A 56,638-nucleotide genomic window follows, 5' to 3' on the forward strand; every position below is an offset into this window, starting at 1 on the left:
GGGCGCATGCGCTCAAGGCGCGCATGTTCCTGGAGTCCGCCGATGGCGCGCCCATTTCCTCCCAGGTGGTGCCCGTGCCCGGTGCGTGGCGCTTCCAGTTGCCAGCGGTCTGCTCGGCCACCCCGTACACGGTGCGAGGCGAGCTCTTCTCCGACGTCGCCGCCCCCGTCGAGGCGGGCCGGGCGCGACAGACGGTGACTTCCGAGGCGCGAGCGGTCGCCCTGGGTGAGCTGGAGGGTGAGGCGCTCGTCGCGCGTTGTGGCGAGGGCGCGACGACGACCCTCACGCAGGAGATTCCTCCCGACGCGTGCTCGGACGTGAGCGTCTCCTGGTCCCAGGAAGGTGGCCCCGCGCTCGCGCAGGGCGAGCTGTCGGGCCGCAGCGTCACCGTGGCCACGCGCGAGACAGGCCTGCAGGAGCTGGTGGGGACGTCCGTCACCCTGCGCGTCAGTGCCGACGCGGGTGGGGGCAACGCGGCGGCGCGGGTGCACACGGTGCCGATTGTCGCGGAGCCTTTTGTCGACGTGGCGCATTCCACGGAGACCGCCTCCGGCCAGGAGACCGGACTGGTGGGTGTGGTGGTGCAGCTGAGCAACACCACCGACTGTGCCGTCACGGGCCTGCGCTACGTGGAGCGCGTCGAGGGAATGGAGCTCGTGCCCGGCAGCGTGAAGGTCGCGGGGCTGGCCCTCGCGGAGCAGTCCGATGAGGGAGGCTTCGCCGTGGAGGGGGTCGCGCTCGCCGCGCACGCGACGAGCACGCTGACGTACGTGGCCCGGCCTCGGCTGCTGTCCTCGCCGCGCTTCACTGGCGAGGTGTTCCTCAACGGCGTGCCCGTATCGGGAGCCCTGTCGCGCGAGCCATCCTCGTCCTGTGGCTGCTCGCAGGGAAGCTCGGGCGGGGCCCTGTTGGGTTTGCTCGCGGTGGCTCAGTGGCTGCGCCGTCGTCGGGACGGCGCGCGGCGCTGAATCAGAGGCCGAAGGAGATGCGGTGGCGGCGGCTGGGCGTCTCCGGCCGCTCCTCCAGCACGCCGAGCAGCTCCAGGCCCCGCAGCGTCGCCAGGGCCTGTCGCTCCGACAGGTCCGTCAGCGCGAGCAGGTCCTCCACCGTCTTGCTGCCGTCCGCGTAGGCCAGGAGCAAGGCCTGCGGCCCTTGCAGCTTCAACTCGTGCAGGCCGTAGGGCGGGTCGGCGGTGGGGAACAGGCGACGTCCCTGGCCCATGCGCTGACGCAGGGCCACCAGCGTCTCCGTCTTCTCCACACCCTCGAGCACCAGGTCGCCCGGGAAGACGGACAGCTTCACGAGGTCCGCGCGCTGCGGCCTCATGGCGCTGAAGCCGTAGGCGCCTTCCGTCCAGGTGAAGGTGGACCAGAGCAGCTCGCGGACCTGCTCCTCCAGGAGCTGTCGCCGCCTCGGGGCATCCAGCACGCCCAGGCGAATCATCGCCTCGCCGGTGCGCAGCCCCTGCTGCTTCGCGACGGCGGCCACCTCCGCGAGCTTCTCCTCCGTGAGCACGCCGCGCCGGACGCAGAAGCGACCGAAGCGCTCGTGGGCCAGGTTGGAGGCCGCGTACACGATGCGGCCGGACTCGAAGTAGACGACCTTGAGGATGGAGCCCTGCTGGAGCTTCAGCTCCCCGTGGTGGCGCGCCTCGTAATAGGCGTTGAGCAGCCGCGCCACGGAGGTGTCCTTCAGGTCTCCACCGAGGGACCACTCGGGCAGCGCGCGCCGTGTCTTGGCCGACGCGGGCTGAGCGTCGGTCCACACCTTCCCCCGGTGGGCGAAGGGCAGCGGCAGGGCCGGCTCCTCGCTCTCCAGGCCGGGCAGCGGCGCGGAGTCGGGGATGGCCTGCATGGGTGCACTGGCCTCGCCCGCGTCCTCCTCCGTGTCGGGAATCAGCTCCTCCAAGACGATGAGGTCCACGTCGTCGAGCAGCTCATCCTGGGCCGCGTCTTCCTCCACGGGAGGCGCGGCGCGGGGCACGGGCTCGACGCCGCCCGCGCGCTCCAGGGCCTCCATCACGGTGATGAGCTCGAAGGGCTTCTCGAAGAAGCCTCGGGCGCCATGGACCTGCACGGCCTCCTGCGCGAAGCGGTCACCCTTGTACACACCGCTCACCGCGATGGCGGGGATGCCGTGGGCCCGCAGGGCACCGAGCACCTCGCTGCCTCGGATGTCGGGAAGCAGCAGGTCCACCAGCGCCGCGTCCCACTGGGAGCCGGGGCTGAGCGCCTCCAGCGCGGCCTCGCCGGTGTGCACGGCGCGCGCGTCGTGGCCCCGGCTCTGGGCCGTGGAGACGATGAGGGAGGCCAGCTCGTGGTTGTCCTCGACGATGAGCAGTCGCGCCATGGGCGGCCGGACCATAGCATCGCCCCCATGAACGTTCAGGGCTTCCACCACGTGGCCATCCAGGCGTGGGACATCGAGCGCGTGACAGCCTTCTACAGGGACTTGCTGGGCTTTCCCGAGCTCACCCGGCATCCGCGCCCGGACGGCACCCTGCGGAGCATCTGGGTGGGCGTGCCCGGGGGCGGCTTCCTGGCCATCGAGGCGGCGGGCGCGGAGCCCGAACCCCAGCCCTTCCGGCACCCGGGTCCGGGCCTGCTGATGCTGGCGTTCCGCATCGCGAGGGCGGAGCGCGACGCGGTGGTGTCCGAGCTTACTCAGGCGGGCGTACCCCTGGAGCACGAGACGCGGTGGACGGTGTACGTGAGGGATCCAGAGGGCAACCGGGTGGCGCTCAGTCACCACCCGGAGGACTAGGGGGCGGGGTGTGCGTGCTTGCGGACCGGGATGGGGCGCGGCTACAAGCCGGTCATGCGTCTGGGCGAACAGCTCCTGAAGGATGGCCTCGTCACCGCGGAGGGTCTCGAGGAGGCGCTCGAGGCGCAGGTGGTGCATGGCGGGCGGCTCGGGACGAACCTGGTGGAGCTGGGGCTGGTGTCCGAGGTGGACCTGGCCCGGGTGCTGGGCTCCCTGCACAACAGCGCGTTCGCCTCCGGGGAGATGGTGCCGGACCCCAAGGCGCTGGAGCTGGTGCCCGCCAACCAGGCGGATGACAAGGAGCTGCTCCCCATGCGGGTGGACGCGACGCGCCTGAGCGTCGCCGTGGTGAACCCGCACGACTTCGAGACGTTGGACGCGATTGCCTTCAAGACGGGCAAGCGCGTGGTGCCGGTGGTCATCCCCGAGTTCCGGATGAACCAGCTGCTGCGCCGCTACACCAAGGCGTTCCGCCCGCTGCGCGCCATCGACATGAACGCGGTGCGGCCCCGTCCCAAGCCGGGCTCGCCCCAGGCGGAGGCGGAGATCGCCAAGGCACAGGAGAAGCCGCCCGACCTGATGAGCGAGGAGGAGTTCCAGTCCGTCTACGCGCAGGCCCTGCGCGGTGGCGCGGACTACGAGGGCGACGTCGGCGAGGAGGAGGTCATCACTGGCGTCGAGGTGGTGGAGGCCCTGCCCGAGCTCCCGCCGATGCCCATGGCGACGGTGCCCGTGTCGCGTCCGGTGGCCCCGCCTCCCGCCATGCAGGCGCAGCCTCCCGCGCCGCGCCCGGTGGCGCCTCCGCCGCCCATGCCGCCCCCGCCTCCTCCGATGCAGGTGGGCGTGCCCGCGGCCCCGGTGCCCCCGAGGCCGCCGGTGGCACCCGTGGCGAGTCCTCCCATGGCCACCGCGCCCGTGCAGCGTCCGCCCGAGCCACCTCCCACGCCGCTGACGTTCGCGGAGGCGCAGGCGGAGCTGGCGCGCAGCACGGACCGCGAGGATGTGGCGCGCACGGTGCTGCGCTTCGCGCTGGGCAAGTGGCGGCGCAACCTGCTGCTGTCGGTGCAGGGCAGCCTTGTGACGGGCTGGCACGGCATGGGCCCGGGGGTGCGCGAGGCGGCGGTGCGTCGCATCGGCGTCGCGCTCCGGGAGCAGAGCACGTTCCGTCTGGTTCGCGACACCCGCTCGCACTACGTGGGGCCGGTGCGCCGCGACGCGGCGATGGGCGTGTTCTACAAGCTGCTGGGTGGCGGCTTCCCGACGACGGCGGTCATCCTGCCGCTGCTGGTCCGGGGCAAGGTCGTGCACCTGTTGTACGTGGACAATGGGCCGGATCAGCTCACGCCGCCGGATGTGGGCGAGCTGATGATCCTCTCGCAGAGCGTGGGTCGCTCGTACGAAGCGATGATGCGGCGCCGCAAGAGCGCGTAGTCCCCGTTCGGGATTCTCGAAGACGGTTCGGGTGTTCGCTGACGCCGCGGTGACGTGGCGTCGCGAGACCGGGTGCGTTTCGTCCCAGTGACGGACGCGGGTTCACGGGAGCAAGGCTTGGAAGACGACGGCAACCAGGGGACAGCACCGCACGAGGCGCAGCTCCGGGACCTCCTGGCCGCGATGGAGGCAGCCAACCAGGGTGACTTCTCACGGCGCGTGTCCGTCCGGGGCACGAATCCGCTCATGGACCGGTTGGCGGAGACCTTCAACACGGGCGCGGAGCGGTGGTCGGCCCTCTCGCGAGAGGTTGCCCGGGTGGGCCGCGAGGTGGGAGTCGAGGGGCGGCTCGGCGCGCGGGTGGACGTGGCGCGGTCCGTCGGAGCGTGGCGGGAGCTGGCGGACGGAGTGAATGTCCTCGCCGGCAGTCTCTCCGCGCAGGTGCGGGACCTCATCCGGGTGAGCGGCGCGGTGGCGCAAGGGGACCTGTCGCAGACGCTCACCGTGGAGGTCCGGGGCGAGTCGCTGGAGCTCAAGAACATCGTCAACAGGATGGTGGCGCAGTTGACGACCTTCGCGAGCGAGGTGAATCGCGTCTCGCGGCGGGTCGGTGTGGAGAGCACGGGCGGCGGCGCGGACACGGGGCACTCCGGCGTGTGGAAGGAGCTCAACGACAACGTGGGCTTCACCGAGAAGCTGGCGCTCGCGTCACGGCACAAGAGCGAGTTCCTGGCGAACATCAGCCACGAGCTGCGCACGCCGCTCAACAGCCTGCTCATCCTCGCGAAGCTCCTCTCGGAGGACTCGGACCAGCGGCTGGGGCCAAAGGAGGCGGAGTACGCGCGGACCATCCATGCCTCGGGCGTGGATCTGCTCTCTCTCATCAACGACCTGCTGGACCTGTCCAAGGTGGAGGCAGGGAAGCTGCGGATCGAACCGGAAGAGGTGGCGCTCACGGAGGTGAAGTCGCTCATCGAGCGCGACTTCCAACACGTCGCCGAGCAGAAGGGCCTGGGCTTCGGCGTCGCGCTCTCGGGCACGCTACCTCCGACGCTGCGCACCGACTCCATGCGGCTTCGGCAGGTGCTCAAGAACCTGCTGTCGAACGCCTTCAAGTTCACGGATGCGGGGCGAGTGGAGCTGCGCATCACCCAGATGGCCCAGGGGTTGTTCCACTTCGAGAACCCGGTCCTGAATCAGGCCGACGAGGTGCTGTCGTTCAGCGTCGTGGACACGGGCATCGGCATCGCGCAGGACAAGCTCCAGCGCATCTTCGAGGCCTTCCAGCAGGCGGAGCCGGGCACGGGTCGCAAATACGGGGGCACGGGCCTGGGGCTGTCCATCAGCCGCGAGCTGGCGCGCCTCCTGGGCGGAGAGCTGCATGTCGCCAGTGAGCTGGGGCGTGGCAGCACCTTCACGCTCTACCTGCCTGATGTCTATGTGGGGGCGGAAGCCCTGGACGAGGTGGAGGAGTCGCGGGACTCCACGCGCGCTGGAAGGTCCGTCGTGCAAGGCGCGGTGGAGCTTTCGGCGGCCGACATCCCGGCGTTTGCCCGGGGTGGGCCGACACAGGCTGGTCCTCGTGGGCCTGACGATGGCGCGAACTCAGTCCTGGTGGCGGGGGCTGGGGTCCTGGAAGAGGGGCGCGAGTCGAGAATGCTCGACTACGACGCGCCGCCCGAGACGGTCATGCGGCGTCGCGTGCTCGTCGTGGACGACAACATCCGAGAGGCCTTCTCACTCATCAGCGTCCTGGAGTCGCGCGGGCTGGAGAGCCTCCACGCGGAGAGCATGGACGAGGCCCTGCGTGTCCTGTCGGACTCGCCCGAAGTGGATGGACTGCTGCTGCTCATCGCGATGACGGAAGCGGGCTACACGGCCCTGAGGACGCTCCGCGCGGATGCGCGCTTCAGGGGGCTGCCCATCGTCGTCGTCACGGCGCATCCGCGCGATGACGAGCGGGCGAAGTGCCTGGACGCGGGCGCCAGCGACTGCGTGACGCGTCCCTTGGACACCGACCAGGTCATCGCGCTGCTGCGCCTGGAGCGCCGCGCGTAGGCGCTGGCAGGGCTCATTTCCGGGAGCGCCTGCCAGCGAGCCTCGAGGGGGCCTACTCCTCGGAGGGCGATTCGAAGTCCACGTCGAACGAGACGCGCTGCCCGGGCTCCAGCTTGAAGGTCTTCTGCCACCGCGCGCCGTTGGCGATGACGAGGAGCTGGTGCGTGCCTTCGTAGACGTCCTGCTCCTCCACGGGAGCGGCGCCGACGAGCCGACCGTTGAGCGTGACGATGGCGTCCTTGGGCGCGCGCACGTTGATGAACCCCTTGTTGAGGAAGATCTGCTGCGCGTTCCGTCCGCCCGCGGTGATGGTGAACGTGCGTGCCACCTGGATGCCGAGCACGGCATTGGTGAGCGTGAGCACGTGACGGCCCGCGGGCAGGGCCACGCTGAGCGGCGTGCGACCGAGGAACCCGCCGGAATAGGACACGTCCACACGAGGGTCGACGGTGAGGTCCAGGAAGCCCGTCGCAATCACCTCGGCGCCCGCATCCACGCCACTGTCAGCGCTCGTCCCCGCGTCGGTATCCAGGCCGATCATCGCCACGGACGGAGGACCCGCGTCCTCCACCTCCGCTTCGATTCGAGGGGGCAGTCGCTGGACGATGACGGCCGCTCCACCCAGCGCGAGCACCGTGCCCACGCCCACGGCGGCGAGCCAGGCCCGAGAGGACTTTCGAGGAGCACCGGCCGTGGGCGGCACGGGGCCCGAGGCAGGCACCGCGCCCGTTTGCGGCGCGGAGACCCCGGATGCACCCGCTCCACTCGCGACGCCCGGTGAGGTGCCCGCGAGCGGCGCGGCACCCATGGTTGAGGAAGCGGTGGCCGCGGAGGGCCCGGAGCTCACGGTGGCGGCGGGAGTTCCCGAACTCAAGGTCGCCGACTCAGTGGCAGCCGGAGTTCCAGCGCTCGCGGTAGCCGACCCGCTGGCGGTGGGAGCTCCAGCGCTCGCGGTAGTCGACCCGGTGGCAGCGGGAGTTCCAGCGCTCGCGGTAGCCGACCCTGTGGTAGCCGAAGTTCCAGCGCTTGCGATAGCCGACCCGGTAGCGGCCGGAGTTCCCGCGCTCGTGGTTGAGACACCCGCGCTGCTGGTCCCGTCCGCGGTACTCGTCGACGCGGTGGCGGAGGCGCTCCCCGTCGCCGGAAGGGTCGCGACGGCGGGCAGCGTGGGATTGGAAGCGGTGATGCTCGTCGCCTCGGTGGCGGGCGCTGCTCCCGCCGAGGCGGTCGCGGAGGAGCCCGTGCTCTCCGTCGACGGAGCAGGGCTCGTCGTCGTGCTCACCTCGGCGAGTTGCACGCCGCTGGTGCCGCCGGACATGGCCGCGAGGATGGAGAGCTGGCCCTGCATCGCCGGCCAGACCTTCGGAATGGCCGAAGGGGGCAGGGTGCCCGTGACGAGGAACTCCGCCACGGCCGGAGGGGCGACGCCGACCTTCTGGAGCACGTCCGCGATGCCCGCCTCGATGACCCGGCGCCGCGCGGCGCGGGCCTCGTTCTCCGGCGGGAACAGTTTGGCGAGGTAGTCCGCCAGCGACGTGTGCGCGGGCAGCGTGCCGACCGCCTCCACAATCGCTTCACGGAAGGCGTGCGCGGACGGGTACCGGTCATACGCGCGCTTCGCCGTCGCCTTGCGCACCACCGCATCCAGCTTCAGCGGCACGTCCACGGACATCGTCGGCAGCGTGCGCGTGAGCGTCGCCTTGTCCGGGTCCGCGTTGTCCTTGAAGGGCATCTTCCCGGACAGGCACTCGTGCAGCACGAGTCCAAGCAGGAACACGTCCGACTGGACATTCACGGCCTCGCGGCCCCCCAGCAGCTGCTCGGGAGCGCTGTACGCGCGGCGGTTCTTCACGCGCTTTCCATCGCGCTCGCGCGGGGCCACGCTGAGCGCGCCGTAGCCCGTCACCTTCGTCAGGCCGCTGAACGAGAGCATCAGCGTCTCGGGCCGCACGTCGCCGTGCACCAGCGGCGAGCCGTCGTCGTTGCCGGCCATGTGCGCGTAGTGCAGGCCCGTGGCGGCATCCGCGGCCACCAGCGCGGCCAGCGGCGGAGGCAGCCGAGGGCTCGCCTCCAGCACGCGGCGCAAGGGTTCTCCATCGGCGAACTCAGTGACGCGCGCCAGACCGCCGTCCTGGGCCGCGAGGCTGTGGACGCGCAGGATGTTCGGGTGCTCGAAGACGAGCGCCCGGCCCGTCTCTCGCGTCAGCTTCGCCGTCAGCTCCGGGCTCTGCACCACCTCCTGCGGAGCCCAGATGAGAACCACTGGGCGAGGGGGCAAGCCATCCTCGAGGGCAAGCCCCAGGAAGGCTCGGGAGCCCGCTCCGGCAAGCAGGGGACCAAGTGACAGGTAGCGCACGGTGCTCATGGGGCACGCATGCTAGTGCGAGTTGCGCGCCCATCGAAATCCGAGGAAGCCGCTGCCACGCCTGCCCGGAGGCCAGCCCTACAGGCTCTGGCCCCGGTCCTGCTCGAAGGGCAGCGTGATGTGGTACCCGTAGCGGCCCCTCCGCACGAGCAACAACACGCTCCGTCCGCGCCTCGCCGTCACCAGGGCCTCCTTGAACGCGTCCGCCGAGGCCACCGGCTGGTTGTTCACCCGGAGGATGATGTCCCCGGGCTCCAGCCCCACCTCCGCCGCCGCGCTCCCCGCCCTCACCCCCGTCAGCGCCAGCACGCCCCGGGACTCTTTCACTTTGAGTCCTAGTCGGTCCCAGGCCAGGGACTCCACCATGCGCGGGGGGAACTCGGAGGGGGTGAGCTGGACGGTGCGCGAGGCCCCTTCGCGGAAGAGGACCAGGGGGAAGGCGGAGCGCGCCGGGTAGCCGCGCACGCGGGTGTCGAAGTCCTCGGCGTCCTGGATGCGGGAGCCGCCCAGCTCCGCGACGATGTCCCCGCGCTTCACGCCGGCCTGGTCCGCCGGGCTGCCGGCCTCCACGGACGTCACCAGCGCGCCGTAGGAGCGGTCCCACCCTAGCTGTCGGGCAGCCCGCGGCGTCAGGTCCACGGCATCCAGGCCCACCCAGGACGGGCGCACCTTGCCGAAGCGGGTGAGCTCATCGACGATGCGGCGCACCTTGTCGGCGGGGATGGCGAAGCCGATGCCCTGCGCGCCGCCGCCGAAGATGGCGGTGTTGATGCCGATGATTTCGCCGTCCACGTTGAGCAGCGGGCCGCCCGAGTTGCCGGGGTTGATGGCCGCGTCCGTCTGGACGAAGTCGTTGTACACGCGGTTGTCCGCGCGGAAGGTGCGGCCCACGGCGGAGACCACGCCCGCCGTGACGGTTTTACTCAGGCCGAACGGGCTGCCGATGGCGACCACCGTCTCGCCAATCATCAGGTCCGCGCTGGTGCCCAGCCGGGCGATGGGCAGCGCCTCCTTCGCCGTTACCTTGAGCACGGCCAGGTCGTTGCCCGCGTCGCTGCCGATGACCTCCGCGTCGTACGAGCGACCGTCCGCGAGCACGACGTGGATGGCGGAGGCGCCCCGGATGACGTGGTCATTGGTGACGATGATGCCCGTCGGGTCGATGATGACGCCGCTGCCCAGGCCCTCGATTTTCTGGCGGCCCTGCTCGCCGCCCATGCCCCCGAAGAACTCCTCCAGCGGAGACCGGCGGCGGAAGCGCGACTCCACCTCCTGTTCGGTGCCGATGTAGACGACGGCCGGGGAGACCTTCTGGACGACCTCCACCACGGCATCGCGACGCCGGGCCATGTCCGCGCTCGCGCCGCTGGACGCCAGCAGCGTCACCACCAGGGGTCCCCACCTCATGACTCCAGCCTTCATGTCAGCCCTCCGTGCGCCCGCAGCGGATTGTCCGGCGAATGACACGCAGACTGTCGGGAAGCCGGCGTCATTCCCACGATTCGCTGGAGGCGGTGCGTTGCCTTTCATAGATCAGTCCGCACGTCCGTGAACGATTGCATCACCGGGAGGCGGCCGTTCCCCGAGGATTCCGGTTCATCCCAGGGGCAGGCGAAGTCCTGGCGGCGTGGCTTGGGGGCCGCGCTGGTGCGGAGGAGCGGAAGAATGAGTCTCGTCCTGGTCGCGGATGATGAGCCCGCCGTGCTGGAAGTTCTCAGCCAGGTGGTGGAGGACCTCGGGCACGAGGTGGTGAGGGCCCGAGACGGCGAGGAGGCGCTGGGCCTGGCCCGGGCGTGTCGCCCACACCTGGTGGTGACAGACCACATGATGCCTCGGCTGAGCGGGGTGGAGCTGTGCCGCCGGCTGAAGCGAGACGCGGACCTGAAAGACGTGCCCGTCATCCTGCTGAGCGCCGTGTTGCCGCAGGGGGCGCCGGAGGCGCACGCGTTCCTGCACAAGCCGTTCGAAATCACGGACTTCGAGGCGCTCATCCACCAGTCGCTGGTGAACGCGCCGAAGCCCGTGGTGGGAGTCGAAGTCCCACCTGGGGCGACGCTGAGCCAGTGGGCGGCGAGGGCGCTGCAGGGGCCGCTGGAGGAAGCGCGGCGACAGCTTCGTCGCCTGGAGTCGGGGCCCTCGGTGGACCGGGCCGCGCTGGAGGTCCTGCGCGCGCAGCTCGAGTCGATGGATACGGTGGCGTCGGAGCTGGCGCGCCTGCACGGGGGCGCGCTGTCCGTGGAGTCCCCGTTGGGGCGGGGCCTGTTGTTCGGGGCTCGGGTGCCGAAGGGGAGCGTGAGCTGAGGCTCAGGCCTTCTGGGACTTCAGCATCCAGCCAATCATCTTGTAGAGCAGGCGGGCGCCGACGTTGCCGTCCCACTCGCTGCCTTCGGGGTCCGGGGCGACTTCCGTCAGGTCGAAGCCGACGATGGTGCGGCCGGAGCGGACGACACCGGAGATGAGGGCGATGGCTTCCGGGAAGGACAGGCCGCCGGGGACAGGTGTGCCGGTGTGCGGGCAGAGCACGGGGTCCAGGCCGTCGATGTCGAACGAGAGGTAGACCTGCTGCGGGAGCAGGGCGACCATCTCATCGACCTGGCGATTCCAGGGGATGCCGTCGAAGCGCTTGTTCTGGAGGGTGGCGTCGAAGAAGCCGTGGACGCGGCCCTTCGAGTCCTCGATGTACCGGTGCTCTTCCTGGCTCATGTCGCGCAGGCCGACCTGGACGAGCGTCTTCACGCCGGGGATGCGCTCGGAGACGTTGTACATGATGGACGCGTGGGACCAGGTGAAGCCCTCGTAGGCGACGCGCAGGTCGGCGTGGGCGTCCAGGTGGAGGACACCCAGGCCGGGGTACTTCTCCGCGTGGGCGCGGATGATGCCGAAGGAGATGGAGTGGTCTCCGCCGACGGCGGCCACGCGCTTGCCCTGGTCGAGCCAGTGCTTCGTGGTGCGGTAGACCAGCTCGTTCATCTGGTCGCAGAGGGCGTTGACGTCGCGAGCGGCGGCGAGCAGCTCGGCCTCGCCCGAGTGGATGCCGCCGGCCTCGATGACGACCTGGGCGCGCTCCTTGGCGCGGGTGTTCCAGTCGCGGAGCTCCTCGGACTCGGGAAGCATGGCGATGCCGCGCTCGTAGGGGCGGCCCGTCTCCACGTCGAAGAGGTCGACCTGTCGGCTGGCGTCCAGGACGGCGGCGGGGCCCTCGGAGGTGCCGCCGCCATAGCTGGTGGTGGCCTCGAAGGGGACGGGGATGAGGACGACGTGCGCCTCGTCGGGGGAGTGGGGGAGTCCGAAGACGCCGGAGCCCGGCTGCGCCGCGGCGCTGGGGTCGAAGTGGGTGGCCATGGCGGCGGAGGATAAGGGGCCGGGAACGGGGTGCAACTGTCCGTTAGGGGCGCGGGCCACACTTCCCCACGGTCTGGCCCACCTCTTTCAGGCAGTGGAGGGTTCCGTCGCCTGGCGCGCAGTCGTGGTCCTTGGTGCAGCCCATGTCGACGGGGCAGTCATGGCCGGCCCCCCCGCTCAGGGATGCCACCGTGAAGTCCGAGTTCGCGACGGATTCGATGATGGGCTGATTGCCCACGGCGCCCGCGGAGACGTGGCGCAGCTCCAGGGTTCTTTCCTCCCTGGTGACACGAAGCCGCAGCTCGGAGGGTCTCGTCCCGGGCGCCGTACAACCCGGTTCGAGTGCATCTCTCGTCGCCATGAAGATGGCGGTCTGGAGTGACTGGGCGATTGCAATCGATTCGGCACCGGCCGCGATGGCGACGGGAGTGTGGGTGCCAGGCGTCACGCCGTTGGTGTCGAACTCGAAGATGCACCGACGATTGCCGTCGCTGAGGATGACGAGTTCGCCGTCGTTCACTGTCCCGTTGACCTGGATGTGGCCCTGGGCCCGGCCAGGGGTCTGTTCCTGGGTGCAGTCGTGGCTGCACGCGCCGCATGCATTTGAGTTCCCATCATCACAACTCTCGGGAACCAGGCTCGTGACATTGACATGTCCATCGCCACACTTCGCGACCCTGCAGGTGTCGACGCAGTTGTCGTTGCTGTCCTCATTCCCGTCGTCGCACTCTTCTCCGGGGTCGACAAGGCCGTTGCCACAGCGCTCATTGGACCGACAATCCGCGCGGCATCCGTCGCCGTCACGTGTGTTGCCATCGTCACACACTTCGCCCGAGGCCGTGTCGATGAGGCTGTTGCCGCACCGCTCCGTGGAATGACAGTCATCGCGGCACCCATCGTTGCTCACGGTGTTTCCGTCGTCACACTGCTCGCCCTGTTCCGTGTCGCGCACTCCATTTCCACACGTTTCGTTGGAGTGACAGTCTGGACTGCACCCATCACCCCTGAGCTTGTTGCCGTCGTCACACACTTCCCCTACGACGGAATCGACGACGCCGTTCCCGCACGTCTCCGTGGACTTGCAGTCGGCACTACAGCCGTCACCCGAGAGGGTGTTCCTGTCGTCGCACTTCTCGTCCGTGGCCGCGTCCACGACGCCGTTGCCACAGACCTCCCGGGACCGGCAGTCAGCGCTGCATTGGTCGCCGCTCTCGTTGTTTCCGTCGTCGCAGGTTTCACCCCACTCGACATTGAGAAAGCCGTCGCCGCATTTCTCCTGGGACTTGCAGTCCTGGGAGCACCCGTCGCCACCGACGGTGTTGCCGTCGTCGCAGGCTTCCTGGGTCACGGCGTCGACGACGCGGTTGCCACAGGACTCATCGGACAGACAGTCGGCGCTGCATCCGTCGTTGTTCGTGTTGTTTCCGTCGTCGCACATCTCGCTATCGGCCGCGCTGAGGATTCCATCGCCGCACCGCTCGACCTGGCACGCGGAGTTGCATCCGTCGTTCTGGTTGATGTTTCCATCGTCGCATTGTTCGCCCTGGTGGGGCTGGACGAGCCCGTCACCACAATCGTTGAGGATGCAGGCCTTCTGGAACGCGGCGCATCTCTGGCCTTCGGGGCACACGATTCCGGAGGGACAGACCGTGCTCTCGGGCTGGACACAGGCGAGGGGGCCGGCGGTCAGGAATGAGAGGATGAACGCCGTAACGGTTCCACGGAGGAAGGAGTCCTGGTTCATGAATCACCTCTTCAGAAGCGAACCGTGCCCACGACGCCCTTCGATTCGGAGTCGAGAGCGGGGGCAATGACCATGGATGGACCTGATTCCTCGGGATTGAGGCGGAAGGCCCGCTGACGATTGAGATAGATGAGGACCGCCCCCGTGACGGCGGCGGCGCCTCCCAGGGAATAGGCACCCACGGCACCCGCGTGGAATCTGGAGCCCGTTCTGCGGAGCGCCGACAGCTCTCCCTCCAGGAGGCTCCCCTTGGGGTCGATGCGTGAATCGAAGTCCCGGAAAGCCTCATTCGCCTTCCAGTGCATCAGCCCGCCACCTCCCGCCGCCACCACCCCCACGCCCAGCACCGTCCACGGAATCCACGCCGACCATCGGCGCCGATAACGGATGACCTCGTCCTCCGTGAACAGCTCCAGGTCCAGCTCCGCCTTCTCGCCGGGCAGCAATGGCTGACGTTTCTCCGTCGGCAGATACCCATCCTTGAAGGCGACGATGCTGTGCACACCGGGCCGGATGAGCGCCTGATATCTCCCAGGCGCCGTGAACAGCGCCTGCCCGTTCAACGTCACGACGGCGCCCTCCTGGTCACACCGCACGTCCACCCACGCAAGCTGCTTCTCGAGCAGTGCGTTGTAGGAGCGGGCATGCTCGTACCTGCCGGCATCGAGCGGCTCGGGTCCATGGCCCATCGCCGCCTTCAGGTGCTTGTGGACCTCGATGGGCTGGTCGAGGTTCATCAACGCCAGCGCCAGGTTGTAGTGAATCGCCGGGTGGTTCCAATGCCGCAAGGCACGGCGGTAGTTCCGACTCGCCTCGACGAAGACCGACTCTCGCAGGCGCTCATTTCCCTCGAAGAAGAGCGCCTGGGCGGCCTGCTGCTCATCCCGGGGCACGCCCAGGGCCCAGGGGCGGTCTCCGCCCACGTCCAGCGGCTTGTCCACACGCTGCGCCATGGAAGCGCTCGCGCATAGACACATCAACACCACGGCCAGCCCGCGTCCACGCGAGCCGCCTCTCTGAATGGCTGTCATGGGTGCCTTACCTCAGGGTTTCGATGAAGGAACTTCCGAGCGTGGATTGGATGCGCAACGTCCGCTCCTGCTCTCGTTGGAGCAGTCGTTCCGCCTCCGCGCGCGCGAGTCGCGCCTGCTGAGCGCTCTGCTCGGCCCCGCGCAGCGCCTGGTTCGCGAGGTACTGAGCCCATCGCGCCCGCTGCACGGCCTTGACCAGCTCGGCGTTCTTCCTCAACAGCTCTTCGTTGGTTGATTCGACCTGGGCGTTGGCCTCGAGCGCGCGAAGCTCCGCTTCCTGGCGGTCCAGTTCCTTGGCCTGGACCTCCGCCAGTCGCTCCTCGGCCTCCGCCGCGGAACGCTTCGCCAGGAACTCCGCGTTTCGAGCCGAGGCCTCCGCGCGCAACGCGATGATGGCCTGGTGCTCCGCCTCCTGTTTCGCCTCGCGGATGAACACCAGCGCCACCGCCGCCGCCGCGAACAACAGCGTCACCAACGTCGCCGCGCCAACGACGAACCCGCGTTTGAGGCGAGCCATCCGAGTCGCCTGCGCCAACACCGCGTCCAGGAACGCCCGCTGCAACAGCGGCAGCTCTCCCCGATTTCGCCGCTGGAATCTCCGAGCCTCGTCCGCCATCTCGCCGCGCCAGAGCAGTCCGCTGTCCCGAGCCTTTGCCTGCCATTGTCGGGCCGCGTTTCGCAGTTGCTCCAGGAACGCCGAGTCCTCCTGGCCCTCCTCGAGCCACCTGCGCAGCGTGGGCCAGCCGGAGATGAGTGACTCGTGGACCAGCTCCACCGACGCGCCCGTGGCCTTGTTCCCCGTCTGGATGACGAGCAGTCGCGCCTGGACCAGGCTGTCGATGAGCCGCTGAAGCTCCTCCGCGTCCCGGGTCAGCTCTCGCAGCTCCTCCAACGAGACAATCGCGCGCGTGCGCTCGGACGTGACGAGCCGCAGGAAGATTGCCCGGGCCAGGGCCCGCTCCTGCGATGACATGCCCGCGAGCACGCTGTCCGCATGCGTGGCCAGCGCCCCCGCGATTCCGCCGAGCTGCTGGAAGGCGCTCTCCGTCAACATCCGGCGCGACGGGTCTCTCGCCTCCCACAGCCGGGTGGCCGCGAACTGGAGCAAGGGCAGGGCGCCGGGTGTCGTCTCCAGGTGCTGGAGCATCTCGGTCACCATCTCAGGGGACTCGAAGCGATAGCCCGCCATCTCCGCGGGCTGCACGAGTGCGTCACGCAGGCCGTCCTTCTGGGGCGCCGCCAGGAAGAACAACCCTGGAGACAGCTCCGCCATGAAGCGCTCGTCCTCCGATACCCGGTCCAGGAAGTCGGAGCGCAACGAGAGGACGACGCGGATGGGAGAGGTGGCGTCGTCGGCGATTCCAGACAGGCAGGCCGTGAAGGCGCGACGCTCCCGCGCATCGGGCACCAGCGTGTAGAGCTCCTCGAACTGGTCGATGAACAACACGATGCGCCGGCGCTCGCGTCGGGCGCGGGCTCGCAGGACGGCGCCCACGTAGCCTGGCTCCAGTCGCAGGTGCGCGGTGATCTGCTGCTGCTTCCGGAGGTCTTCCTCCAGCGTGGGCGACGACGTGACGAGCGGAGCCACCATGCTGGCCAGCGCCCCGAGCGGATCTCTCCCCGGGCGGATGATGAGCGACTCCCAGGGGATGCCGGTCCGCTTGAGCACCGGCACCAGTCCCGCGCGAACGAAGGACGACTTGCCCGCACCCGATGGGCCGACGACCGCGAGCAGGGGCTGGTCCTGGAGCCGGTTGACGAGCGCGGCGGTCTCCCGTGCGCGGCCGAAGAACCGCGCCGAGTCCGCCTCCTGGAACGAGCCGAGGCCCGCATAGGGACTCTCGTCGAGCCCCGCCTCGTGGACGAACCGACCGGGGAGGAATGGCTCCAGGGCCCGCAGCACCGCGAGTGCATCCGGGAAGCGCTGCTCCTTGTGCTTGAGCAGGCACCGGTCGACGACGGAGGCGAGCTCCACGGGGACATCCGGAACCACGGCCCGGAGGGTCGGCATGGGCTCGTTGAGCAGCGCGGTGACCATCAACTGGGGACCCCGCAGGGGCTCCAGCGGATGGCGGCCCGCCAGCATCCGGAACAGCATGATGCCGACAGCCCAGATGTCGGTGCGGTGGTCGACGGGGATGCCGTTGCCCCACTGCTCGGGGGACATGTACGCCAGCGTTCCGAGCAGCGCGCCCTGGCGCGTCAGGTGAAGCGACTCATTCCGGGTCCCCGGAACAGGTAGCAGTCGCAGTCCCTCCAGGAGCGCGCGCGGGTCCGTCTCGCCGCGGTGCTCATCGCCCTGGAGCACCTTCGCGATGCCGAAGTCCAGCACCTTGATGGTGCCGGAGTCCGTCACGATGATGTTCTCCGGCTTGAGGTCCCGGTGGACGATCTTGTGCGTGTGCGCGCAGGAGAGGGCGCGGAGGACGGGCGACATCAGCTCCACGGCGCGCGAGGGCGGCAGGCGCGGGCTGCTCTTGAGGAGCTTGTCGAGCGGCTGGCCCTGCAGGTACTCCAGCACCATGTACGGGCTGCCGTTGGCTTCACCGACTTCGTAGATGATGACGATGTTCTCGTGGCTGCACCGGGCGGTGGTGCGGGCCTCGAGGATGAAGCGGCGGGCGAACTGCGCGTCCTGCGTGTGCAGCAGCTTGATGGCGACGCGGCGGCCGAGCCGGGTGTCGCGCGCCAGGAAGACGGTCCCCATGCCTCCGCTGCCGAGCTGTCGAATCAGCTCGTAGTGCTGGATGCGAGTGCCCGGGCCAAAGGCTCCGAGGCTTCCGGGCAGTGGGGCATGGGGATGGGGCGCACTGCGGGCGGATGAAGAGGGTTCTGGCTTCATAGGGGTACTCGGTGAGGCAGGGGGGCCTCGGGAAAGCGCGAGCGGCCCATCGCCCCCGCGAAGGGTGCGGGCCGTGCTTCAGCGAATCTCGATGAGGGCGGGTCCGACAGGGACGAGACCGCAACCGGGTCCCTGTTCGCGGGGAGACTGATGCCAGCCGTTGACGAGAGCTCTAGAAGGGGAGGACGGACTTTCCGGAGAAAGCTCTCGTTGCCAATCTTGAGCACACTTGCCTGCTTGCCTATGTGAACGCGAGGGCAGGGCTGTGTCGTGTGAGCGGCGCTTGGGCGTGCGCGTGCGCCCCGGGCGGAAACAGGCCTCGGGACGGGAGGTGGGGTGGGGTATCGACTGCGCGACACCTTGTCATGCCCGCCTGCTACGGTGAGGGAATGACACGTTGGCTCGTGCCCGTCCTGGTGTTGGTGGGCGCGGCGATGATGACGGCGCTGGGGCACCTCTCGTTCAACGCGGCCCTCTTCGTGCCGTTGCTGGCGCTGGGGGGAGGGCTGCTGCTGCTTGTGACGCTGGTCCTCGCGGTGCTGCCCGCACGGAGGTCGGTGAACTTCGTCACCCTGGCCTACCTGCTGGGCGGCGTCGCGCTCGCGGGCGCGGGCATGGTGCGCGGGATGTCCTGGCGATTTGATCGAGTCGAGGAGGAGTTCGCCCCGCTCATCGCGGCGCTGGACGCCTATCACGCCGAGAAGGGGCAGTACCCCGAGGCGGTGGCGGAGCTGATTCCAGCGCACCTGTCGAAGGCGCCGTCGTGCGAGCTGGAGAGCGAACCCGCGGTGAGGCAGGGACTCTCGGATGGCGGCTATTACCGCAAGGGACCAGACGACTACGGCATCACCTGCTACACCATCGTCTTCTGGAAGTACTCGTACAACCCCGTGAAGAAGTATTGGTACGGCTGGGATTGAAGGAGCGCCCGGGTCCGAGGTCCGGGCGCCCCAGGCGGGTCAGAAACCCACGCGCGTCATCGTGAAGGGCTGTGAGCCATTGACGCCCTTCTGGAGGACGATGCCGGTGATCTTCCCCGTGAAGAGGCTGCGCTGGATCTGGCTGATGGAATAGACGTCACGCGTCTCCCCAGCCAGGTCCCTGAAGGCGATGAACGAGCCGATGGCGGGGTTGTTGGGGAGCGCGTAGAAGCTGGCGGTCTCCGTGTTGCAGCCCAGCACGGGGCAGGTGCGGCTCACCGTGCGCACGTAGCTGCCCTCCACGCGGTCGGCGTACTCAGTGCCGGTCAGCGTCATCGTGAGCAGCTCCTCCGGCGCCGCGAGGGGCCAGGTGCGGGAGTAGGTGCCCACCAGCCCGGCCAGACTGTCAGGTGACTCGTAGACGGCGGCCTCGACGGTGCCGGTGTCCTCGGGGCGCTGCACTCCTGCCTCCGTGCCCTCCAGGCCGCCACATCCCGCGAGCAGCGCCAAGCCGATGACCATGCCATGCCGAAGGTGTCCCATGTCGCGCGTTGCCTTCCCGGGCCGCACGTGTGCGGCGAATCCGTGAGTTGAGGGTTGATTCAGTCTTCAGATAAGTCGCCGCGCGTGACGCCGTCAAGCACCGTGCGTGGAGTCTCGCGGATGGGGGGCGTGACGTACCCGTCACTGATGCACCGCGTTGATGTCTCGCGGGATTCCATCGCTCACACCAAAAGGCCACGCCAGTGGAACTGGCAATCCAAGACGTGAGGGAATAGAGGCCTTCCACGATTGACCGCGAGTGGTTGTCAGGTGCGAGTCTGCATATGGCCGTACCCAGACACGCAATTCCAAAGAGGAGCAATCATGACGCCAGTCCGAGGTGCAGCGCCGAGGTTCATGGGGTGGGGGCTGTTGGTCATTCCGTTGCTGTGGTCGTGTGGGTCGGCGACGGGGGACGCCGGAGGACCGTCGGCCTCACCGCCGGCGGGGGAGTCCGCGCGAGGCGTGGTGTCATGGGAGGAGTACCAGCGCAGCGCCCGGCAGGTGGTGGATGGCAAGGAGCACTACATCGTCGAGTGGGACCTGGGTGTGTCGCTGGAGGCGCTCCGTGAGCGTTATGACCGGTATGTGAAGGCGGAGGACTCGGGGGAGCGAGGAGCCCCGGAGCCGCTGGGGACTCGGACGTCACCGCTCATCGTCAACACGGTGGGTGGGTTGGACGACATCTGGCCCTGGGCTTCACGTTTCAACCTGCGCTACTGCGTGAGCAATGCGTTTGGCACGAACAAGGCGCGCATGGTCAATGAGATGGCGAACGCGGCGGCGACCTGGCGGTTCGTCGCGGACGTCCAGTTCATCTATGACGCGAGCCAGGATGCGAACTGCACCAATGCCAACCTCGCGGTGACGTTCTCCGTGCAGCCTTGGACGGGCAGCGGCGCGTGTGCCTTCTTCCCCTCCGGAGGTGGCTGTGTGGCGCGCACGCTGGTCATCAACATCCCCGGACTGGACCCCGCGCCGCCCAGTTCGCCCAACGTGACGACGGCCACGGTGCTCATCCACGAGCTGGGGCACATCCTGGGTTTCCGTCATGAGCACACGCGGAACCCCAGTCCCTGCTTCGAGGACAACAACTGGCGCGCCCTTACGCTCTATGACGTCAACTCGACGATGCACTATCCCTGGTGCAACGGCGTGACGACCTCCACGCTCAACATCACCTATCCGGACGCCGCGGGCGCCGCCCTCCTCTACGGCTGGCATACGAACGCCAACGTGGACCGCTCCGTGCCCGCGACGCACACCCACAACGTGTCGGTGACGGCCCAGGTGGCCCAATCGTTCTACTTCCCCATCGACGTGCAGACGAACTTCGCGGAGGGCTGTTTCGCCGCGGGGGCGGCGCCGACGGCCGCGCACATTCGCGTGGGCAATGGCTTCGCCGGCGCCGTGGCGGGAGTCGCTACGTCTGTCTTCAATACGGGAGTCCAGTGCAGCCCCTTCGGCGCGACCTACACTTGGTACCGGGCCACGTTCGCGGGGGTGTCCATGCCGGCCCTGAGCACCTATACGGTTGCCTTTGGCACGGGGACCCAGCCGCTCACCATCGCCGTCGACAACAACAATCCCTACAGCGGCGGGACCCTGTGGGACTCAGTCGGTGGCGGGCGTTTCTATGCCACGGCGGACGGGCGAATCCGCGTGGGCCGCCTCGGGCCTCCCTGAGCTGAGCGCCACGACATTCCAGGAGCGGGGCGGCCAGGACAACTCGGCCGTCCCGCGCTGGCCCGTCACTCCCAGCGCACGACCAGTTTTCCCACCGAGTCGTTGCGCGCCATGCGCTCCAAGCCCTGACGCAGCTCCGCCTTGGGCAGCACCGCGTCCACCACGGCGCGCAACGCGCCGGAGCGGAACAAGGGGAGCAGGTGGCGCTCCGCGCTCTGCGCCAGGGCCATCTTCTCCTCCACGGGGCGGCTGCGCAGCACCGTGCCCGTCATGGTGAGACGTTTGGTCAAGAGCAGCCCCAGGTTCAGGTCCGTGTGCATCCCGGCCACCAGTCCCACCAGCATCATCCGCCCCCGAGGGGCCAGGGCCTGGAGCGACTCCGGGACGTAGTCTCCTCCCACCAGGTCCAGGCACAGGTCCGCGCCCCGGCCTCCGGTCTCCTCGCGCACGGCGTCCGCGAAGCTGGGGGGCGAGGACTCGCACAGCACCGTGCGCGCCACGCCCCACTCGGAGGCTCGCGCCAGCTTGGCCGCGTTGCGTCCCGTGCCCACCACGCGCGCACCCATGGCCTGGCACAGCAGCGCCGCCGCGGAGCCCACGCCGCTGGCCACCGCGTGTACGACCACCGTCTCGCCGGGCTTCAAGCCTCCCTGGATCACCAGCGCGTCGTACGCGGTGAGGTACGCCTCGGGCAGCGCCGCCGCGTCCGTGAAGTCCATCCCCTCTGGCATCGGCAGGGCCTCGCGCTCGTGCGTGAGCAACTGCTGCGCCCAGGCGCCGCCTCCCACCAGTCCCATCACCCGGTCGCCCACCTTGAAGCGGCGCGTGCGAGGACCCACGGCCTCCACCTCGCCCGCGTACTCGAGGCCCGGCACGTCAGGGGGCACGTCCGGCGGGGCGGGGTAGAGCCCGCGAATCTGGAGCAGGTCCGCGCGGTTCAGGGCGGTGGCCCGGACGCGCACCCGCAGCTCGCCGGGGCCGGGCGTGGGCTCGGGGCGCTCCTCCTCCGCGAGCACTTCGGGGCCACCGGGTTCGGTGATTCGCATGACCTTCATGGCGCGGACCTCCCTCTCGAACGAGCGGGCACGAAACGTCCTGGCTCGCGAGAGCGTCAAGGCTTATCTAAGGACAGGTCCATCATGAGCACTGCCCCCTGTCCCATCTGTAAGAAGCCCTCCCCTCCGCGGTCGGAGAACCCAGCCTTTCCGTTCTGTTCCCGGCGTTGCCGCGCCGTGGACCTGGGCCGGTGGTTGGGGGAGGAGTACCGCATGCCCGATCGCCAGGCCGAGCAGTCGGAGGATGAGCTGCCATCCGGCAGCCACCCCGACCGCCAGGGCGAGGATGCGTGAGCGGCTTCGTCGACCTGCACTGTCACCTGCTGCCGGCCGTGGATGATGGCGCGCGCACGCTGGAGGATGCGCTGGAGATGGCGCGCATCCTGGTCGACCTGGGCTTCTCCACCGTGGCGCCCAGCCCTCACGCGCGCCCCGAGTACGCGCCCGTCGACGTCGTGGAGGCCCGGCTCGCCGAGCTGAAGGCCGCCCTGGAGCGGGAGCGAATCCCGCTGTCGCTCGGCCGCAACGCGGAGAACATCCTGGATGACGCCTTCCTGCGCGGCCTGGGAACGCCCTCGGCGCGCATGCTGGGGGCGGGCCGTGTGACGCTGGTGGAGCTGCCCTACACCGCGCCCGTCCCGGCGCTCCTGGACATCCTCTTCCGCATCCGCACCAAGGGCGTGGTGCCGCTCATCGCCCATCCCGAGCGGTGCCTGGAGTTCGAGCGCAAGGGGCGCGCGGCCGACGCCGTTCGTTCGGGCGCCCACCTCCAACTCGACGTGGGCGCGCTCATCGGCCGCTATGGCGCGACGGCGAAGAAGCTGGCCCGGGCCTTCCTGGACGACGGCCTCTATTCCGTGGCTGCCACGGACCTCCACGGCCCCGTCGGGGCCCGGGATTGGCTCGGTCGGGCACTGGAGGAGCTCAAGGGCAGGGCAGGGGAGGAGGCATTCGGCCGCCTCCTCCGGGGCAACCCGTCTCGCCTTCTGGTGGGAGAGTCGCTGGAGTCCGGCCAGGACTGACGGTATACCCGGCCGCCGTGAAACGCGCCGTCAAGCTCACAGCCAGTCTGCTGGTCACCGTCCTCTTCCTGTGGTGGGCCTTTCGGGACACCGATTGGGGCACCCAACTCGCCAGCCTGAAGTCGGCCAACTACGTCTGGTTGGTGCCGTACTTCGGTTGCCTCCTCGCCATCCACGTGTTCCGCACGCTGCGATGGGGGAGCCTGCTGTCGGGCATGGAGCGCATCCCCTTCCGCAAGCTGAACGAGGCGTCCGGCATCGGCTTCATGATGCTGCTGGTGCTGCCGTTCCGCCTGGGGGAGTTCGCCCGGCCCTTCCTCATCGCCCAGCGCAGCTCCATCCGCCGCAGCGCGGCGATGACGTCCGTGGTGCTGGAGCGAATCGTCGACGGCCTCTTCGTCGCCTCGTCGATGCGCGTGCTGCTCTTCTTCGTCCCGAACGAGACGCCCGAGGTCCGCTACGTCAAGCTGGGCTCGTGGCTGATGTTCGCCGTGTTCGGCGGGGGGCTGCTCTTCCTCCTCGTCGGGCTGTGGCAGCAGGAGCGCACCGTGCGTCTGGTGCGCGCGACGGTGGGCCGCCTCGCTCCGGGCCTGGCCGACAAGGTGGCGGACATCGTCGACACCTTCGTGGGCGCCATGCGGCAGCTGCCGGACGCGAAGCAGGTGGTCTACTTCTTCCTCTTCACGTTGGGCTACTGGGGCCTGAACGGCTTCGGGATGATGCTGCTGGCGAACGCCTTCGACTGTTCGGGCGTGGCGGCCGGCACCGCGTGTCAGCCCTTGGAGCTGTCGCTCTTCCAGGCCTACGTGGTGCTGTGCGTGCTGGTGGTGGGAGTGATGATTCCGGCGGCGCCCGGCATGGTCGGGACGTTCCAGGCGGCCTGCAAGGTGGGCCTGAGCCTCTTCCTTCCCGCCTCCGTGGTGAATGCCAGCGGGCTGGCCTACGCGAACGTGATGTGGTTCGCGCAGACGGCGCAGACGGTGGGCTTCGGCATCCTCCTCATGTCGCTGGGCCACCTGTCCTTCAAGGACATCGCGGGCAAGCTGGAGAAGGAAGGCGAAGCCGCGGCTCCCACGACGTGAGCCCCGCGAGGTCCTCGCGGGAGCGCTCCCTGGACTTGTTCAGGGCGCCGACGGGTCGATGTTCCGCTTGATGGTGCCGAAGGGCGTGTCGACCTGGTGCTCGCTGCGGCCCTCGTCGGCGTAGCCGTCCGGCGCGCACCAGGCCTTGGCGGTGTCCCGGATGGAGACGACGGGGGTGTCCACCGCGACGCGCTCCTTCGACGTCGCCTTGGAGACGAGCTTGTCGTCGCGCATCAGCACGCAGCGGTCCTCGCCGTAGTACCAGGCGGTGGACTTGTCGGGGAACTCCTGGGCCCGGGTGGGGCCTTCGCCCATGGCATCTACGACTTCCCGCGCCGTCATGCCGGGGTAGAGCTTCTGGAAGCCACCGGTGGTGGAACAGCCGGAGGCGGCGACGGCGAGGGTGGCGGTCAGGATGAGAGAGCGCATGGGGTGCGGGGCTCCTGCGAAAGGATGCCGCCAGCCTAGCCCGCGCGTGTCGCCAGCCTCCAGACAGGGGCCGGGTGTGTCGGTCCTACAACTCCTGGTCCAACCAGCGAATGATGGCGTCGCGGATGGAGGTGGGGCGCTCGGAGGCCGGACGAGCGCGCGGGCCACGCGCCGTCTCCGCGTCATGGAGCCGCGCGGGCGACAGGTGCTCGCGCGTGCGGGGCGGCATTCCGTGCTGCATGAAGGCCCGACGCGTCACGACTGGCCTTCTTCCTTCGCGGGGCCTCGGCCGTACTTGCCGAGCAGGTCCTCCACCGCCTCGCGGAGGTACTCGCTCTGGTGGATGCGGGTCCGCCGCGCCAGCTCGCGCAGCTTCTGGACCTGCTCCTCCGGCACCAGGACGTGGGTGGAGACGATGTCGGCCTCGGGCCCACGTGCGTCCACGGAGACCTCGGCTGCGGCCGGGGACACGGGAAGCTCGGGGCTCAGGGGGCTGGCGTTTCCATCTTGCATCGGGGGTTCCTCCTGGCGTGGCTGCTACAGGCCGCTACCGACCTGTCCTGGCATTAGGAGGGCGCTCCGGGGACTCGTCAACAAAACGGCCCGGACCACGCGGGGTGGAATTGACACCTTTGTTATCCGTTTTCTCAAATTAGTGTGGTAATTCGCGGACTTCTCACCTGGAGCGAACTGATGAACATTCGTCGTGTGTGCGTCGCCGCTGCCGCTGTCTTTTCGTTCTCCGCTGGCGCCGAGGGAGTTCGGGAGTCCGTGTCGCTGGTGCAGGCGGACGAGTCCGCCGCGTCGCTGGCGAAGGTATGTCCCGCGGTGCCGCTGTCGTTGACGGCCATCAACGCGTCGTCGCTGGAGCCGGCGCGGGTGGCTTGGAATGCCGGCTCCAACAGTGGTGCCTGGCATTATCTGGACACCATCAATGCCTACATCACCCCGCAGTGCCCCGCGACTCCGGTGACCATCCAGGCGGTGCTGGCCAAGGTGGCGGACCTGAACCAGGGCCTGCCGTTCCCCGAGGACGGCATCTTCACCAACCGCGCGGGCCTGTCCCAGAGCATCTTCCTGAGCTCGAACTACTACGGCAATGGCCTCGCGGTGCTGGCGGCCATTGATGCCTACGCGGGCGGTGGGGAAATCCAGGCATGGATTGCCACCCAGGAAGTGCCCTGCCACAACTGCCACGAGTTCTACCAGTATGCCGTGCTGTACTACCCGGCCAGTCGCAAGGTCGTCGTGCTGCAGGGCTACACGGGTTACGACTCCTGAGCTGAAGGTCGTGAGGCGTCGGCCCTGGGTTCGGGCCGGCGCTGCTTTCCGAGGGTGTATCAATCCGACAGCGAATCGGTGCTCGCGCGGGTGTGACGGGATTGGCATGTCTCGTGGCCGGATGGTCACGTTCTTGTTTATTCCCTGAGTCAACCGCCTGGAGCGGACTGATGAGGCTTTGCAACCTGTTGCTGTTGGTTGCGTGTCTGGTTGTATGGGGCCTGTCGGGCCTGCCGCTGTTCATCTCCGTGGAGACCTTCACGGGGACGGCCACGAGCTACACGGTGTGTATCCGCGCTTCTTCGACTTCCGTGGCTCGAATGCGGTACCAGGACTCCCCGACGTTCACGGAGGGTATCGCGACGGACCGGGCGGGGCTTGCGCAGAGCCTCCTGCTGTCGTCGAACGACTCCGGTGACGGGGCGGCACTGCTGGCGGGGATTGATGCCTACGCCGTGGGTGGCGAGGTCCAGGCGTGGCTCGCGACGCAGGAGGTCCCCTGCCACAACTGCCACGCGTTCAACCTACCCGGCGACGCGCACGGTCGTCGTGCTGCGGGGGTCCACGGGTTACGGCGCCTGAGCCGCTCCGGCGTGGGGCTGGCCCCTTGGGGGAGTCCCAGTGCCACGAAAAAAGAAAAGCCCCGGAATCACTCAGAAAGTGACTCCGGGGCAGTGGCCAGGGTCGGACTTGAACCGACTACCTGCGGATTATGAGACCGCCGCTCTAACCAGGTGAGCTACCTGGCCGTGAAGTGAGGGCCCGTATATCGGGAGCGTCGCGTCACCGCAAGAACTTCGAAGCGACCAGGCGACCAGGATGTTGCCTCCGTCGGGCTTCAGAGCGCGGGGCGGGTACAGGGCCCTTCCGGAAGTGGACCTCTGTGCCGGACCGGGAGTCCTTTCCTCCCTGGTGGCATGAGGAACAGAGGACCTTGCCGCGCCTGGGGCCTGAGCAGCCCGGCCGTACTCGTGGTGTTGGGTCCTTGCCTTCCCGGAGATAAAGCTGGGGACCCGCGCGGCGGGGGCCGCGGAGCGGTCAATCCGCGCTGCTACTCCATGGATTTCGGAAGCAATGGCGCGGAGGGGCGCATGACGCGGCACCGGGGCATGGTGTTGCTGCTGGTGTTTCTGGGAACAGGCTCGGCGACCCCGCGCGTCGTGCGCCTGGAAACGGGCGAGGGGCCCGCCCTCGTTTACACGCCACCTACGAAGTTGGCGTGTGCCTACGGAGGCTGGTGCCAACGCAAGAAGAAGCCTCAGGCTCAAGCCTTGGCAGCAGGTGGTCTGTTTCGATGAGGCTCCCAACCAGTTGATTGGAGAAGCGCGCACGCCCCCGCCGGCCATGCCTGGCAAGCCCGCCGTTACGACGCTGAACACGGTGGAGATTGAAATCAGCGTGCTCACCCGCCAAGGCCTGGACAGGCGAATTGGCACCAAGGCCACCTTGAAACGAGAGGTAGCCCGCGTCCGCTGCTGCCTGAACCCTTCAAAATCTCTGTGCCGAGGTACTCGCCGAGGGTGGCTGACTCAGCAGGTCAGCGGATGATGGTGCCAAGTCAGCTCAATCAGGCCGATTTGCTCATCAATGCTGGCGCGGCACACGGCGGAGCAGGGACAAAATGGCGGGCGAGCCTGCCCGACTTGCGGAGTTGGGATTGAGGTGCCACCCCGCTTTGGGAAGCCCCGAGACTGCTACAACAGCCACCCAGAAGCGCCCTGGAATATTCGGCTCAAGCACCTGAGAGGTTCTGGAGCAACCTGGCGGGAACGAGCACCTGCAAGGTCAAGACGTTGCCAGAAATGAGAGGAGGGGCTGATGGAAGATCCCCATCAACCCCCCTCTGGTAATCGGAAACGAGGGACGCCCAGATACGACAGCTGGCGTCAAACGACTGACTACTAGCGCGCCTTCGGGCCGCCGCGGACGTGGAGCTTGATCTTCATGTCGTGCCTCCTTTCAAGTTGAACGCTACGTGTACTCGAAACTGGATGTCAAATCGAACCAAGGAACAATAGTTCCTTCAGATGTGTGGCGCATTGCGGCGATGCGGGCGAAGCCCCGCGTCGCATCGATGTGCACGTATTCAGCCAATGGGAGCGTGAATCAAAAGCAGTGGCCGAGGTGTTGACAGGGCGCGACCATCAAGGCGACTTTGGTTCGCGGACCCCGGCATATCTCTTCGAGCGGGCCCTTCGTTCCCTGAACTACGAGTCGGACACGTGCCTCGTGTTCGTCGCTCTGATGGCGGTGTGCGCCGGCGGGCTCATGACCTGGTCGCTGTTCGCCAAGGTCCCGCTCGTCGAGGTCAGCTCACAGGCCCGGATCGAGCCACACAACGCCGTCCATCGCATCGAGCCGCCCAGCGCGGGCAGGGTCTCGTGCTCTCGCTGCCCAACCTCGACCAGGAGGTCAAGGAGGGCGACCTTCTCATCGAGTTCGAGGCACAGGCCGAGCGCCTCGCGCTCGAGAGGAGCAAGGCGACGCTCGCCGCGACCGAGAAGGAGCTCGCCGTCATCCGCCAGCAGACCACCAACAAGCGCGAAGAGGCGGCTTTGACGGCACGGGTGGACGAGGTCGCGGTCAAGGAGGCGCTGTTGAAACGGGGGGGTGGCCCGGTGGGCGCGAACGCGCAACAAGGAGGGTGCCCGCGTCCGCCGGCGGTGCACTCCAGACCGCGCCCGCACCAGGCTTGGGCGAGCGGACCCCAGGCCCAGGCAGCGGTGGCCGCTGCTGCCTGAACCCTTCAAAATCTCCGTGCCGAGGGTGGCTGACTCAGCAGGTCGGAGGATGATGGTGCCAAGTCAGCTCAAGCAGGCCGATTTGCTCATCAATGCTGCTGCGGCACACGGCGGAGCAGGGAGAAAATGGCGGGCGAGCCTGCCCAACTTGCGGAGTTGGGATTGAGGTGCCGCCCCACTTTGGGAAGCCCCGAGACTGCTACAACAGCCACTCAGGCGCGCCCTGGTATATCCGGTTCAAGCACCTGAGAGGTTCTGGAGCAACCTGGCGGGAACGAGCACCTGCAAGGTCAAGACGTTGCCAGAAATGAGAGAAGGGGCTGATGGAAGCTCCCCATCAACCCCCCCTCTGGTATCGAAAACGAGGGACGCCCAGCTTCGACAGCAGGCGTCAAAACGACTGACTACGCGCGCGCCTTGGGGCCGCCGCGAACGTGGAGCTTGATCTTCATGTCGTGCCTCCTTTCTAGTCACACGCTACGTGTACTCGAAACTGGATGTCAAATCGAACCAAGGAACAGTAGTTTCTTCAGACGTGTGGCGCATTGCGGCGATGCGGGCGAAGTCCCGCGTCGCATCGATGTGCACATATTCAGCCAAGGGGAACGTGAATCACAAAGCAGTGGCCGAGGTGTTGACACGGCGCGACCATTAAGGCGACTTTGGTTCGCGGACCATGGCATATCCCTTCGAGCGGACCCTTCGTTCCCTGAGCTACGAGTCGGACACGCGCCTCGTGTTCGTCGCTCTGATGGTGTTGTGCGCTGGCGGGCTCATCGCCTGGTCGCTGTTCGCCAAGGTCCCGCTCGTCAAGGCCAGCTCACAGGCTCGGATCGAGCCACACAACGCCGTCCATCGCATTGAGCCGCCCAGCGCGGGCAGGGTCGTGCTCTCGATGCTCAAACTCGACCAGCAGGTCAAGGAAGGCGACCCTCTCATCGAGTTCGACGCACGGGCCGAGCGCCTCGAACTCGAGAGGAGCAAGGCGACGCTCGCCGCGACCGAGAAGGAACTCGCCATCATCCGCCAGCAGATCACCAACAAGCGCGAAGAGGCGGCTTTGACGGCACGGGTGGACGAGGTCGCGGTCAAGGAGGTGCTGGGGAGGGCGCAGGAGCTCGTGCCCAGGCACCGGCTCGCGGTGGAACGCGCGGAGCTGGCTATCAAGAGCCCGACCGGCGCGGTCTCGGAGATGGAGAAGCTCGAGCGCAAGACCGATGTCGACGCGCTCAGCTTCGCGCAGACGGCGCAGGGCCTGGCGCTCACCCGACTGCAGCGCGAGCAGAACGTGCGCCGTCAAGCCCTCGCCGCGCAGCTGCTCGGACTCGAGCGCGAGGAGCTGGGCGCCGAGGGGCGGATCCGGGAGCTCCGGGGCGCCATCGACCGCCTCGAGTACCAGATTGAGCGGAAGCTGTATCGGGCGCCGGCCACGGGCCACCTGGTCGACGTGGCGGAGCTCGGCTCGGGAGCATTCATCGCCGATGGGCAGCGGGTCGGAACCATCGTCGCGAGCAATGCCGAGGTGCGGGTGCGCGCCCGTTTCCCGAAGGAGGTCGTCGGATTGATTCAGCCCGGCCAGACGGCGCGCCTCAAGCTCGACGGCTACCCGAACACCATCTACGGGACGGTCCCCGCCAGGGTGACGGCCGTCGGGACCGAGCCCGGCCAGACAGCCACGCCCGAGGCCATCCCCGGTACGGTGCGCGTCGAGCTCAAGTTCGCACCGCCGGACGATCCGCGCATCCAGCTCCGCCACGGCATGACCCTGGTGGTGGAGGTCGAGGTCGCGCGGGCGTCGCCTGTCGCGCTGCTGATGCGGGCGCTCGGCGAATGGAATCCGCAGCCTGAAGAACCGCCCGTGACCGTGTTTCAGCCCGAAGCCGAGGCCCGCTGACCATGACTTCTCCCAGGGTCCGGCGCTCGATCATTCCCGAGGTGATCCAGATCTCGGCGACGGACTGCGGTCCCGCTTCGCTCAAGAGCCTGTTCGCGGGAATGGGCGTCGAGCTCAACTATCGCGTCCTTCGCGAAGTGTGTCAGACGGACGTCGACGGCACCTCGATCGTCACCTTGGATGAAGTCGCGAACCAACTCGGGCTCGACTCCGAGGAGGTGATGCTTCCGCTTGATCACGTGGTGGTCCCTGAAGCCAAGGCGCTCCCCGCCATCATCGTCACGCTCAGCGCGGGAGGACGGCCGCACTTCGTGGTGCTGTGGAAGCGCGTCGGCCCATTCATCCAGGTCATGGACCCGGCGGCGGGCCGTCACTGGACCCGGATTTCGACGCTGCAGAGCCACCTGTACCAGCACACCACGTCCGTTCCGGCGGCCGGCTGGCGCGAATGGGCCGGGTCCGAGGAGGCGGTCGCGACGTTCGAGCGCCGCCTGCTGGACCTGGGTGCGACGCAGGCGCGGGAGCTGGTTGCCCGGGCGCTCGAGGACCCCGGGTATCTGTCAATCGCCAGGCTCGACGCCGCGTGCCGGGCGTCCGAAGCGATGATCCGCGCGGGCGCTGTCCGGCGAGGCCGGACGGCGGCGGGTCTGCTGCAATCCATGATTGCGAAGGACGCTTCCGGCGAAGTGCCCATTCCCGCTGCCTATTGGTCCGCTCGCCCCAACCCCGAGGTGGAGGGCGAGGTGTCGATGACCGGCGCGGTGCTGATGCGGGTTCGCGGTTGGCGCGAGGCTTCGAGCGCGGGCGAAGACGCGCCGAAAGCCGTGCTCGCGAGCAGCCTGGCGACGGAGCTCGTCGCCAGGCAGGTGAGCCCGGCGCGAACGCTGCTCCGCCTGCGAGGCGAAGATTCGTGGGTCGTTCCGGGCCTGATTGCGGTGGGACTGGTGTTCGCCACCTTCGGGCGGATCCTGCAAGCGCTGATGCTCCGGGGCGTGCTCGACCTGGGGCGCGACCTCGGCACGTTCGCGCAACGCGCGACGGGCATGGCCGTTCTCGCGGGCGTCGCGCTCTGCTTCATGGTCATCCAGATCCCCATTTCATTGGGATTGCTCGGCATCGGCCGCCGGCTCGAGGTGCGGCTGCGGAAGGCGTATTTCGAGAAGCTCCCCGAGATGGAGGACCGCTATTTCCAGAGCCGGCTCGCCTCCGACATGGCGTCTCGCACGCACAACATCCAGGCGATGCGGTCGCTGCCGCAGCTGCTCGCGCAGGCCGTCATCCTGTCGCTCGAGGTCGCGAGCATCACCGCCGCGCTCATCTGGGCCGCACCGTATGCATGGCACATCGTGCTCGCGCTCGCGGCGGTCACGCTGATCGTGCCCCTGGTCGCGCAGAAGCTGCTTTTCGAGCCCGACCTGCGCGTGCAGATGCACTCAGGCGCGCTCAGTGGATTCACCCTGAACGCGCTCGTCGGGCTCACGCCGATCCGGATCCACGGCGCCGAGCGGTCGCTGCGCCGCGCGCAGGAGACCTTGCTCGTCAGCTGGACCAAGGCGCGCTATTGGATCCAGACGCTGTCGGTCGGGTTCGAAGGCGGGCTGATGCTGGGGAGCTACGGCCTCGTCATGCTGCTTGTCTATTCGTACCTCGCGGGCACGGAGCGGGCATCGCTGGTGTTGTTGGTCGTCTATTGGGCGCTGCGATTCCCCATCCTCGGCCAGCGGCTGATGGTGCTGAGCCGCGCGTTCCCGAATGCGATGAACCGGGTTCGCCGGCTCCTCGACATCATCGGCGACATCAAGGAGACGCCGGCCCGGCCCGAGGCGCCAGTGCAGGAGCCTGTCGCGCCCGCGGCCGCCGCGAGCGGCGTTTCGATCGTGATGGAGAAGGTCCGCGTGAAAGGCGGCGGTCACACCATCCTCGACAAGGTTTCCTTGAACATCGCCCCCGGCGAGCACGTGGCCGTGGTCGGTGTCTCTGGAGCAGGCAAGTCGACGCTGGTCGGCCTCTTGCTCGGCTGGCTCCGGCCGGCGCGCGGCGAGATCAAGGTCGACGGGCAGGTGCTCGATCAGGCCGCTGTCGAGCGGCTGCGGCGCACCACGGCCTGGGTGGATCCGGCGATCAGTCTCTGGAACCAGAGCCTCATCGACAACCTCCGGTATGGCAACGATGGCGCGCACGGCTGGGCACTGTCTGGGGCGCTCAAGGGCGCCGAGATGCTCGACATCCTCGAGGCGCTTCCAGACGGGCTGCAGACATCGTTGGGCGAAGGCGGAGGGCTGGTCTCGGGAGGCCAGGGTCAGCGCGTGCGCCTGGCGCGCGCGATGCTTCGCTCCGGCGTGCGCCTGGCCATCCTCGACGAGCCCTTTCGCGGTCTCGATCGCGACCGGCGCGCGCGGCTCCTCGCTGAGTCCCGGCGGCTCTGGGCGGACATCACGCTCCTCTGTGTCACCCACGACGTCGAGCACACCCAGGAGTTCGATCGCGTGCTCGTGGTCGAGAACGGTCGGATCCTCGAGAACGGGCCGCCGAAGGTGCTGCTCGCGAACAAGGAGTCGCGGTACTCCGTGCTCCTTCGCGCCGACCAGGAGAATCGCACGCTGCTCTGGGGCGGTGGGCACTGGCGCCATTGGTGGCTTTCGGGCGGCCAACTGGTGGAGAGGCCGGCGCCGAAGCCCGTGGAGACGCCGGTCGCGGAGCCCGCCGCGGGCGGCTTGGAGCTGGTGGGATGACGCGCTCGAACTCCGACCTGTTGTGGCCGGTCGAGCGACTGCCCGACGCGCTGGAGCAACTGGCGCAGAGGCAAGGCTATGGCAGGGCCGCGGGTGAGATCGCCCCGCCCGCGGCGGCCGTCGAGCCGAGCCGGGTCTGGATGTTCGCGCTCGGAGATCGACTCGGCGTGGAGCTCGAGCCAATCACGCCGCTCTACAGCGAGCTGCCCGACGTCCTCGAACGCGCCGCGCCCTGCATCCTCCAGGTCCGGCGAGACGGCGTCCCGTCCTATCTGGTGCTGCTGGGGATGCGGCGCGGGAAGCTGCGCCTGCTCGCGCGCGACGCCACGGCGGTTTTGGTCCCGACGAAGAGCGCGCTCGCGCTCCTGCGCGAAGAGCAGGAAGCCACCGTCGCCGAGGTGGACCAGCTGCTCGGCGGCGTGGAGATGTCGCCCCGTGCGCGCGAGCACGCCCGCTCCCAGATGCTGTTGCAGCGGCTCGGCCAGGCGCAGCTGCGCACCGGCTGGATCATGCGCCCCAGGCGCACCGCGAGCCGGCGGACGCTGCTCGGCGACATCCCGTCGCTCGTCGCCGGCATCCTCGTGAGCCACACGCTCCTCTCGCTGGTGCTGGCCGCCTCGTTCTGGTTGCTCGGTCGCGCCGCGCTCCAGGCCCACCTCGAGACCGGCTGGTTCCTGGGGTGGATCGCCGTGATCGCGTGCGCGATTCCGCTGCGCATGCTCGAGGTGTGGTGGCAGGGCGTGTTCTCCATCCGGCTCGGAACGCTGCTGAAGCAGCAGCTCCTCGCGGGAACCCTCAAGCTGACCCCCGACGAGGTGCGGCTCGACGGCATCGGCCGCCATTTCGGCCGCGTCGCCGAGGCCGAGGTCGTCGAGCAGCTCGCGGTCGGCGGCGCCCTGCTCGCGGTGTTGTCGCTCGTCGACCTGGTGCTGGCGGGCGTCATCCTCGTGCTCGGGGCGGGAGGGTGGCCCCAGGCGATGGTGCTCGTCCTGTGGGTCGTGGTCGCGTTCGTCCTCGCGCGCCGCCACTACGGCGTCCAGCGGGAGTGGTCGGGCGCGCGCGTCGAGATCACCCACGATCTGCTCGAGCGCATGCTCGGCCACCGAACGCGGCTGGCGCAGCTCCCACTCGAGCGCTGGCATGATGGCGAAGACGTCCGTTTGAGCTCCTACTCCGAGATCTCGAAGGTCATGGATCGCCGGACCATGCAGCTGACCGCGCTCCTGCGCGACGGCTGGTTGGTGCTCGCCCTGCTGACCTTGCTGCCGACGTTCGCCAGCGGTACGGCCAATCCCAGCGCGCTGGCGGTGTCCGTGGGCGGCATCTTGCTCGCGCTGCGAGCCTTCGACGAGGTCTCCGTCTTCTTCCAGCAGGTCTCCCAGGCGGCGGTGTCGTTCGAGCAGATTCGCGACTTGTTGCTCGCGGTGGGCCGCCCCGAGCTCGAATCGAAAGTCCCTCTCGAAATGGAGGGAGGCAAGCCCACCGACGCCGCCGGCGGAAACCTCATCGAGGCGCGGGGCGTGACCTTCCGGCACGACGCGCGCACCCGGCCGGTGCTCGAGAACTGCTCATTCCAGATCGCGCAGGGCGACCGCATCCTGCTGGAGGGCCCATCGGGCGGTGGCAAGTCGACGCTGGTGTCGCTGCTCACGGGCATGAGGACGCCGCAGGGCGGGGTGATGCTGCTGCACGCGTTGGACCGCGCGACGTTCGGCTCCTCGGGCTGGCGCAAGCGCATCACCGCCGCGCCGCAGTTCCACGAGAACCACGTCCTGTCCGGCAGCTTCGCGTACAACCTCCTGCTCGGGCGCGAGTGGCCGACCTCGCCCGAGCTGCGGACCAAGGCCGCCGCGCTGTGCAAGGAGCTCGGGCTGGACGAACTGGTCGCCAAGATGCCCGCCGGCCTCGAAGAGATGATCGGCGAGACCGGCTGGCAACTCTCGCACGGCGAGAAGAGCCGGCTCTACATCGCGCGCACGCTGCTGCAGGGGGTCGAGCTGGTCATCCTCGACGAGAGCTTCGCCTCCCTCGACCCGGAGACCATGCGGGTCGCGCAGCGCTGCGTCCTCAACCACGCGAAAGCCCTCGTGGTCGTCAGTCACCCATGAGCCTTCGACTCACGCTCGCACTCCTCGCGACGACCTGCTCCGGTTGTGGGCTGATCCGTCCCGTCGTCGTCACACCGCCTCAGGCGCCAGGCAGCTACTCGACCTCCGTCGAGCCGAGCACCGAGCCGCCTCCACCGTCCAGCGCACCCGAGGGTGGGGCTCCAAGCCCTCGGCCGCCGAAGGAGGAGGGCGCACCCTCGCGGCCCGCCGAGCACGTCGCCCAGGACGAGGTCTGGTGGTCGGCGTTCGCCGATCCGGCGCTCGACACGGCCATCCAGGAGTGTTTCGCCAACAGCCTGGTCCTGCACGACGTGCGGGATCTGATCTACGAGAACCAGCTCGACCCCAACGTGCCGCAAGGTTGGTGGTACCCGCTCCAGGTCGGCGTCCTCAACCCGGCGGGGCTGAGTCATGTGGTCGCCATCGTTCCGCCCGCGCCGGCAACCCGGGCCAGGTACAGCATCGCCACCGCCGATGTCGGCGTGAGGTACCAGGTCGACCTGTTCGGAAACCTCGCCGCGCAGCGGAGCGCGGGAATGAACTTCGCCGAGCAGCAGCGGCAGCTCACCGAGGCCCGCGTCCAGGACCTCGCGCAGCGGATCGCCCAGGTCTGGTTCGACATCCTCGAGGCCCGCGCGCTCCGGGACCTCACGCTGCGGCAGATCGACTACAACAAGGAGCTGCTGCGGCTGATTCAAGCGCGGTTCGACCAGCAACTCACGCCCCGGCTCGCGGTGCTGCAGCAGGAGCAGTTGCTGCTGAACCTCGAAGCGCAGGTGCCGCTGATCTCCGCCCGGAGCGCGCTCTTGAATTCGGAGCTGAAGGCGCTGCTGGGCCGGGTCCCCAATCCCACGGACGACATCGTTCCCCTCGAGCGACAGCTCCCCGATCTCCCGCCTCCGCCCAGACTCGGAACGCCAGGAGACCTGAACGCGAACACGCCGGAGATGCGGCTCCAGGAGCTGCGCGTCGCCGAGGTCGAGCACCGCATCAACGCGAACCGGGCGAGCTGGCTTCCGACAATCGAACTGGTGGGCAGCGTGGGCGCCGCGAAGGTCGGCCTCTCGGAGCCGGTCCTCCACCAGTCCGTCGTCGGCGTGAACCTGACCTGGGCCTTTTTCGATGGAAGGCGATTCACCGAGCACATGCGCCTGCCGATCCAGCTCCACCGTCGCCACGTCCAATACCAGCTCGCGCTGAACACCGCGATCGGACGGGTGCAGGATGCCGTGGTCCAGGAGGAGACCGGGGCGACGAGCCTGCGCGCCCTGCGCGCGCAGGTCCAGCTCGGGCGGCGGCTCCTGGACGAGGCGAGGCGGCTCTTCGAGCAGGGGCGTTCGGACTACCTGACGGTGCTCTCCGCCCTGACGAACCTGGTCGGGCTGGAGCGCGCGAGTCTGCAAGCACAGCGGCTGCTGCTCAACCATCGCGTCGCGGTCTATCGTTCGCTCGGCGGCACCTGGTCGCGCGACGTCACACTGAATCGGGAGTGAGAAGCCATGGCACAGCTACAAGCGGATGAGATTCTCTACATTCCCCATCGAAGGCGACTCACGCACGACCGGATCGACGCGGGGAATGGCCAGCAGGTCCTGCACCTCTTCTATGGCGAGGTGGAGCTCATCTTCGACGAGCCGGACATCGCGCCCGTGGGCGAGAAGCTGCTCCAGGTCGAGCAATTTCAAGCCTCCGACGCCATGGCGTGGTCGGACGGCGCGCCCCATTCCTGGGACACGATGCGGGACCTGCTCGAGGCATTGATCGAACAGGGGGTGTTGAAGCGGGTCTCGGATGCGCCCACGGGCCGCACCTCGGTGTCCTACCCTGAGCGGTTGGGTGAGGTGCCAGCCGGGCGTGAGCCGCTCACGTTCAGCGCCCACGACAATCGTTGCCCCGTGCTGACCGAACAGGCGTACGGACGGGCGTTGGAGCTGTCGAACCTCGAGGTCGTCGTACCGGTCTACCGCGTGGCGCATCCGGCGGTCGACGGTGACGGCCGGCAAGTGGGCGAGAACAACGTCGGACCGCGCACCTTGTTCCTCGATCTCCCGACCGTGCGCAAGCAGTGCCACTACGCGGGGAGCCGGTACCAGAACGAACTCCCGATGAACGTGACCGCGATGAAGGCCATGGCGCGTCAGTGGCCGGACCTGCTCTCGCTGACCGAGCAGTTCCGCAAGGCCTTCTTCGCGCGCATGCCGCCCCGGACCCCGGGCGTGCTCACCGCGGGCGAACTCCACATGATGGTCGTCTGCACGCTCGCGTCGGTCGGGTACGTGATGGTGCGGGGCAACCAGCCCGTGCCGAACGGAGAGCTCGACAGCGGGCTCGCGGCCATGTTCCGGCTGATCGACGGAGTTCGCCTGGTCACCAACGACCTGGTGCGCGACGCCCCCGAGCAGCCCGTCACCGTGCAAACGATCGTGGACTATGCCGAGCGTCACGCGGTCTTCAATGGTCCGCATGGCGTGTGCGCCGGGCCGCCGGCGCTGATCAATGAATATATGCAGGTGTTGATTGGCGCGGCCCCGGCACCCATTGAGGCCCAGCCCGACATCGCGGCGCGCCTCGGCGATCTCGACGCCGCGATCGATTACGGCCTGCTCGGGCAGCGCGTCGAAGCGGTGGTCCGCTTCCTCGGCGCGACCCAGGGGCTGCTCCACGAACGGCTCCGGGTGGCGTTCGCCGGACACCTCCCGCGCACCGCGCTTCAAGAGTTCGTGGAGGCGCCGATCGATGTCGCGCGTTACCCGTTGCTCCGCGACGACTTCCCACTCGTGGAGACCTACCAGCGAGAGATCAAGCTCAGCCGCTGGTTGTTCGCGCGCATCGGCGAGGCGTTCCCTGGCACGCCACAGGGCACCTCGCTGGACGAGCTGGCGAAGCTGGATCCCGCCGAGCAGGACACGAGCCGGCGGCGACTGGCCGAGCTCTTCGCGCACGGGCTGCCGGGAGATAAGGTCGTGGCGGAGTCCATCCGCGACGAACTCGCCAGCGTCGCTGCTAGCGCGTTCGCCCTTGAGCGCCGGTGCCTGCGCGTCGTCGAGCGCGAGCAAGCGATGCTGAACCAGCGGCTCCGGCGCCCGGATTCCCCCCTGACCGGCATGGACCTGGCTGTGTTCACGCGGCCGCGCAATGGCCCCCCGTTGGCGGAGACCCTCGCGCGCGGCCTGGGCGTCTCGGTCACCAGCGACTCTGCCTCGACCGTGCTGGGCTACGGTGGGAGCAGCCTCACGTTGAAGGACTAGAGGGTTCGATGCATCCAGAGCTTGTCCGCCGCTTCCACGAACCGATTCGCGATGAGGCTGCGCGCCGGTATGGCCTGTCGCCCGAGCAGCTCACCGAGCTCCAGGCCTTCGAGAACTTCGTCTACGAGGCGGAGAACGACGACGGCGAAGGCCTTATCTTGCGCATCTCGCACAGTACGCGGCGAACGATTGACTACACGCAGGGGGAGGTCGAGTTCGTTCGCTATCTGGCCGCCGCGCGCATTCCAGTCGCATCGCCGATCCTCTCCGATTCGGGGCAGTTCGTGGAGCGGATCGAAGATCGCGAGCCCGGCAGCTACTTCGTCGTCACCGCGTTCGAGCGCGCGCCGGGCGTCGTCTTCGACGACGCGCCTCCGCTCAAGGAGCGCTACTGGAAGCCCCCCCTGTTCCGCGACATGGGCCGGCTGTTCGCGCGGCTCCACAACCGCGCAGAGAGCTACGCGCCTTCGAGCCCCAGGCTCAAGCGCCAGGAATGGCATGAGTACGACGTGGTCGACATCGACCGGTTCGCTCCCCCCGAGGAGAAGCTCGTTCGCGAGCGCACCGCGGCGATCATCGCGCGATTGAACCGGCTCCCGCGAACACCGGAGAGCTACGGGCTGATCCACGCCGATCTCCACATGCACAACTTCTGCTTCGCCGAAGGGAAGATCACCGCGTTCGACTTCGACAACTGCGAGTACGCGTGGTTCGTCAAGGACATCGCGGTCCTCCTCTTCTACATCGCGCGAGGCGAGGCTCGAGAGGCGCGCGACGAAGCGGTCGCTGCGTTCCTGGGGCCGTTCCTCGAAGGGTATCGGGAGCTCCGACGGATGGATCGCGAGTGGCTCGCGGCCGTGCCGGACCTGCTCGCGCTCCAGCGCTCGATGAATTACGCGCTGTTCCACCAGTATCGCGACCCGGCCGTGCTCGACGAGAGCACGCTCGACCGGTGGGGGCGGTTCCGGCGCGACATCGAAGCGGACACCCCCGTCCTGCAGATTGATTTCAGCGCATATTGATTTCAGCGCATAACGAGCACCTCTCCATCCTGCTGTGGAAGAAGGACCTGGCCCACCAACTCGCCATCTGGCAGGGCGGCAATCACGACTGGCCCGTGTGGCGGGAGATGATTCAGCAGTACCTGCCCTTGTAGGCACCGGGCCTTGGAGCCCGCTCAGACCTCGAGCGGGCGCAGCGTGCCGGCGCTCACGCGGTGGAAGCGCCAGAGCAGCGCGAAGGCCACCGCGATGAGCCCCGCCGCACATGCCCCACCAGATGCCCACCACGCCCAGCCCCAGCTTGAAGCCCAGCAGCCACGTGAGCGGCAGGCCGATGGCGTAGTGCCCCACCATGTTGGCCAGGAAGGTGAAGCGGGTGTCTCCTGCGCCGCGCAGCACGCCCGCGCCCATAATGACCCCATGGGCGTCTCAGCCGGAGGACCCCAGAATCGCCCGAGTGCCGCCCCCCCGAGAGTGAGGCTGCGCGCGCGGCGTTGTGTTTGGGGCTGAAGCCTGACGATGATGGCGGAGCCGGGCGGGGGTAAAGCCCGTCCGAGTCTACCTCTCGCGCTCCGTTGCCGGCGGGGATGGGGCGAAGTGGGCGGAGACACATTCCTCGCGCGCATACTGAACCCGCGTCACGAACTCCCGAGATTCATCCGAGGACGCTTTGGCCTTCTTGATTTCGTCAGGAGCGGCAACCATCACGCTCACGTACTGTGGGAATGTTGCGGACCACGGTCTCCGCTCACGGAGGCATCGACAGAACGCAGGGTGGCCGACCGTCTTGAGGCACTCGTAAAAGAAATCATCGCCGAAGGCCTTCAACTTGCCTTCGAGTTCGCTCGTTTTCGCCAGAATGCTCTGGAGCTCGCGCATCTCCTCGATGTCTTCCGCCGTCGGCGTTTGCTTGGCTGCGTTCGCTTTCCTGGGAACGCGCGGTGTCGTTGGTGGCTCGGCGGGAGTGGCAATGGAGGCTGCGAGGAGGACCCCGAGGGCAGGGAGGCGCATGTCGTCAGCCTCTCTTGCCGCGAAGACGATGGTCAAATCGCCGCTGGTAAGCAGGCGGAGGTGCTCGGCCCCACCGGCAGCACGCTGGTCACATTCCTTTCCGGGCTCATCAAGGGAGTGCTGGACCGCGTCAGGGCATGCGCGTCGCTGGCCAAGGGGACGGTGCTGGAAGTCGGCCAGTCCGTGGGCTCCATCGTCCGGGCGGTCGGTCTGGCCACTGCGGTGGCGGCGGTCCTTCAGACGCCCCGCGGATAGCTGTCGCCGCGGGGCCTTCCCGGGTACTGACGGATGTGCCCATGGGCCAGGGCTACATCGAGGCCCAGGCCGCGCGTCCACGCTGACGAGCGTCGCGGTAGGGCTGGATGGAGGGAGCAACCTCGCCCTCTTTGCGCTCGCGCAGTGGACGCCACGTGAGTCCTATGCTGGCGTCGGAGCCCGGCTCACGTTCGGGCTGTAGAGGTACGGCCCGCTCCCGTGTCTTCGTGGCAAGCCGTTCCCGACATTGGGTGTGCAGGGATGATTACGGCAGCACCCTACTGGTCCAAGCATTGCGGTGGTTTTCACCACGCCATGCCTTTCCCTTCGCAGAGTCGGATGCACGGATTCGAAACACGATGCGCCGAGAATGTGCCTTCTCTGGTACGTCGACAACCGTGAACGAGAGGACCGTCCCGCCAAAGTATGAGGGACTGGCCTTTTTCTCGTGAAGGTAGAGCGTTCCCCCCACAAGTTGCGCCGCCTCAGAGGGAGAGACGTCCCAGGTGCCGGAGTCGTAGATTCCGGCACCGATGTGGTGCAGGTTGAGGCTACGACTGCATTTGAAGTGAATGCTTGCCATGGGGCTCCTTGGATTCCCACTTCTGTCGCTGTCGAACGCTCCAGCATCCTGACCTGCCTGGATCCTTCGGACCACTGATTACGAGAGAGGTGCCGGCTGGGAAGGGTTGGGTACCACTGCTTCGCACTGCCGTCGAAATTCCAGAGGCGTGAGGTAGCCGAGGCTCGAGTGTGGCCCGACCAGATTGTAGTGCTGCCGCCACGCCTCGATGACAACCTTCGCCTCTACCCTGGAACGGAACCATTCCATGCTGAGGCACTCGTCGCGAAAGCGTCCGTTGAAACTCTCGTCGGTGCCGTTCTGCCAGGGCTTGCCCGGTGCGATGTGCGCCAGCTCGATGCGAGCCTCCGCGGCCCACCGCTGGATGGCCGAGGCGACGAACTCCGACCCGTTGTCACTGCGCATGTGCCTGGGCGCCCCTCTTTGACTCACCAGCTTCGACAGCACCTCGACTACCCGTCCGGAGCGGATGGCGCCCGCGACGTCGGTGGCAAGGCACTCGCGCGTCCACTCGTCCACCAGCGTGAGGCATTTGAGCTGCTGTCCGTTGGCGCAGCCATCGAAAACGAAGTCGTTGGCCCAGACCTGGTTGGGCCCCGTCGCAGGCAACGGACGCGGGCGGCTGGCCGCCACTCGCCGCCTGGGCCGTTTGCGCGGCACCTGCAGGCCCTCCTTGCGCCAGAGCCGATATGCCCTGTCTGGGCACATGCGGTGACCGTCCCGTCCCAAGAAGATGCGGATGCGACGGTAGCTGCACCTCGGGTACTGCAGGGCGAGCTCGCGCATCCGCTCCACGACAGACTTCTCCCGCAGTGCCTTCTGCGACACGTACCCCAAGGCAGAGCGCGCCACCCGCAACAGCCGGCATGCTCGCCGGGTGGACAGCCCCCGGGTGCGGGCATACTCCACCTGCTGTCTTCGCGCGGGGGCGCTCACCATTTTTTTGCTTGGATTTCCTTCAACAACTCGATGTCCAAGTCCCGCTCAGCCAGCAGCTTCTTCAACCGCGCATTCTCCGCCTCCAGCTGCTTCAGCCTCTTCGTGTCGTTGGCGTCCATGCCCCCGAAGCGCTTGCGCCACGCGTAGACCATGGGCTCGCTCACTCCATGCTTCTTCGCGGTCTCCGGCACGGACGACCGCTTCGCCTCTCGCAGAATGGCGACCATCTGCTCTTCGCTGAACCGACTCTTCTTCACTGCCTGCCACTGTGGTGTCCGGAGACGACATCCTCTCAAGCTTCAGCTGGTCCGAAAACCGCAGGGCATGTCAGCGGCAACTCCAGCACGCCCGCACCGAGCCTTCCGGACCTGGGGTTCGAGTATGGCGTCTTCGCGGCGCAGGACTTCACCTTCGGCACGGCGAAGGGACAGATCTTCACCGACGACGAGGACACCGGGAACGAGAATGGCTACGGCGTGTCGTCTCAGTATCGACACCTGGCCCTGGCCATGGTCTCGGAGGGAGAGAACACGTACATGAAGGTGGCCCGTGTCGGCGCCATCTCCTGCGGCGACAACGTCTGCAACGGATTCGAGGGCGAGCTGACGTGCCCCGCGGACTGCACCCGGTGCGGAGATGCCTCCTGCGGCCCACTCGAGAACCCGACCTCGTGCCCCGACGGGGCCGCCCGAAAGAAGCTCCCTGCCGGAGGACAGGCCGCTTGAGCCCCCTTGGGGCACACGCCTGCCCAGGCCGTGCTCCCATCAGGTGCGTGGCGGGAGCCTGGGCCTGTTGGCTGTCTTGAGCCTCAACACCACACGGCCTGGGGTGGCCCTCGTGCAGGAGCCAACCTCGCACATGCCGTGGGCAAGCCCAGGTGCTCCAGAATCGCCCGCACCCCGGGGGGCCCCCTTCACGTACGCCAAGACCCTTAAGCCTCCCTCCACACCTCACGCAGGCGAACCTGTCGAAGTCGAACGTCCTCCTACAGGACAACCGGAGTCATCGCCGTCACCCTTGGACATATCGCACGCGAGCAGCGTGGGCCTGTCTAGCGACGTCCATCGGAGCGCGGACCCAGTCCGACTTCCGCCCACTACTTCCAGTTGGTGGTAGTACACTTCCCAGCACTATCAGTAGGGTCAGTGCTGTTCTTGATCGGCCACCACGAAGCGCGTATTCGACCAACTCAAGAAGTGAGCGGGGACTCGACTCAAGACAGCGGGCAAGACCAGATGTCGGGCTGATCTCGCAGGATCAAGAACTTCGCCTGCGCTCCCGCAGGCAGGTCAAAGACCAACGGGTGTCTCGCCCTCTGCGGTGGACGAGGCAGGCAACATCGTCTGCATTATTAGCATCCCGTCCCCGCTGGATTGTGGCTTCGGGGAGATCGTGTAGATTACAGCTGGCGAGGCCGCCGAACGCGCGGCGGCAAAGCGCACCTTTGTGCACATGTTCGCAACGGCCTGTTATTGCTGGTCTTCACACAGACCCGCAGAGCGCCGCAGTATACGTCCGGCACTGATTCAACTGGAGGCTAGGGCACATCCTAAATCGTTTGGCGCCAGCCCCAAAAAGAAGGGGTGCCCACCGCCAAGTAGGCACCCCTTGCAGGAACGCTTTGGCGGCCCTGCCTCGAAATCTGGTTTGGTACTTAGGAGTACATGGGCACTGTCTGAGCGATTCGTTATCTGATTCCGTAGATGGTAGCGATCCCCGCGTAGGTATCTATATCCATTCTATATCCATATTGAATTAGTTCCACAACCGGGGTCTCGATCCGTGCAATCGACTGCACACGAACCAGCTTCCAGTCCGTCACTCAGAAAAGGAGGGAACATGCACACCTAGACCCACACATGCCACGTCCTACATGTCGCGCCAACGGCATTCGATGTGGACCGCAGCAAACCGCAGCCTCGACCAATCCGCCCGACGACCGTCAGCAGTGGCTAGTTGCAGGAGACCTTTGGCGGCCATGCCTCGAAATCAAGGCCAAGGGTCTCATTTTGTCAGTGACGCTTTAAGTGACTTGAAATGAGATCAGATGAAACCCATACTTGCAGTGTTGCGAATGTTGAAATCGCTGAATCCGAGCCAAGCCGTCACGGTCATCGCGATCATGTCGTTCTGGCTTATGGCATCAATGATCTGGCGGGTTTGGACGCGCCAGTTCCCAGACCAGGATGAGGTTCCGGTTCCCGCCCCAGCCGTCAATCGTGGCGAGGTCGAAGCCGGCGGTAGATAGCCATCCGTCCACCCTCGCGGTCTGAGGCCCGCTCCAGTGAATTGGAGCGGGTCCTCGTTTCTCTCGTCCGGCGATGCCAAGCCATCACCGGAGTCGCCCGGCACCCGGGAAGCCGCCGTACGGGAGCACTGCGGTGGCTCCGAACCGAGCCTTGCAACTCGTGAGTCGCTTCCCGCACCGGCGCATAAGAGGGAAGGGGGCGCTGTTGAGGGGGAGGGAGGGTGCAGAGGGGCGGAAGAGGGCCGCAGACGGGGCTGCCCGAGAGAAGCTCCCTGCCGGTGGACAGGCCGCTTGAGCCCCCCTGGGGCACACGCCTGCCCAGGCCGCGCGCCCATCAGGTGCGTGGCGGGAGCCTGGGCCTGTTGGCGCCTCTTGAGCCTCAACACCACACGGCCTGGGGCGGCCCTCGTGCCGACGAGGGTGTGGTAGACCGTGCCAGCGAAGTCCTGGGCCATCCACGCGGGCGCGGTTGCGTCATTGTCCAGGCGCTTCTCGGCGAAGGGGAGGAACAGGTCCACCTGGATGCCGGCGGACTTCGCGCCCGACAGGCACTCCTGGTTCATCCCGATGGCACAGCACGAAAGCTCGAGGAGCTCCTGGTGCATGAAGTCCACTCCGCCGCGCTCGTCGTTGTAGTTCCACAGCTTCGGCCGGACGCCGACGGAGAACGCGCGGGAGAACCGCTTCTCGCGCGTGTAGAGGGCGCCCACCATGGCGCCAAAGGGATTGACCTCCCTGGGCGCGAACTCGACGGTTGGCGCGACGAGCTGCTGCATGCCCGTCTCCGTCGTGCGCACGACGGGGGCACCGATGGTGCCGATGGGCGGGCTCCACATGTCGTGGCACCACAGCAGCACCGGGGTCTTTAGGAAGTTGACGAGGTCCCACCCGCCCTGGGACACGGTGTCGTCGGCACGGCCCACGGTGGACATGGACATGATGACGTCGTGGAGGACTCCGCCCTCGACGCGCGGGTGCGGCACCTCTCCAACGTCGCGGGCCACGAGGGCGGCTCGTGGGTTGAAGTCCTTCGCCTTGGAAAGCTGGGCGAACTCCAGCGGGGTCAGCAGTCGGGCGCGCTTGTCACTCACACCGCCGACGCTGCTGGGCCCTTCTGAAACGAATCAAGAGGGGGGCGTCAGTCGATCTCGTCGTCTCCATCAACCTCTTCCGAGCGGATGGAGTAGGTCTCGCCGCTGAGCAGGATGAACCGCTCCAAAATGCCTGATGCGACTTTTGTGACACACTTAAGGAAGAGTGCCTTCGCGTCCTTGGTCGACATCGCGTCGATTGCGAGCGTCGTATTGGGCAACTGGCGATTCTTGCCAGAGGGGGCATTGATGTAGTCCCTGAACCCATTCTCCAGCAGGGTATTCTTTACGGCCGAGTGGTGCGGCTTCTTCACATCGTACGTCACGATGTACTGCGGCATGCGGTCCTCCCCGTTAGGGCAACTACCAGGCGCCTGGGTGCCCGGCGGAAGCAACGGTAGGCGCTGGCGAGAGGGGTGTCATGCGCTGTTGTTCCTTCGCCTGGACATCGTCGGTCAGTGTCGGCCGCGCTCCCACAACCCATTCCGCGTCGGTTTCGGGAACGGCCACCCGGGTGGGTGAGTGGCCACTCTCGATGGACCGCGCCTGACGTCACCCCTGCGTCAGGGGTACGCTTCTCCGTCAATTGAGTACTGGGTCGCCTCGACTGCAACAACTCGCTCGACCACGACTCCGGTTGCCGCGCTTACGGCGAGCGTCTTGAACTTCGTGAGGGCCTCCTTGGGCGATGCGGCGTTTACAGCCAGCGTCGTGTCCGGGAGCTGTCGGTGCCCGGAGGGGGCAACTGGAATGAGGTTCCCGAATCCATTCGCCTGAAGCTTCGCCTTCACCGCGCCCTGGTGCGGCGTGTTGACGTCGTACGCCACGATATACATCGTCATTCTTCGTCCTCCCCCCAGAGGGGTTCTTGGCCGACGCAGAGGTGCGCCGTGCTCCTTCCATAAGTATGTGCATGCGAATTCTTCGTAAATTAGTCTGGATTTATTTCCGCATTTCCTGGTGGCGGAGATGGGATGACGGGCCGCCCACTCGGAATGGCTAGCGGAGCTTGTCGCCCATCACGAACGCCCCTCAGGCGGAAATGACGGCAAGCCGCGTGATGACGCTGTTCCCCCTGGAATCCCAACTACAGCAGACGCCACAAACTTCGCGGCAGCCTGCGGCGCGGAGTCAGCGCGAAATCTGACCGTTGTGTTTGGGAGGTTGACCGGCTCGTCCAGTGGATTCCTTGCGAAGGTGAAGAATTCGCGCGCCCTCAAGTTCTCCAGAATCTGCACGTGGTGCGGCTTCTCTGCATCATCGGTCACGATGAACTCCGCCATCCTGGCAATCCCCCATGAGTCGTTGCCCGGCGCTCGATGCACCGGCTGGGAATGAAGTTACTCGGCGGCGCGGCACGGGTCCGGCGCTGGTCGCCTTGCTCTCGGAGCAATGTCGGCAGATCTCCCACAACCCATTCAGCGTCGGTTTCGGGAACGGCCAAGCGGGTGAGTGCGTGGCCGCCCTCGACGACCTTGCCTCACCCCTCTGCGTGACTGTCACGCGTCAATGCAACCACCACGTAACGCTCGACCACGGGTCCGGTACTTCGAGGCAGGACTCCAGCAGCCGCCACCGCCTTGAATTTTGCCGCAGCTTCCTTAGCGTTTGCCGCGTCGACGAGCAGTGTCGTCGACGGAAGCTGCACAACCTCCTTCGTCACCAACAGCGTCTTGTCGGTGAAGCCGCTCGCCATCAGGTTCTTCTTCACCTGAGACTGGTACGGAGTCTTCACGTCGTATGTCACGAGATACCATGCCATCTTCGTCCTCCCCCCAAGGGGTGACGTCCCGAGCACTCCATGCGCCGGGCGTGGCAAACAGATACGCCGCAGCAATTTCTCGGTAAAGAACTGGGGATTTAATTCAGCCCGTGGCGTGTCGTGGCGATTCGTCTATCTCCCCACCCCGCGCCTTTCCCCTCCTCTCAAGTGACGTGCGCTTGGGCTCGTCTCCAGCGCGCCGGTGCCTGCCTATACCAAGACGGGTGATCGACGAACTGAACGCGTCGGCGGCGCTCATCGGAGCATGAACTGGACTCCACGCCGCTCGTTCTCCAGGCACTTCGCACGATGTGCGCTTGGTCCCTGCGCTCCGCAGTGCTGGCAGAACGCTCCCCGTGCCAACGGTGGGCGGTTGAGAGCGACGAGCCCGCCCGGGTTGAGGCACGGCACGTCGAGTCGTTCCGCTGCCTCCCATGCCAGCCCCTCCGCCACGATGAGCCCGGGGCGGGGAGGCAGGGGCAGCAGCGCACTCAGCGCGCGCAGGAGCCGCTTCACGCCGCCTTCTCCAGCGCCGCCAGCACAGCTGCGCGCTGCGCCCGGAAGCCCGCCTTGAGCGCCTCCTCCAGCGCGTCCTCCCAGGGCACCAGCGCCTCGTCGAACGCCTTCCAGCGGGCCACCTTGGCCTCCTCCGTGCGGGCGCGGCGAACGGCCCTGTCCGGGTCCGCCACTTTGGGCAGGCCCGTGCACCGGCAGTTGATGTCCTCCTCGGCTACACCGAAGCCGCCGGGGTGCTGGGCCTTGCGTCCGGCGCTGGTGGTGAAGGGCTCGCCCAGCCCCACCTACTGACCGTCCAGCTTGCGGTGCGCGTCCCGGGTGTTGGCGTCACGCACCGACAGCCACTTCTTGCCCTCTACCACGCCGGACTGGCGCCACGCCTCCACGTTGGCGGAGTTGCTCAGCCCCACTACCTCCGTCCGGGCGATGCGCCGGGAGCGGTAGCCCTCGGCGTCCTCGAAGACGTCCTCCACCCGGTTGGAGAGCTCACGCACGCCCTCGCCTGCGGCGGCGCCTGCAGCCAGCTCCGCTCGCAGAGCCTGGGCCGTCGTCTGCGCATAAGAGGGGAGGGGGCGCTGTTGAGGGGGAGGGAGGGTGCAGAGGGGCGGAAGAGGGCCGCAGACGGGGCCGCCCGAGAGAAGCTCCCTGCCGGTGGACAGGCCGCTTGAGCCCCCTTGGGGCACACGCCTGCCCAGGCCGCGCGCCCATCAGGTGCGTGGCGGGAGCCTGGGCCTGTTTGCGCCTCTTGAGCCTCAACACCACACGGCCTGGGGGGGCCCACGTGCCGCGGCCAACCTCGCACATGTCGTGGGCAAGCCCAGCTGGCCCGTCAGCAGCTCCAGCTCCAGCGCGAAGAGGCCGGAGCGGTGGTCCTCCTCAGCAGCCCTGTCCAATCCAATCGCGGCGTGCGCTCCTTCGTCGACTCCACCGTCGCAGCCAGGGCCGGGCTCTCTTCCTCCAGCCCCGGCTCCGCCTCCGCTTGAGGGAGGCAGATGCACTGAGAGCGCGTGGGCGTCGTCTGCAAGGAATGCCGTTCCGTGGTGGTGCGTACGCTCTCCGCGCCCTCGCGTGACGCCGGGATGCACGGCCGGGCAGGCGCTTTCCGCCTGTGCAGCCGAGCACTCCACCCCGTGTAGCGGGCTGCACACCCGGCGGGGGCGCGGGGCGGCGGCCGGGCCCATCTCCTCGGAAGGAGGGGGCTTCCCGGCTGGCCCTGTTGGTGCATTGCTGACACTTCATGTGCCGGGAACGCGCCGCCCCCCCTTTTGACGGCCTTCGCGCCGCCCAGCCCAGCGAGCACACCCGCTGGCTGGCGGAGCCCGATGAGCCCGCGCTGCGCGAGCTGCTCCACGCGCGCTACGCCGGGAGCTACTCCTACCGCTTCCTCCATGAGCCTGGAGGGGCCTCGCGGCTCTGGAGGGCCGGCGTCCTGCTCAGCCTGGGGGAGTTCGACGCCCAGGGCACGCTCCTCTGGCACACGGGGCTGTGGTGCACGCCGGGGCGGGACTCCCTGGACTCGGGGCTCTCCATGGCCCTGCCCATCCGGCGCACCGCCATGGACCGCTCCGAGCACGAGCGGCTGTGGAGCCACCTCCTGGAGCTGCTCAAGGCGCGCGTGGGCTTCCTGCACCAGCAGACGTCCACGCTGCACCTCATGGCGCAGCGCTACGCGTCGCGCTTCATGCGGGCCGTGCCGGTGGGCCTCATCGTCGACTACACCGAGGGGGAGAGGCTGGTGGGGGTGGAGGGCTCGGGCCTGCCGATGCAGGCGCTGGCGATGACGACGGTGCTCGCGCCGCTGCCTCCGCGTCGGCGCTTCCTGCCCGCGGGGCCGTGGGGGGAGTGGCTCGCGTCCATCCTCGCCGCCTCGGGTCTGCCGGGGACGGTGGAGCTGACGCCGCTTGCGCGCCGCCCTCGCGCTGGGGGCCTCGTGCCGCGCCCGCTCGACTGGAACGAGTCCCTGCGGCTCGAACGGCGGGAGCTGGTGGGGCCCGCCTTGGAAGGGCAGGGGGCCACGGCGCTCCCGTCCTCGCGGGCGCGCGTGGACCTCGTCCACCTGTCCATGGGCGAGCCCCAGCGGGTGGCCGAGGCCACGCCCGTGCTCCTCGCGGCGGGCTACCTGCCGACGGGCCTCCGCCCGCGCCTGGACGCGCCCGACGACATCGTCTTCCAGCACCTGCCGGCGCCGGAGCGGGCGCGCGAGGCGGTGGGGCGGGCTCGGGTGGACGGCGAGGCGGCCCGGGCCCTGTGGAGCGGATGGGTGGAGCGATGCGCGCGAACTTCGTAGACACGCTCCTCGCGCGGCTGGACGGCGAGGTGGCCACGATCTGGGCCACGGTGCTGCTGCGCATCGACGCGCGGCCCGATGTGGCGCGGCTGCGCGGGGCCTTGCGCGCCCTGGTGCGCGAGAGCGAGCGCCTCAACGTGGCCTGGGACGACGGGCGCGGTGCGTGGGTGCCCGCGCCGCGCACGGACGAGGCGGTGGACGCGGCCCTGCTCGAAGGCGCCGAGCCGCTGGACGAGCCAGAGGCGGTGACGCGGGTCATCAACACCCGGGTGGACCTCGCGAGGGACGTGCCGCTGCGGCTGCACCTCCACCCCCTGGCCGATGGCGCGCCGGGCCCGTGGCTGCTCGCCATCCAGCTCCACCACGCGATTGGGGACGCCAAGGCGCTCGCCCACCTGCTGGAGCGGCTCTGGCTGCACTGCGCGGGGCGCGCGTCGGAGTCGCCCCCGCTGGGCCCCTCGACGCTGACGGATGGCAAGGTGCTGCTCGCGGCGCTGCGCGGGCCGGGCAGGGTGCTGGGCCTCGCGAGCCCCCGCCGCCGGCTCCTCGCGCCGCGGGGCCTGGGCCTGCGCCGCAGTGGAGACACCGCGGGCGGCTCGTTGATGGCGACGGCGCGCCTGACACTCCCGGCTGGCCGCACGGACGTCCAGGCCTCGGAGGTCTTCTTCGCCGCGCTGCTGGCGGGCGTCGCGCTGCGCGAGCCCACGAAGGACGGGCTCATCCGCCTGCGGGTGCCGGTGGACCTGCGGCGCATGCTGGGGCTGGGGCGGATGCTGGGCAACGGCTGCTCGACGGTGCCGCTGGAGTTTCCCCTGCGGGAGGTCCGCGCCCGGCTGGAGGACGCGCCCGCCCTGGCGGCGCTGGTGCGCGAGGCGCTGCGGCGCGTGCTCGACGAGGGCGTGCACTGGACGACGGCGCTGGAGTGCATGGCGGTGGCGCGGCTCGCCCCGGGGCCCGTATTGCGGCGCAACGCGCGCCCCGGGCTGGTGGCCGAGCCCCGCACCAACACGCTGGTGGCGACCTACCTGGGGCGGCTCGACAAGCACTTCGTGGACGCGCCCTTCCGCATCCATTCCATGCGCAGCCACACGGCCACCTGGGGCGCGACGGGCCTGGCCTTTGGCGACACGCTCAACATCAACACGGCGACGTTCGAGGGACTGTGGACCCGGGGCGAGCTGCGCGACTTCACCGAGCAGCTCGCGGGCTGGGCGTCCTCGGGCTTCGGCCTTCCGGCGGAGGTGGTGGGACCATGAAGGGGCTTCGCGACGCGCCCGCGCTCTACCTGGGCTTCATCTCGCTGCACCTGCTGCTGGGGCACCTGGGCGCAAGCCTCGTCTACCGCCTGCGCTTCGGCCGCAGCCCGCTGGCCTACCGGAGCACCGGGGCCGACTCCGCCCACACGCGCCTCACGCGGCGCATCAGCGGCGCCTCACTGGTGTGGGCGGGCTCGGTGGTGGCGGCGGCGCTCTGGCCGCGCTGGTCCGAGCTGCCCTGGGGCCGGCCCCTGCTGGCCCTTCCGCCGGAGGTGGGCTGGGCGCTGGGCGTGCTCGGGCTGGTGGGCATGCTGGCGGCGCAGTACGGCATGGGCGCGACGTTCCGCATCGGCGTGGACGCGGGGGAGGCCCCGCCCGTGCTGCACGAGAGAGGACTCCACCGCTCCTCGCGCAACCCCATCTACGTCTTCTCCTACCTGTACCTCGTGGGCGCCTCGCTCTGGGCTCCGTCGCTGGTGACGCTCGGGGCGTGCGCGGTGCTGGGGGGGCTGTTCCACGGGCTGGTGCTCCAGGAGGAGCGCTACCTCTCCGCCCGCCTCGGCGAGGCCTACGCGCGCTACCGCCAGCGCGTCCCCCGCTACCTCTAAAGGCCCCATGCAGCCCGCCCTCGCCCCCGTCTCAACTTCACCCGCTGCCCCCGCCGGGCCGGGCCCCTCTCGCGACGAGTTGGTGGAGCTCTTGCGCATCCGCCCCGCGCGGGCCCTGGGCATGGCGGCCCTCCACCTGGGCGTGTGGGGGCTGGCAGGCGTGGGGCTCGCGCACGTCAGCGGCTTCTGGCTGAAGCTGCCCCTGTGGCTGCTGGCGGCCCAGGGCGTCATGGGGCTCATCCAGCTGGACCACGACGCGTGGCACGACACCCTCTTCCCGCGGCCCTGGCAGAACCGCCTCTTCGGCAACGGGCTCAGCCTGCTCGTGGGCATCGCCTACGAGCCGATGCGGCACGACCACCTCGCGCACCACCGCTGGAACCGCACCGAGAAGGACCCTGACGCCTACAACGCCGGCCGCCGCTCGCCCGGGCTGTGGGCACTCTTCTACGCCACCGTGCTGCTGGGCCTGCCGCTCAGCCTCGTCTACTTCAACGTCCTCTACCCGGTGCAGCACTTCGACGCCGCCCGCCTGCGCCGCCATGCGCTGGTGCTGCTCGGCTACGGGGCCTTCTACGCGCTGCTCTTCTGGCTCCTGGCGGGCCACGGGCTCCTCGGGGGCGCGGTGGAGTGCTGGCTGCTGCCGGTGCTCTTCGCCAGCCCCCTCAACGGGCTCAAGTCCATCTCCGACCACCACGCCAACGTCTGGCGCGGCGACCGCTTCCACACCGCGACGACGGTGCGCGGCACCCGGCTCGTCACCTTCCTGTGGAACGGCCTCAACCACCACCTGGACCACCACCTCTACCCGCGGGTGCCCGGCTACAACCTCGCGCGGCTGCACGCGCGCCTGCGCCCGGAGTTGCTCGCGCGCGGGGCCCCCGTCTTCGACAGCTACCTCCACGTCATGTGGCGGGCCCTCCTGGCCGGCCCCATGGTGGTGGAGGAGGACGTGCGACTCGTCACCCTGGAGCGAAAGCGCCCATGAACGCCCTGCGCCGGCTGTACGCGGACATCCGCTACGAGGACGGCCGCTGGCCGCTGTCCCGGTGGGACCTCAACCTGCGCTACCTCACCAAGAGCCTCCTGCACCTGCCGGAGCCGCGCTCGGCCGAAACCGGGGAGCACTTCGCGCGAGTCTCCCGGCACCTCGCCTCGGGGAGCTGGCGGCACGCGGGGGCGCCGGAGCTCCGGCTGAGCGCCGTGGGCGACATGATGTGGATTCGCAGCGGCTTCCACCGCGCCCTGTCTCCCGGCGTCCGGGAGGTGATGGCGGGGGACGCGGTGGCCTTCGCGAATCTAGAGACGCCGGTGGACCCGGCGCGGCCCGTGCCCCGGCTCGTCTACGAGACGCTCCACTACAACGCCCCGCCGGACTACCTCGCGGCCTGGGAGGGCACGGCGCGCCACCGCGTCTTCTCCCTCTGCAACAACCACGCGCTCGACCAGGGCGCCGAAGGGCTTTCGCGGACCCGGGGGACGGTGCTGGCCTCCTCCCAGCACCGCTGCGTGGGAGGCCCCCAGCCGGAGGACGCGGTGGCCGCCCTGGAGGTGGACGGGGTGCGGATGGGCATCGCCGCCGTGACGTATGACATCAACCACCTGGTGGGGGCGCCGCCCGCCGGGGTGCCGGTGACGCGGCTGGGCAGCCCCCTCCACGCGCCGGACTGGGCGCGGCTGGGCGCGCTCATCGACGCCGCTCGCGCGGTGGGGCCGGACCTGGTGGTGCTGATGCCGCACTGGGGCTTCGAGTACGAGTACTGGCCCGAGGCCCTCCAGCGCGAGCACGCCTGGCGGCTCATCGAGCGCGGGGCGGACCTCGTCCTGGGCTCCTCGCCGCATGTCCTCCAGCCGGTGGAGTGGGTGTCCATCGATGGCGCGGACGCCACGTGCCCCACGCAGGTGCGCCGGGGAGGGCCCGCGCGGATGGGGCTCATCGCGTACTCGCTGGGCAACTTCCTGAGCATCATGCCCACGCTGGCGTGCCAGACGGGGGCCGTGCTGAAGCTCGCGCTCGCCCGGGACGCGCGCGGCGTGCTCCAGCCGGTGGATTTGCGCGCGGTGCCCACCGCCTGTGGACGGGGACTCGGAGGGGAGGGGTTCCTCGACGCGGGCGTGGTGCGCCTGGACGAGCTGCCCCGTGAGCGGGCGGCGCCGCACCTCGCGCATGCCCGGCGGACGTTGGGCGCGCTGCTTTCGGACCGGAGGGACTGAGGATGTCGTCGATTGAGGAGCAGTTGGAGGCGCTCACCGTCGGGATGGCGCGGCAGGTCGCGAGCTGGCTGCCGGCGGTGACGCCAGAGCGCTACGTGGCGTTCCTCGACATGATGTACCACTACACGCGGCGCAGCGGAGACCGGCTGCGGCTCGCGGCCGAGCGCGCCACGCTCCCCGAGCTGAAGGCCTTCTTCGCGGAGCTGGCGGGGGACGAGCAGTCGCACTACCTGCTGGCCAAGGCGGACCTCGCGGCCTTCGGGCGCGAGCCCTCGTCCGACACGCCTCGCGAGGTGGCCGACTTCCACGCCTTCTGGGAGGAAATCGGGCCGGAGCGGCAGCTCGCCTTCCTGGGCGCGTTGCGCGTGCTGGAGGGCGTGGCGCGGCACCTGGGAGGCGAGGCCCGCCAGGGGCTGGGGCGGCTCGGGCTGGAGCGGACGAAGACGCGCTTCATCCTCGTCCACCTCGACGTGGACCTGGAGCACGGCGCGCGGGCCCAGGCGCTCTGCGCGGCGCTGGGGGCCGGGCACCCGGAGCCGCTGCTCGAAGGGGCCCGGCGGGCCGCCGACTTCTGGGTGGCCATTCACCGCGCGGCGCTGGCCGGCGAGGCGCGGCCCTGAGCGGGCGCCCCAGCGTACGGAGAGGACGAAAGCGTCCCTCTCCGTCTGAACCTCACGTACCTGCGTCACGACCGTCGGCGTCCAAGAAGTTCAAGGATCCTGTCCCACGTTCGCGGATCGTGCTCTTCACGAGGTGGCAGTTTGGCGAGCGCGGTTTCGTTGTACTCATCAACCGCCTGCGGATCCGCCCCCTCCGCCATCAAAAGCTCGATGATGGGAACGTTGAACTTACGAGCGGCCATGCCGAGCGGCGTCAATCCGCGAAGTCCTCCCCACTCGTCCATCGTTCGTCCAGCACCATGGCGCAGGAGCAGCGCGGTGAGCTCCGGATGTTCATGTTCTACGGCCAGTTGCAAAGGTGACTCATGCGTTGATCTGCGGACGTTCGGATCCGCGCCTGCTTCGAGAAGCACCCGTGCGACCTCCAGCTCCGGAGGTTCCATGGCGCTGAGGAGCGGCGTCTCGTGATGATGGGCATCCCATTCGTTGACGTCCGCACCGTGCTCGATCAACAGCTTGATGAAGGCAATCGTTCCCCCAACGCCCATCTGGCCGATGGCGACATGCAGGGGTCGCCAGCCATCTTCCCTGGGCAGGTTGGGGTCTGCACCGCGAACCAGCAGCGCACGAACACGCTCCAGATCATGCTGGACGATGGCCTCGAACAATTCGGATGACAGCATTCGGGTTGGCAATGCTCGCCTGGGTGGCGGAAAGGGACTCGTGCATCGACGGGCGGTTTTGTAACGACTCTCCTCCGCGCTGTCGACACCCTCCTTGTTGGGGCACCACCTCCGGCCCCTGTGCCCCCTGCCTCGATGCGGCGAGGGTCTCGACGGGGCACCCGCCTGCCCAGGCCGCGCCCCCATCAGGTGTGTGGCGGGAGCCTGGGCCTGTTGGCGCCTCTTGAGCCTCAACGAGGGCGATCGTCTCCCAATCGCCGCTACCGCCGCCCTGGCGGGCCGCATCATGGGGTCCTTCATTGGGTATGAGCTGTCTCATGCCGCCAATAGCGCGACACCAGCGCCGTCGGAGGTCAGCGTGCTTCCGTCGGTGGCGGTGTCTCAGGGTGGAATGGCGTTGGGGCTGGGGAGCCGCTTCTGAGCTCCTGACGTGACGAGCCGCCGCTCGTGATTCAACGCGGCACCGAGCTGTCCTCCAGGCTCGGGCCGTGGTGCGGTGCGTCGACCTGGTGTGTGTGGATGTCGCCGTTGGCAGGTGGGACGGAGTCGTCACCTGAGATGCGGAACAGAGGACCTGGACGACCTGCTATGCTTTGAGGCGCTTCAGCCGTGAGCGAGTTGGAAGCCGCTGTCATACCAACCTGGGAGGGGACGATGCTCTGTTCCGCGAAGAAGGCTGTTCAGGTATTGCTTGCCGTTGTCACGGGGGCGGCTGTGTCGTTCGGAGCCACGCTGGCGGTCGCAGCGCCCGCGGAGCCGCTGTCCTATTGTTCTGGCAATTGCGTCAATGAGTGCATCGAGGCGGGCTTCGCCTATGGTCGATGCTCTGGCGATGTCTGCGTTTGCTTCCCCTTCTCCTGAGCCTCCGGGCAGCGCCTCGCGCGGATGTGCAGGGTACCGCGGTGCGAAGCCGGGATGACTCGCGTGCGGTTGCTCGCCCTGCGCTCGAATCCCAACCGGAGGGAGGAGGTCAGGGCGTCGACGCGGCGGGCCGCGCTCCGCGGGGACGGAAGGAGGCGCCGTCATGGGAGGCAGGGACCTCCTCAGGACATGTGGATGGCGACCTTGCCGCGGGCGTGTCCCTCCTCGAGGTACGCGAGGGCCTGGGGCAGCTCCTCGAACGGGTAGGTGCGGTCGATGACGGAGCGCACGGAGCCGTCGGCCAGGCGGTCGCGCAGGTACTCCAGGTCGTCCAGGTTGCTCTTCATCGTCAGGTAGCCCAGGCGCTTGCGACTACCGAGCGAGCG

Annotated in this window: 48 protein-coding genes, 1 tRNA gene and 2 pseudogenes (2 of these 51 cut by a window edge); 27 read left to right on the forward strand and 24 right to left on the reverse strand. The window is 68.3% G+C overall.

Annotated features, from left to right (window positions below):
- A protein-coding gene (locus HUA78_RS30255; RefSeq protein WP_174477728.1) for a hypothetical protein crosses the window boundary here: on the forward strand, window positions 1–968 show its end. It extends 2,098 nt beyond the left edge of the window; only the last 968 of its 3,066 coding nucleotides appear in the window; its start codon lies off the left edge, out of view; the stop codon is at window positions 966–968.
- Between the two features lies 1 nt (window position 969).
- Here HUA78_RS30255 and HUA78_RS30260 read toward each other — a convergent pair whose 3' ends face one another.
- On the reverse strand, window positions 970–2,364 hold the full coding sequence (locus tag HUA78_RS30260) for a response regulator (protein ID WP_174477729.1): 1,395 nt from the start codon (window positions 2,362–2,364) through the stop codon (window positions 970–972).
- A gap of 12 nt (window positions 2,365–2,376) precedes the next feature.
- Here HUA78_RS30260 and HUA78_RS30265 point away from each other — a divergent pair, with 12 nt between their 5' ends.
- The 3 genes from HUA78_RS30265 (at window position 2,377) to HUA78_RS30275 (ending at window position 6,252) form a co-directional block, all read left to right on the forward strand.
- Window positions 2,377–2,763 carry a VOC family protein gene (locus HUA78_RS30265; protein WP_174455597.1) on the forward strand — a complete coding sequence of 129 codons (387 nt, stop codon included), beginning with the start codon at window positions 2,377–2,379 and terminating at the stop codon, window positions 2,761–2,763.
- Between the two features lie 54 nt (window positions 2,764–2,817).
- Window positions 2,818–4,194 carry a general secretion pathway protein GspE gene (locus tag HUA78_RS30270; protein WP_174462538.1) on the forward strand — a complete coding sequence of 459 codons (1,377 nt, stop codon included), beginning with the start codon at window positions 2,818–2,820 and terminating at the stop codon, window positions 4,192–4,194.
- Between the two features lie 117 nt (window positions 4,195–4,311).
- Complete coding sequence (locus HUA78_RS30275; RefSeq protein WP_174477730.1) at window positions 4,312–6,252, forward strand: ATP-binding protein; 1,941 nt, start codon at window positions 4,312–4,314, stop codon at window positions 6,250–6,252.
- A 52-nt stretch (window positions 6,253–6,304) separates the two neighbouring features.
- Here HUA78_RS30275 and HUA78_RS30280 read toward each other — a convergent pair whose 3' ends face one another.
- Together HUA78_RS30280 and HUA78_RS30285 are read right to left on the reverse strand one after the other, a co-directional pair.
- Window positions 6,305–8,617, reverse strand: a complete 2,313-nt coding sequence (locus HUA78_RS30280) for a protein kinase (RefSeq protein WP_174477731.1) — start codon at window positions 8,615–8,617, stop codon at window positions 6,305–6,307.
- Between the two features lie 78 nt (window positions 8,618–8,695).
- Window positions 8,696–10,039, reverse strand: a complete 1,344-nt coding sequence (locus tag HUA78_RS30285; protein ID WP_174455593.1) for a trypsin-like peptidase domain-containing protein — start codon at window positions 10,037–10,039, stop codon at window positions 8,696–8,698.
- A gap of 243 nt (window positions 10,040–10,282) precedes the next feature.
- Here HUA78_RS30285 and HUA78_RS30290 point away from each other — a divergent pair, with 243 nt between their 5' ends.
- A complete protein-coding gene (locus tag HUA78_RS30290; RefSeq protein WP_141649307.1) occupies window positions 10,283–10,918 on the forward strand; it encodes a response regulator in 636 nt (211 codons plus the stop codon).
- Between the two features lie 3 nt (window positions 10,919–10,921).
- On the opposite strand, the gene HUA78_RS30295 is transcribed toward HUA78_RS30290, so the two are convergent.
- The 5 genes and pseudogenes from HUA78_RS30295 to HUA78_RS30310 form a co-directional block, all read right to left on the reverse strand.
- Window positions 10,922–11,959: an agmatinase family protein gene (locus HUA78_RS30295; RefSeq protein ID WP_141649308.1), complete on the reverse strand. Its 1,038-nt coding sequence runs from the start codon at window positions 11,957–11,959 to the stop codon at window positions 10,922–10,924.
- Between the two features lie 43 nt (window positions 11,960–12,002).
- Window positions 12,003–12,479: a hypothetical protein gene (locus HUA78_RS46735; RefSeq protein ID WP_254623965.1), complete on the reverse strand. Its 477-nt coding sequence runs from the start codon at window positions 12,477–12,479 to the stop codon at window positions 12,003–12,005.
- Between the two features lie 87 nt (window positions 12,480–12,566).
- Window positions 12,567–13,703, reverse strand: a pseudogene (locus tag HUA78_RS47780) (DUF4215 domain-containing protein); the annotation flags it as partial.
- Between the two features lie 11 nt (window positions 13,704–13,714).
- Complete coding sequence (locus HUA78_RS30305) at window positions 13,715–14,656, reverse strand: hypothetical protein (protein ID WP_174477733.1); 942 nt, start codon at window positions 14,654–14,656, stop codon at window positions 13,715–13,717.
- Between the two features lie 85 nt (window positions 14,657–14,741).
- Window positions 14,742–17,576 carry a serine/threonine-protein kinase gene (locus HUA78_RS30310; protein ID WP_174455590.1) on the reverse strand — a complete coding sequence of 945 codons (2,835 nt, stop codon included), beginning with the start codon at window positions 17,574–17,576 and terminating at the stop codon, window positions 14,742–14,744.
- Between the two features lie 389 nt (window positions 17,577–17,965).
- On the opposite strand from HUA78_RS30310, the gene HUA78_RS30315 reads away from it, so the two are divergent.
- Window positions 17,966–18,496, forward strand: coding sequence for a hypothetical protein (locus HUA78_RS30315; protein ID WP_174455589.1), 531 nt, complete (start codon window positions 17,966–17,968; stop codon window positions 18,494–18,496).
- Window positions 18,497–18,535: 39 nt separating this feature from the next.
- Here HUA78_RS30315 and HUA78_RS30320 read toward each other — a convergent pair whose 3' ends face one another.
- Window positions 18,536–19,018, reverse strand: coding sequence for a hypothetical protein (locus HUA78_RS30320; RefSeq protein WP_174462531.1), 483 nt, complete (start codon window positions 19,016–19,018; stop codon window positions 18,536–18,538).
- A 345-nt stretch (window positions 19,019–19,363) separates the two neighbouring features.
- On the opposite strand from HUA78_RS30320, the gene HUA78_RS30325 reads away from it, so the two are divergent.
- Window positions 19,364–20,725, forward strand: a complete 1,362-nt coding sequence (locus tag HUA78_RS30325; protein ID WP_254623967.1) for a M57 family metalloprotease — start codon at window positions 19,364–19,366, stop codon at window positions 20,723–20,725.
- 65 nt (window positions 20,726–20,790) lie between these two features.
- Here the strand turns inward: HUA78_RS30325 and HUA78_RS30330 are convergent, their stop codons facing one another.
- Complete coding sequence (locus tag HUA78_RS30330; RefSeq protein ID WP_174477734.1) at window positions 20,791–21,780, reverse strand: NAD(P)H-quinone oxidoreductase; 990 nt, start codon at window positions 21,778–21,780, stop codon at window positions 20,791–20,793.
- Window positions 21,781–21,864: 84 nt separating this feature from the next.
- Here HUA78_RS30330 and HUA78_RS30335 point away from each other — a divergent pair, with 84 nt between their 5' ends.
- Genes HUA78_RS30335 through HUA78_RS30345 form a run of 3 tightly spaced genes read left to right on the forward strand, consistent with a single transcriptional unit; the run spans window position 21,865 to window position 23,884 of the window.
- On the forward strand, window positions 21,865–22,074 hold the full coding sequence (locus HUA78_RS30335) for a DNA gyrase inhibitor YacG (protein WP_174455586.1): 210 nt from the start codon (window positions 21,865–21,867) through the stop codon (window positions 22,072–22,074).
- Window positions 22,071–22,802 (forward strand): CpsB/CapC family capsule biosynthesis tyrosine phosphatase, encoded by a 732-nt coding sequence (locus HUA78_RS30340; RefSeq protein ID WP_174462529.1) that lies wholly within the window; start codon window positions 22,071–22,073, stop codon window positions 22,800–22,802. The genes HUA78_RS30335 and HUA78_RS30340 overlap by 4 nt, the downstream gene beginning before the upstream one ends.
- Window positions 22,803–22,819: 17 nt before the next feature.
- Window positions 22,820–23,884: a lysylphosphatidylglycerol synthase transmembrane domain-containing protein gene (locus HUA78_RS30345; RefSeq protein WP_141645596.1), complete on the forward strand. Its 1,065-nt coding sequence runs from the start codon at window positions 22,820–22,822 to the stop codon at window positions 23,882–23,884.
- Window positions 23,885–23,923: 39 nt separating this feature from the next.
- Here the strand turns inward: HUA78_RS30345 and HUA78_RS30350 are convergent, their stop codons facing one another.
- The 3 genes from HUA78_RS30350 to HUA78_RS30360 form a co-directional block, all read right to left on the reverse strand.
- Complete coding sequence (locus HUA78_RS30350) at window positions 23,924–24,313, reverse strand: hypothetical protein (RefSeq protein ID WP_141645597.1); 390 nt, start codon at window positions 24,311–24,313, stop codon at window positions 23,924–23,926.
- An 85-nt stretch (window positions 24,314–24,398) separates the two neighbouring features.
- A complete protein-coding gene (locus HUA78_RS30355) occupies window positions 24,399–24,572 on the reverse strand; it encodes a hypothetical protein (protein WP_174455571.1) in 174 nt (57 codons plus the stop codon).
- On the reverse strand, window positions 24,569–24,826 hold the full coding sequence (locus HUA78_RS30360) for a ribbon-helix-helix domain-containing protein (RefSeq protein WP_141645598.1): 258 nt from the start codon (window positions 24,824–24,826) through the stop codon (window positions 24,569–24,571). The genes HUA78_RS30355 and HUA78_RS30360 overlap by 4 nt, the downstream gene beginning before the upstream one ends.
- Before the next feature lie 180 nt (window positions 24,827–25,006).
- On the opposite strand from HUA78_RS30360, the gene HUA78_RS30365 reads away from it, so the two are divergent.
- Window positions 25,007–25,594, forward strand: coding sequence for a hypothetical protein (locus tag HUA78_RS30365; RefSeq protein ID WP_174455584.1), 588 nt, complete (start codon window positions 25,007–25,009; stop codon window positions 25,592–25,594).
- Window positions 25,595–26,269: 675 nt separating this feature from the next.
- Here the strand turns inward: HUA78_RS30365 and HUA78_RS30370 are convergent.
- Window positions 26,270–26,343 (reverse strand) — tRNA-Ile (locus tag HUA78_RS30370).
- A 1,632-nt stretch (window positions 26,344–27,975) separates the two neighbouring features.
- On the opposite strand from HUA78_RS30370, the gene HUA78_RS46745 reads away from it, so the two are divergent.
- From HUA78_RS46745 to HUA78_RS30410, 8 genes are all read left to right on the forward strand, one after another.
- Window positions 27,976–28,335 carry a hypothetical protein gene (locus HUA78_RS46745; protein WP_254623968.1) on the forward strand — a complete coding sequence of 120 codons (360 nt, stop codon included), beginning with the start codon at window positions 27,976–27,978 and terminating at the stop codon, window positions 28,333–28,335.
- Window positions 28,336–29,011: 676 nt separating this feature from the next.
- Window positions 29,012–30,229, forward strand: a complete 1,218-nt coding sequence (locus tag HUA78_RS30380; protein ID WP_141645601.1) for an HlyD family secretion protein — start codon at window positions 29,012–29,014, stop codon at window positions 30,227–30,229.
- A 2-nt stretch (window positions 30,230–30,231) separates the two neighbouring features.
- Window positions 30,232–32,961: an ATP-binding cassette domain-containing protein gene (locus tag HUA78_RS30385; protein WP_174477735.1), complete on the forward strand. Its 2,730-nt coding sequence runs from the start codon at window positions 30,232–30,234 to the stop codon at window positions 32,959–32,961.
- Window positions 32,958–35,069 (forward strand): ABC transporter ATP-binding protein, encoded by a 2,112-nt coding sequence (locus tag HUA78_RS30390; RefSeq protein ID WP_174477736.1) that lies wholly within the window; start codon window positions 32,958–32,960, stop codon window positions 35,067–35,069. Before HUA78_RS30385 ends, HUA78_RS30390 begins: the two co-directional genes overlap by 4 nt.
- Complete coding sequence (locus HUA78_RS30395; RefSeq protein WP_174477737.1) at window positions 35,066–36,562, forward strand: TolC family protein; 1,497 nt, start codon at window positions 35,066–35,068, stop codon at window positions 36,560–36,562. Before HUA78_RS30390 ends, HUA78_RS30395 begins: the two co-directional genes overlap by 4 nt.
- Before the next feature lie 6 nt (window positions 36,563–36,568).
- Complete coding sequence (locus HUA78_RS30400) at window positions 36,569–38,317, forward strand: hypothetical protein (RefSeq protein WP_174477738.1); 1,749 nt, start codon at window positions 36,569–36,571, stop codon at window positions 38,315–38,317.
- An 8-nt stretch (window positions 38,318–38,325) separates the two neighbouring features.
- Entirely contained in the window at window positions 38,326–39,339 is a 1,014-nt protein-coding gene (locus HUA78_RS30405) for a phosphotransferase enzyme family protein (protein WP_174477739.1), read from the forward strand.
- Window positions 39,336–39,473, forward strand: coding sequence for a hypothetical protein (locus HUA78_RS30410; protein ID WP_254623969.1), 138 nt, complete (start codon window positions 39,336–39,338; stop codon window positions 39,471–39,473). Before HUA78_RS30405 ends, HUA78_RS30410 begins: the two co-directional genes overlap by 4 nt.
- A 21-nt stretch (window positions 39,474–39,494) precedes the next feature.
- Here HUA78_RS30410 and HUA78_RS46750 read toward each other — a convergent pair.
- A pseudogene (locus HUA78_RS46750) lies at window positions 39,495–39,729 on the reverse strand (MATE family efflux transporter); the annotation flags it as partial.
- Between the two features lie 363 nt (window positions 39,730–40,092).
- Here HUA78_RS46750 and HUA78_RS30415 point away from each other — a divergent pair.
- Entirely contained in the window at window positions 40,093–40,584 is a 492-nt protein-coding gene (locus HUA78_RS30415; RefSeq protein ID WP_174477740.1) for a hypothetical protein, read from the forward strand.
- 661 nt (window positions 40,585–41,245) lie between these two features.
- On the opposite strand, the gene HUA78_RS30420 is transcribed toward HUA78_RS30415, so the two are convergent.
- A protein-coding gene (locus tag HUA78_RS30420) for an IS3 family transposase (RefSeq protein WP_174477741.1) occupies window positions 41,246–42,363 on the reverse strand; the annotation gives its coding sequence in 2 pieces (ribosomal slippage) (window positions 41,246–42,105 and window positions 42,105–42,363; 1,119 coding nt in all).
- Between HUA78_RS30420 and HUA78_RS30425 the strand changes: the two genes are divergently transcribed.
- On the forward strand, window positions 42,274–42,831 hold the full coding sequence (locus HUA78_RS30425; RefSeq protein ID WP_174477685.1) for a hypothetical protein: 558 nt from the start codon (window positions 42,274–42,276) through the stop codon (window positions 42,829–42,831). The two genes, HUA78_RS30420 and HUA78_RS30425, sit on opposite strands and share 90 nt — an antisense overlap.
- 1,318 nt (window positions 42,832–44,149) lie before the next feature.
- On the opposite strand, the gene HUA78_RS30430 is transcribed toward HUA78_RS30425, so the two are convergent.
- The 6 genes from HUA78_RS30430 to HUA78_RS47785 all read right to left on the reverse strand — a co-directional run bounded on the left by HUA78_RS30430 (window position 44,150) and on the right by HUA78_RS47785 (window position 48,406).
- Window positions 44,150–45,445: a hypothetical protein gene (locus HUA78_RS30430; RefSeq protein WP_174477742.1), complete on the reverse strand. Its 1,296-nt coding sequence runs from the start codon at window positions 45,443–45,445 to the stop codon at window positions 44,150–44,152.
- A gap of 47 nt (window positions 45,446–45,492) precedes the next feature.
- Window positions 45,493–45,786: a hypothetical protein gene (locus HUA78_RS30435; RefSeq protein ID WP_174477743.1), complete on the reverse strand. Its 294-nt coding sequence runs from the start codon at window positions 45,784–45,786 to the stop codon at window positions 45,493–45,495.
- Between the two features lie 222 nt (window positions 45,787–46,008).
- On the reverse strand, window positions 46,009–46,287 hold the full coding sequence (locus tag HUA78_RS30440) for a hypothetical protein (RefSeq protein ID WP_174477744.1): 279 nt from the start codon (window positions 46,285–46,287) through the stop codon (window positions 46,009–46,011).
- A gap of 638 nt (window positions 46,288–46,925) precedes the next feature.
- Window positions 46,926–47,207 (reverse strand): hypothetical protein, encoded by a 282-nt coding sequence (locus HUA78_RS30445; protein WP_174477745.1) that lies wholly within the window; start codon window positions 47,205–47,207, stop codon window positions 46,926–46,928.
- A 512-nt stretch (window positions 47,208–47,719) separates the two neighbouring features.
- Entirely contained in the window at window positions 47,720–48,007 is a 288-nt protein-coding gene (locus tag HUA78_RS30450) for a hypothetical protein (RefSeq protein WP_174477746.1), read from the reverse strand.
- Window positions 48,008–48,406 carry a phage minor head protein gene (locus tag HUA78_RS47785; protein WP_174477747.1) on the reverse strand — a complete coding sequence of 133 codons (399 nt, stop codon included), beginning with the start codon at window positions 48,404–48,406 and terminating at the stop codon, window positions 48,008–48,010.
- A gap of 554 nt (window positions 48,407–48,960) precedes the next feature.
- On the opposite strand from HUA78_RS47785, the gene HUA78_RS30460 reads away from it, so the two are divergent.
- The 6 genes from HUA78_RS30460 to HUA78_RS30485 are packed head-to-tail and all read left to right on the forward strand — an operon-like array spanning window position 48,961 to window position 54,708.
- Window positions 48,961–50,010, forward strand: a complete 1,050-nt coding sequence (locus HUA78_RS30460) for a hypothetical protein (protein ID WP_174477748.1) — start codon at window positions 48,961–48,963, stop codon at window positions 50,008–50,010.
- Entirely contained in the window at window positions 49,992–51,266 is a 1,275-nt protein-coding gene (locus tag HUA78_RS47575) for a hypothetical protein (RefSeq protein ID WP_174477749.1), read from the forward strand. The genes HUA78_RS30460 and HUA78_RS47575 overlap by 19 nt, the downstream gene beginning before the upstream one ends.
- Complete coding sequence (locus HUA78_RS30470; protein ID WP_174468853.1) at window positions 51,263–51,874, forward strand: isoprenylcysteine carboxylmethyltransferase family protein; 612 nt, start codon at window positions 51,263–51,265, stop codon at window positions 51,872–51,874. Before HUA78_RS47575 ends, HUA78_RS30470 begins: the two co-directional genes overlap by 4 nt.
- A gap of 7 nt (window positions 51,875–51,881) precedes the next feature.
- Entirely contained in the window at window positions 51,882–52,862 is a 981-nt protein-coding gene (locus tag HUA78_RS30475) for a fatty acid desaturase (protein WP_174477750.1), read from the forward strand.
- Window positions 52,859–54,088 carry a CapA family protein gene (locus HUA78_RS30480; protein WP_174477751.1) on the forward strand — a complete coding sequence of 410 codons (1,230 nt, stop codon included), beginning with the start codon at window positions 52,859–52,861 and terminating at the stop codon, window positions 54,086–54,088. The genes HUA78_RS30475 and HUA78_RS30480 overlap by 4 nt, the downstream gene beginning before the upstream one ends.
- Before the next feature lie 2 nt (window positions 54,089–54,090).
- Window positions 54,091–54,708, forward strand: a complete 618-nt coding sequence (locus tag HUA78_RS30485; RefSeq protein WP_174477752.1) for an iron-containing redox enzyme family protein — start codon at window positions 54,091–54,093, stop codon at window positions 54,706–54,708.
- Between the two features lie 65 nt (window positions 54,709–54,773).
- Here HUA78_RS30485 and HUA78_RS30490 read toward each other — a convergent pair whose 3' ends face one another.
- Window positions 54,774–55,391 carry an ankyrin repeat domain-containing protein gene (locus HUA78_RS30490; RefSeq protein ID WP_174477753.1) on the reverse strand — a complete coding sequence of 206 codons (618 nt, stop codon included), beginning with the start codon at window positions 55,389–55,391 and terminating at the stop codon, window positions 54,774–54,776.
- Between the two features lie 1,043 nt (window positions 55,392–56,434).
- Window positions 56,435–56,638, reverse strand: partial view of an NAD(P)-dependent alcohol dehydrogenase gene (locus HUA78_RS30495; protein WP_174477768.1) — the 3' portion only. The gene runs 768 nt beyond the window's last position; the window shows 204 of its 972 coding nt (coding positions 769–972); its start codon lies beyond the right edge, outside the window — the gene reads right to left on this strand; its stop codon occupies window positions 56,435–56,437.

Source organism: Myxococcus sp. CA033, from assembly GCF_013336625.1.
GTDB classification, from domain to species: domain Bacteria; phylum Myxococcota; class Myxococcia; order Myxococcales; family Myxococcaceae; genus Myxococcus; species Myxococcus llanfairpwllgwyngyllgogerychwyrndrobwllllantysiliogogogochensis.

Excerpts from the sequence above, each read along its gene's own strand:
- HUA78_RS30260 (WP_174477729.1), bottom strand. The coding sequence starts at position 2,364 with ATGGTCCGGCCGCCCATGGCGCGACTGCTCATCGTCGAGGACAACCAC.
- HUA78_RS30265 (WP_174455597.1), top strand. The coding sequence starts at position 2,377 with ATGAACGTTCAGGGCTTCCACCACGTGGCCATCCAGGCGTGGGACATC.
- HUA78_RS30270 (WP_174462538.1), top strand. The coding sequence starts at position 2,818 with ATGCGTCTGGGCGAACAGCTCCTGAAGGATGGCCTCGTCACCGCGGAG.
- HUA78_RS30280 (WP_174477731.1), bottom strand. The coding sequence starts at position 8,617 with ATGAGCACCGTGCGCTACCTGTCACTTGGTCCCCTGCTTGCCGGAGCG.
- HUA78_RS30285 (WP_174455593.1), bottom strand. The coding sequence starts at position 10,039 with ATGAAGGCTGGAGTCATGAGGTGGGGACCCCTGGTGGTGACGCTGCTG.
- HUA78_RS30290 (WP_141649307.1), top strand. The coding sequence starts at position 10,283 with ATGAGTCTCGTCCTGGTCGCGGATGATGAGCCCGCCGTGCTGGAAGTT.
- HUA78_RS30295 (WP_141649308.1), bottom strand. The coding sequence starts at position 11,959 with ATGGCCACCCACTTCGACCCCAGCGCCGCGGCGCAGCCGGGCTCCGGC.
- HUA78_RS30305 (WP_174477733.1), bottom strand. The coding sequence starts at position 14,656 with ATGGCGCAGCGTGTGGACAAGCCGCTGGACGTGGGCGGAGACCGCCCC.
- HUA78_RS30310 (WP_174455590.1), bottom strand. The coding sequence starts at position 17,576 with ATGAAGCCAGAACCCTCTTCATCCGCCCGCAGTGCGCCCCATCCCCAT.
- HUA78_RS30315 (WP_174455589.1), top strand. The coding sequence starts at position 17,966 with ATGACACGTTGGCTCGTGCCCGTCCTGGTGTTGGTGGGCGCGGCGATG.
- HUA78_RS30320 (WP_174462531.1), bottom strand. The coding sequence starts at position 19,018 with ATGGTCATCGGCTTGGCGCTGCTCGCGGGATGTGGCGGCCTGGAGGGC.
- HUA78_RS30325 (WP_254623967.1), top strand. The coding sequence starts at position 19,364 with ATGACGCCAGTCCGAGGTGCAGCGCCGAGGTTCATGGGGTGGGGGCTG.
- HUA78_RS30330 (WP_174477734.1), bottom strand. The coding sequence starts at position 21,780 with ATGAAGGTCATGCGAATCACCGAACCCGGTGGCCCCGAAGTGCTCGCG.
- HUA78_RS30335 (WP_174455586.1), top strand. The coding sequence starts at position 21,865 with ATGAGCACTGCCCCCTGTCCCATCTGTAAGAAGCCCTCCCCTCCGCGG.
- HUA78_RS30350 (WP_141645597.1), bottom strand. The coding sequence starts at position 24,313 with ATGCGCTCTCTCATCCTGACCGCCACCCTCGCCGTCGCCGCCTCCGGC.
- HUA78_RS30360 (WP_141645598.1), bottom strand. The coding sequence starts at position 24,826 with ATGCAAGATGGAAACGCCAGCCCCCTGAGCCCCGAGCTTCCCGTGTCC.
- HUA78_RS30365 (WP_174455584.1), top strand. The coding sequence starts at position 25,007 with ATGAACATTCGTCGTGTGTGCGTCGCCGCTGCCGCTGTCTTTTCGTTC.
- HUA78_RS30380 (WP_141645601.1), top strand. The coding sequence starts at position 29,012 with ATGGCATATCCCTTCGAGCGGACCCTTCGTTCCCTGAGCTACGAGTCG.
- HUA78_RS30385 (WP_174477735.1), top strand. The coding sequence starts at position 30,232 with ATGACTTCTCCCAGGGTCCGGCGCTCGATCATTCCCGAGGTGATCCAG.
- HUA78_RS30390 (WP_174477736.1), top strand. The coding sequence starts at position 32,958 with ATGACGCGCTCGAACTCCGACCTGTTGTGGCCGGTCGAGCGACTGCCC.
- HUA78_RS30395 (WP_174477737.1), top strand. The coding sequence starts at position 35,066 with ATGAGCCTTCGACTCACGCTCGCACTCCTCGCGACGACCTGCTCCGGT.
- HUA78_RS30400 (WP_174477738.1), top strand. The coding sequence starts at position 36,569 with ATGGCACAGCTACAAGCGGATGAGATTCTCTACATTCCCCATCGAAGG.
- HUA78_RS30405 (WP_174477739.1), top strand. The coding sequence starts at position 38,326 with ATGCATCCAGAGCTTGTCCGCCGCTTCCACGAACCGATTCGCGATGAG.
- HUA78_RS30425 (WP_174477685.1), top strand. The coding sequence starts at position 42,274 with ATGCTTCTTCGCGGTCTCCGGCACGGACGACCGCTTCGCCTCTCGCAG.
- HUA78_RS30435 (WP_174477743.1), bottom strand. The coding sequence starts at position 45,786 with ATGCCGCAGTACATCGTGACGTACGATGTGAAGAAGCCGCACCACTCG.
- HUA78_RS30440 (WP_174477744.1), bottom strand. The coding sequence starts at position 46,287 with ATGACGATGTATATCGTGGCGTACGACGTCAACACGCCGCACCAGGGC.
- HUA78_RS30445 (WP_174477745.1), bottom strand. The coding sequence starts at position 47,207 with ATGGCATGGTATCTCGTGACATACGACGTGAAGACTCCGTACCAGTCT.
- HUA78_RS30460 (WP_174477748.1), top strand. The coding sequence starts at position 48,961 with ATGTGCCGGGAACGCGCCGCCCCCCCTTTTGACGGCCTTCGCGCCGCC.
- HUA78_RS47575 (WP_174477749.1), top strand. The coding sequence starts at position 49,992 with ATGCGCGCGAACTTCGTAGACACGCTCCTCGCGCGGCTGGACGGCGAG.
- HUA78_RS30470 (WP_174468853.1), top strand. The coding sequence starts at position 51,263 with ATGAAGGGGCTTCGCGACGCGCCCGCGCTCTACCTGGGCTTCATCTCG.
- HUA78_RS30475 (WP_174477750.1), top strand. The coding sequence starts at position 51,882 with ATGCAGCCCGCCCTCGCCCCCGTCTCAACTTCACCCGCTGCCCCCGCC.
- HUA78_RS30480 (WP_174477751.1), top strand. The coding sequence starts at position 52,859 with ATGAACGCCCTGCGCCGGCTGTACGCGGACATCCGCTACGAGGACGGC.
- HUA78_RS30485 (WP_174477752.1), top strand. The coding sequence starts at position 54,091 with ATGTCGTCGATTGAGGAGCAGTTGGAGGCGCTCACCGTCGGGATGGCG.
- HUA78_RS30490 (WP_174477753.1), bottom strand. The coding sequence starts at position 55,391 with ATGCTGTCATCCGAATTGTTCGAGGCCATCGTCCAGCATGATCTGGAG.